The sequence below is a fragment of the Streptomyces sp. ISL-87 genome (assembly GCF_018614095.1).
GTDB lineage: Bacteria > Actinomycetota > Actinomycetes > Streptomycetales > Streptomycetaceae > Streptomyces.
The window spans coordinates 34,131-89,550 of the sequence record NZ_JAGGOY010000005.1 but is presented as its reverse complement, the minus strand read 5'-3'; the positions used below and the strand labels follow the sequence as shown (position 1 = coordinate 89,550).

Here is a 55,420-nt window from a genome sequence, read left to right as displayed (position 1 = left end):
CTCCACGATCGCCGTGGTGAACGGGAACCGGACCGGGGTCTCGCCGAAGGCGATGCGGCCGGCCCGGGCTCCCGCGGCGCGGATGGCCTCGGCCACGGCCTCGGTCTCCTCCGCCGGGCAGTGCACGATGACCTCGTCGTGCTGGAAGAACACCAGCTCGGCGCGCATCCCGGCGGCGGCGAGGGCCTGGCGCAGGGCCGCGAGCAGCAGCAGGGCCCAGTCGGCGGCGCTGCCCTGGACGACGAAGTTGCGGGTGAAGCGGCCGCGGGCCCGGGTGTTGGTGGAGGCGTAGCTCGGGGTCCAGCCGTCGTCCCGGTCCTGGGGGATACCGGCTTCGCCGTCCTCGGCGGCGTCGACGGGGGGCGGGCAGGTGCGGCCCAGCCAGGTGCGGACGAGGCGGCCCTCCTCGCCTGCCTTGGCGGCGTCGTCCACGTAGGCCACGGCCTGGGGGAAGCGGCGGCGCAGCGCGGCCAGGTTCTTGAGGCCGTCGCCCGAGGTCTGGCCGTAGACGGCGCCGAGGACGGCGAGCTTGGCCATGTCCCGGTCGCCGGAGAAGCCCTGGCGGGAGATGGCCGTGTAGAGGTCCTCAGGGCGGCCGGCCACCTCCATGAAGGCGGGGTCGCGGGAGATGGCGGCCAGTACGCGGGGCTCCATCTGGTCGGCGTCGGCGACGACGAGCCGCCAGCCGGGGTCGGCGACGACGGCCCGGCGGATCACCTTGGGGATCTGCAGGGCGCCGCCGCCGTTGGTGACCCAGCGGCCGGTGAGGGTGCCGCCGGGGATGAACTCGGGGCGGAACCGGCCGTCGTGGACCCAGTCGGCCAGCCAGGACCAGCCGTGGGCGGTGTAGATCCGGTACAGCTTCTTGTATTCGAGGAGGGGCGCCACGGCGGGGTGGTCCACGTCCTGGATCTCCCAGCGGCGGGTGGACTTTAGCTTGATCCCGGCCTCGGCGAAGGCCTTGATGACGTCGGCGGGGAGCTCGGGGCGTACGCGGCGCCCGAACGCGGCGGAGATCCGGTCGGCGAGCTCGGCCAGGCGGCGGGGCTCGCCGCCGCCGGCGTAGCGCTCGCCGAGCAGCTCGGTGAGCAGGGCGCGGTGTACGTCGGCGCGCCAGGGGAGGCCGCAGTGGTGCATCTCGGTTGCGACGAGGAAGGCGGCGGACTCGGCGGCGGTGAGGAGGCGCATCCGGTCGGGGTGGGCGGTGGCGTCGTGGCGTTTCGCCTGGTCGTTGTAGACCGCGATGAGGGCGTTCAGGGGTACGGGGGCGGGCTGCGGGTCGAAGAGGGAGTCCTGGGTCTTGGGCTCCGCGGGGCGGGGTCTGGGGTCTTGGGGGACGGCGGTGCCGTTGAGGCGGGCCCAGGCGGCGGTGGCGGAGCGGGGTTCGCCGAAGCGGCCTTCGTGGCGGAGGAGGAGGAGTTCGGTGTTCTCGATGTCGTAGCACCGGTCGATGGCGACGCCGGCGGTGAGCAGGCGGGGGTACACCGCAGCGGTGGACCGCCAGACCCAGCGGGTGCCGGCGGGGGCGACCCTCACCGCCTCGGCGGGATCCCGGACCCGCAGCCGGAGCGGCTCCGCGCCGGGGGGCCGCGGCGAGGTCAGGGGCGCGGCGTGCCACCAGCCGTCGGCGTCTTCGGCCAGGGCCCAGCGGGGCGGGCTGTCGGTCATGGGTGCGAGTGTCCCACTGGGGTCTGACAGCGCCGGTGCCCTGGCCGGGCGGTGCGGGGGTGGGTCCGGCCCTGGGGCGGGGTCGTGCCGTTGCGCCTCTGCGGGCCGGGGTCGTGCCGTTGCGCTTCTCCGGGCCGTCGGGGTCGCGCCGTTGCGCCCTCTCGGGGCCGGGGTCGCGCCGTTGCGCGTCCTCGGGCGGGGTCGTGCCGTTGTGCCCCCCGGGCCGACGGGGTCGTGCCGTTGCGCGGGATCACCTTCGCCTCAAGCGCCGGCGGGGCTGGGGCGGGGCTGGGTTCGTGCCCGCCGGTGGCCCGCCTAGGGGCGGCCTGGGAGGGCGGCCGCGTAGGCCGTGAGGGCCGGGCGTGGGGGGTGGGGCAGGAGGGTGCGGAGGGTGCCCGTGTCCGGGGTGGCCAGGAAGCCCGCCGCGATGGCCGAGTAGGTGCCGACCAGCATGGGCGGCTGGAACGGCGCCGCGTCCGGGGTGGACAGGGTCGAGCGGGCGGAGGCCAGGGTGGTCGGGGTGTAACGCGCACCCGCCGCCTCCGCGAGGTCCGCGCCGGACAGGGGGCGGTCCCCGACCAGTTCGTACACCTGGTTGGTGTGGGAGGCGGGGCCAGGGCGACGCGGACGGCGACCTCCGCCAGGTCCTCGCGGGCCACCGCCGCGACCCGGCCCTCGCCCAGCGGCGCGGTGATCCGCCCGTCCGGGCCCGGCGCGGCCAGCCACGCCATCAGCTCCGCGTACAGGCCGTTGCGCAGGACGGTCCAGGCCACCGGGGACTTCCGCAGGCGGCGTTCCGTCCAGCGGTGCGGCAGGGCGTACGGCAGATGGTCGCCCGCCTCCGTGAGGCTGGTGTAGACGATGTGGCCCACGCCGTCCCGCTCGGCCGCCGAGATCGCCGCGTCGTGGCGGGCGATGACCTCGTCGTCCTCCCCGTATCCCGCGGAGATGAGGAGGAGGGTGTCGACCCCCGTGAAGTCCAGGGTTTCGGGGACGTCGAAGTCGACCCGGATCCGGTCCTGGTGAGGGTCCTGGTGCCGGTCCTGGTCCTGGTTCCGGTCCGGGAGGCGGGTGCCTGTGCGTACGTCCGGCCGGCCCGCCAGCCGTTCCGCGATCAGCGAGCCGAGTGCGCCCGAGGCGCCGGTGATCAAGAGCATGGGAAGTCCTTCGTCCGCGTCGTGGTTGGAGGCAGAGACATCGTGTGCGCACCGGTACACGTCGCGTAAGGAGGCACTTTCATGTCAGCAGGGCACACGGAGGTAACCGACCCCGTCGTCAGCTGCGACGACGACTGCGGGATTCGTGACGTCCTCGACCGGCTCGGGGACAAGTGGTCCGTCCTCGTCGTGGTCGAGCTGGCCGCCGGCGTGCGCCGGTTCAAGGAGCTCCAGCGCGCGGTGGAGGGGATCTCGCGGCGGATGCTGACCCTCACGGTCCGCCGCCTGGAGCGCGACGGGCTGGTCACGCGGACCGTGTACCCCACCGTGCCGCCTCAGGTCGAGTACGAGCTGACCGAGCTCGGCCACAGCCTCACCCGCCTCGTGAAGGGCCTCGCGGAATGGTCGCTCGTCCATCGCCCGCTGATCGACGCCGCCCGCCGGGAGTGGGACGCGAAGGCCGACATGCCAAGCTGAAGGGGTGAAAGACATCGTCGACCGCGCATGCGAAGCCTCCCTCTACGCCCAGGACGACACCGGGCTGGACACCGGCGCCTCGCTGCTCGCCGCCGAGCCCGGCCGGTGGGCGGGCGTAGGGCAGGAGCTGCTCGCGCGCGGGGAGGCGTACGTACGGCAGGCCTGGGAGCGGGGCTGGCAGCCGGCCGATGTGCTGCGGCTGGTGCGCAGGGACCTCGGCGAGCGGCACGTCCGTATCACCGGGGACCTGATCGCCGGGGAGGCGCGGCGCTACGCCCGGCTGCCGGAGCGGTGGACCGACGCCGAGGTGTGGTGGGGTGGCGACGAGGCCTACGCGGAGCAGCTCGCGCGGCGCGAGAAGGCGGACCGGTTCACCGTGGCGACCGCCGTGCTGGAGGTGTTCCGGCTGCTGATCCGGCTGCCCTCCATCGAACCGGTGGGCCCGGTTCCGGGTGATCCGGCCGGCGACGCCCTGGAGCACGCGCACATCGAGCCGCGCATGCTGGGCCGGATCCGGGCCCTGCTCGCGAAGGCCGAGGCGACCACCTTTCCCGAGGAGGCCGAGGCGCTCAGTGCCAAGGCTCAGGAGCTGATGGCCCGGCACACCGTCGACGAGGCCCTGCTGGCCGCGAGCGGCAAGGGGCCGACGCGGATACCCGGCGCGTGCCGGATCGGGGTCGAGCCGCCGTACGAGGAGGCCAAGGCGGTGCTGCTCGACGCGGTGGCCACCGCCAACCGCTGCCGGGCGGTGTGGAACAGCGGCTTCGAGTTCTCCACGGTGGTCGGCTTCGAGACCGATCTGGAGGCGGTGGAGCTGCTCTACACCTCGCTGCTCGTGCAGGGGACGGCCGCAATGACCCGGGCCGAGGCCGCGCAGCGCTCCGGCGGGCGCAAGCGGACCAAGACCTTCCGGCAGTCCTTCCTGCTCGCCTACGCCAGCCGGCTCGGCCAGCGGCTCGCCGAGACCGCCGAGCACACCGCGACGGAGGCCCCCGGCAACCTGCCCGCCCTGGTGGCCCGCGATGTCGCGGTCACCTCCCGGGCGGAGGAGATGTTCCCCCGCACCACCACGACCCGGCTGCGCGGCGCGACCGACCACGCGGGCTGGGAGGACGGCACGGCGGCCGCCGACCGGGCGCACATGGGAGGGCGTCGGCAGGCCCTTCCTTGAGCTGTGACCAAGGGAGCACTGCGCGTGCACGTGCATCTGCCCATGCATGCGCTCATGAACACAGCTATGATCCGGTGCAGTTGACATCTGCACTATCGGGGGCTTCCTGTGGACCACGCGTACAACGGGATGGCAGCTGCAGAACTCGCCTCTATGTTCGGGCTGACCTGGCAGAAGAGCAGACACAGCAACTCCCAGGGCTCCTGCGTGGAGTTCGCCAAACTGCCGGGCGGCTCTGTGGCCGTGCGCAATTCGCGCTTCCCGGACGGTCCGGCGCTCGTGTACACGCCCGCCGAGATCGAGGCGCTGCTGCTGGGCGTCAAGGATGGCGAGTTCGACCACCTCATCGCCTGAGGAACAGCGCTCTGATCACGCCATGCACGTGCACTGGCCGGGACTGATCGAAATGATCAACCCCGGCCAGTTGTCGTATATGCCCTGTTCGTATGCCGCACTCGTGTGCCGTGCTCGTGTGCAGTCTCGTGTGCCGTCTCGTATGCCGTACCCGTGACGCCCGCGGACCTCAGTCGTGGAGCAGGAACAGCGCCCAGACCACTTTGCCGGTCAGTCGCCCCGCGAGCGGGTGCCAGCCCCAGCTGTCGCTGTACGAGTCCACCAGGAACAGCCCGCGCCCGGACTCCAGGTCGCAGTTCTCGTCCATCCGCTCCGGGGCGAACGAGCCGCCCGGCCGGTCCTCGCTGGGGTCCCGCACCGCGCACACCAGCCGGGTGCTCCACCGCATCAGGTGCAGCCTCACCGGCGCCTCCGGCTCGGTGGCCACCGTAGACCGCGCATCGTCCGGAAGGGCGTGGCGCAGCGCGTTGGTGACGAGTTCGGAGACGACCAGGGACACGTCGTCGAAGCGGTCGTCGAGACCCCACTGGGCCAGCGTGGACCGGGTGAACGAACGGGCGCCCCGCACCGCCTCGTAGTGGGCGGGCAGAGCGCAGGAGGCGGACCCGGAGACAGCCGTGGGGTCAACCGGAGGAAGCCCCTGCCGTAACGGCTCGAGCATGGTCGATCCATTCGTCCCCATGCGAGGCACTCCCGGGATTCGCGGGCCGAGCGGCGGCTCTGCCCAGAAAGAACTGCGGGGTGGGTCCGGCGCCGGCGCGAGGAGCACGCAGGTGCGCGGGGACCATCGTTCCGAATGCGGAAGTCAGATGCAAGGGCAGATGCACGTGCATGCGCCGGACCTGTCCACTCCCGTGACGGTTCTTGCTCATTTCTTCCTACGCATCCTTACGGACTTCTTTTCCCGGAGCCGGGATTCCGTTACAGAACGAGTACGGGCCGATGCGTTTTGGTGGCAGACTGCGGCCCCTGGGGTGCGGGGGCCCCGGCGACGCACGCCATGCGCAGACCACGCGCACACATTGCGATGGGGAGGGCAGGACAAGTGACCGCAGAAGCCAGCGGTTCTGTGGTGCGCCGCATCCTCCTGGGCTCGCAGCTCAGGCGACTCCGAGAATCCCGCGGCATCACCCGTGAGGCGGCCGGCTACTCGATCCGCGCATCCGAATCGAAGATCAGCCGCTTGGAGTTGGGAAGGGTGAGCTTCAAGGCCCGAGACGTGGAGGACCTCCTCACGCTCTACGGAGTCACCGACGGCGCCGAGCGGGAGTCCCTCCTGGGGCTGGTCCGCGAGGCCAACGCGGCGGGCTGGTGGCACAGTTACGGCGACGTGCTGCCCGGGTGGTTCCAGACGTACGTCGGCCTCGAAGGCGCCGCTTCCCTCATCCGCATTTACGAAGTCCAGTTCATCCACGGCCTGTTGCAGACCGAGGCCTACGCCCAGGCGGTCGTCAGGCGCGGCATGCCCGACGCCACCGCGGCTGAGATCGACCGCCGCGTCGCGCTGCGCCTGGAGCGGCAGAAGGTCCTCGTCTCCGAGAGTGCCCCGGTCTTCCACGCCGTCCTCGACGAGGCCGCCCTGCGCCGCCCGTACGGCGACCGGGACGTCATGCGCGGGCAGTTGGAGCACCTCATCGAGGTGTCCCAGCGGCCCAACGTCCAGCTCCAGGTGATGCCGTTCTCCTTCGGCGGCCACGCGGGCGAGAGCGGAGCCTTCACCCTGCTGCGCTTCCCCGAGTCGGACCTCCAGGACATCGTCTATCTGGAACAGCTCACCAGTGCCCTCTACCTGGACAAAGAAGAGGAAGTGACGCAGTACGGCCGGGCGATGGAGCGGCTCCAGGCCGACTGCCCCGATCCCGACCGGACCCGGGATCTCCTTCGCGGGCTCCTCCAACTGTCTTGATTCGCACGTAGTATGACGTCTGATCAGTGCATGACGACCGATCGGTCTCCGGTGCAGCGCACGGGTGCGCGCTCGCAGTAAGGGATGGCATGTCCATATTCGACGACGTGGCTCACCAGTACATCGACGGCGAATGGCTGGCCGGTACCGGTTCCTGGGACATCATCGACGTCAACCCGTACAACGGGGAGAAGCTCGCGGCCATCACCGTGGCCACCGTCGAGCAGGTGGACCAGGCCTACCGCGGCGCCGAGCGCGCGCAGAAGGACTGGGCCGCGACCAGCCCGTACACCAGACGTGCGGTCCTGGAACGCGCCCTGCGCATCACCGAGGAGCGCGAGAAGGAGATCGTCGAGGCGATGATCGACGAGCTCGGCGGGACCCGCCCCAAGGCCGAGTACGAGGTCCACCTCGCGAAGGAATTCATCCGCGAGGCGATGCAGCTGGCCGTCCGACCCGAGGGCCGGATCCTGCCCTCGCCGGTCGAGGGCAAGGAGAACCGGGTCCAGCGCCTCCCGGTCGGCGTCGTCGCCGTGATCAGCCCGTTCAACTTCCCGTTCCTGGTCACCCTGAAGTCCGTCGCCCCCGCGCTCGCCCTCGGCAACGCGGTCGTGATCAAGCCGAACCAGAACGCGCCGGTGGTCGGCGGCGGGCTCATCGCCAAGATCTTCGAGGACGCCGGGCTGCCGGCCGGGCTGCTCAACGTCCTGGTCACCGACATCGCCGAGATAGGCGACGCGCTCCTCACCCACCCCGTGCCGAAGGTCATCTCATTCGCCGGCTCCGACCGGGTCGGCCGGCACGTCGGGGCGGTCGCCGCCCGGCACTTCAAGCGGACGGTCCTGGAGCTCAGCGGCAACAGCGCCCTGGTCGTCCTCGACGACGCGGACCTCGACTACGCGGTGGACGCGGCCGTCTTCAGCCGCTTCGTGTACCAGGGCCAGGTCTGCATGGCCGCCAACCGGATCCTGGTCGACGCCTCGGTCGCGGAGGAGTTCACCGAGAAGTTCACCGCGCGGGTGCGGGGCCTGAAGACCGGCGACCCGCGCGAGGACGACACCCAGATCGGCCCGCTGATCAACTCCTTCCAGGCCGACGCCCTGACCGCGCTGGTGGACCGCGCCGTGGAGGCGGGCGCGCAGGCGCTGGTACGGGGCTCTACGCGCGGCAACCTGGTGGAGCCGACCGTGCTGGCCGGCCTTCCCGAGGACTCCCCGCTGCTGGGCCAGGAGATCTTCGGCCCGGTGGCGCTGCTGGTGGTCTTCGACGGCGAGGACGAGGCCGTCCGGCTGACCAACGCCACCCCGTACGGGCTGAGCGGCGCGGTGCACACGCGGGACGTGGAGCGCGGGGTGCGCTTCGCGCAGCGGATCGAGACGGGGATGATCCACGTCAACGACTCCACCATCGGCGACGAGCCGCTGGCGGCGTTCGGCGGGGAGAAGGCGTCGGGGCTGGGCCGGCTGAACGGCGAGGCGACCGTGGAGGCCTTCACCACCCAGAAGTGGATCTCGGTCCAGCACGGCCGGACGCACTTCCCGTTCTGACGGGCTTCCCGGTCTGACGCGCTTCCCGTTCTGACGGGCTTCGCGTGCTGACGCACCGTGCGGTTCTGACGCGCATGCCTTCTGACGCACCGCGCGGTTCTGACCGGCTTCCCCTTCTCGCGCACTCCCCGTTCCGGGCACTTCCCGGTCTGACTTCCCATTCCGAACCCGGGCCGTTCTACACTCGGGCGGGCAAGTGGCAGGTGGTGCGCGCCCGGGGGAGACCTGAGTTGACCAACATTCCGGAGACCGGGCGGACCCCTCGGGTCCAGAACCGGCTCGTCGTCATCCAGGTGGTCGTCTTCTCGCTGCTGCTCACCCTCGGCGGGCGCCTCTGGTACCTCCAGATACGCAATGGCCAGGAGTACACCGACGAGGCCAAGAACAACCACGTCCAGCAGGTCGTCCAGCCCGCCGTGCGCGGCTCCATCCTCGACGACCGGGGTGTTCCGCTCGCCGACATCGAGACCCGCATGGTCGTCTCCGCCAGCCGTACCGAGCTGACGAAGATGAAGGACCGGGGCAAGGACGTGCTCACCCGCCTCGCGGGCGTCCTGGACCTGGACGCGGAGGACGTGGTCGACAGCGTCCGCCTCTGCGACGCCAAGACGCCCAAGCCCTGCTGGAACGGCTCCCCGTACCAGCCGATCCCGGTCACCGACGAGGCGACCACGGACCAGGTGCTGGAGATAAGGGAACACGCCGAGGAGTTCCCCGGCATCACCGCCGAGCCGACCGCCCTGCGCCGCTACCCGGCCCCCGAGCAGGCCAACACCTCCCAGGTGCTCGGCTACCTCTCGCCGGTCACCGACGAGGAGATCACCAAGGCGAAGAAGACCGACTCCCCGTACCTGCGGTCCGACCAGGTGGGCCGCTCGGGCCTGGAGCGCACGTACGACAAGGAGCTGCGCGGCAAGGCGGGCATCACGCGGTACGAGGTGGACAACCTCGGACGTGTCATCGGCCAGACCGAGAGCGACAAGCCCCAGCCCGGCTCGAACATCGTGACGTCGATCGACGCGCGGGTGCAGGCGGTCGCCGAGCGCGAGCTGAACAGCGCGATGGTCGAGGCCCGCAAGCAGTACGACGAGAACACCCACCGCAAGTACGAGGCGGACTCGGGCGCCGTCGTGGTCATGGAGACCAAGACCGGCCGCGTCGTCGCGATGGCCTCGAACCCCACCTACGACCCGAACGCCTGGGTGGGCGGCATCTCCGCCAAGGACTACGCGGCGCTGACCGGCAAGGGCTCCAATTTCCCGCTGCTGAACCGGGCGATCCAGGCCCAGGCGGCACCGGGCTCCATCTTCAAGGTCATCTCGTCCACCGCCGTGGTCAACGCCGGATACCCGTTCAACGGCAGCTACCCCTGCCCCAGCTCGTACTCCGTCGGCAGCCAGCGCTTCACGAACTTCGAGTCGCACGGCTACGGCAACATCTCCATCGGCCGGGCCCTCGAAGTCTCCTGCGACACGGTCTACTACGCCCTCGCCGACCAGGAGTGGAAGAAGGACGGCGGGATCAACCCCCGGAAGAACCCCAACGACTGGTTCTTCAAGACCGCCCACCAGTTCGGCCTGGGCAAGCGCACCGGCATCGACCTGCCGAACGAGGTCCCGGGACGGGTCCCCGACCGCCAGTGGAAGAAGGACTTCTTCGAGGCGAACAAGGCCGCCTGGTGCCGGGACGGCAAGAAGGACGGCTCGTTCGCGGAGAAGATCGCCTACGAGAACTGCCGCCAGGGCAACCAGATGCGTGAGGGCGACGCCATCAACTACTCGATCGGGCAGGGCGACACCCTCGTCACCCCGATCCAGATGGCGTCCATCTACGCGGCCATCGCCAACGGCGGCACCCTCCACCAGCCCAGCATCGGCAAGGCCGTCGTCAGCGCCGACGGCACCTCGGTCAAGGAGATCGTGCCGAAGGTGCAGGCCAAGCTGCCGATGGACGCGAAGACGCGCGACGACATCGACGGCGCCCTCGCGTCGGTCGCCACCACCGGCAGCGCCGCCTGGCGCTTCGGCGGCTGGCCGCAGAAGCAGATCCCGATGCACGCCAAGACCGGCACGGCCGAGGTCCACGGCAAGCAGACCACCTCGTGGTTCGCCTCCTACACCGAGGACTACGCGATCGTCATGACGATCTCCCAGGGCGGCACCGGCTCCGGCGCCTCCGGACCGGCGGTCCGCAACATCTACGAGGCGATGTACGGGCTGGACGACAAGGGCAAGCAGGACCTGTCCAAGGCGCTGCTCCCGAAGCCGCGCACCGAGCTCCCGCCGGCCCGCCCGGACGGGGGCCAGTAGCCCGGGGATTGAGGACAGAAGCTGACCGCAAGCCTTCGTAGTGTGGTTACTGTCAGCACGAGGGGCACTCACGAAGGCGGTTGGTCAGCATGGTCACTCACGTTCCCGCGGAGTCCTACGGCGACGAGCGCGGCGCGCTCCTGAACTTCGCCGAGGCCCAGCGCGGCGCCCTGCGCCGGTCGGTGCTCGGCCTGACCGAGGAGCAGGCCGCGAGCCGCCCGAGCGCGAGCGGGCTGTCCCTGTCGGGGCTGCTCAAGCACGTCGCGGAGACGGAACTGGGCTGGCTGCGGCTGGCGCAGCAGCGGGTGAACGAGAAGCAGCGCACCCGGGAGACCTGGGGCGACAGCTTCCGCCTGGTCGAGGACGAGACCGTCCCCGGGATCCTGGCCTTCTGGGACGGCGTCGTGGCCGAGCTGGAGGAGTTCATCCGCTCCGTGCCGAGCATGGACGACACCTTCCCGCTGCCCGAGGCCCCCTGGTTCCCGAAGGAGGGCAAGGTCTCGATGCGCTGGCTGCTGATGCACCTGGTCGAGGAGCACGCCCGGCACGCGGGCCACGCGGACATCGTGCGCGAGTCCCTGGACGGGAAGACGGCGTTCGAGCTGGTGGCGCTGGAGAAGGGCGAGACCTGGAACGCGGGGTAACCCGCAAGATCTGGAACGCGGGCCGGCCCGCCGGGCCGGACTTGCACCTCACGCCACGTGAGGGACCACAGTGAAGGGCGTACCCAACCAGAGGAGCGGGAACGATGAGCTACTCCGTGGGCCAGGTCGCCGGTTTCGCCGGAGTCACGGTGCGCACGCTGCACCACTACGACGAGATCGGGCTGCTCTCCCCGAGCGGCCGCAGCCACGCAGGTCACCGGCGGTACGACGACGCCGACCTGGACAGGCTTCAGCAGATCCTGTTCTACCGGGAGCTCGGCTTCCCGCTCGACGAGGTCGCGGTCCTGCTGGACGACCCGGATTCGGATCCAAGGGAGCATCTGCGCCGGCAGCATGCCCTGCTGTCCGACCGGATCGCCCGGCTCCAGCAGATGGCCAAGGCCGTTGAGCACGCCATGGAGGCGAAGCAGATGGGCATCAATCTCACGCCCGAGGAGAAGTTCGAGGTCTTCGGGGACTTCGACCCGGACGACTACGCCGAGGAGGCGGAGCAGCGCTGGGGCGGCACCGACGCGTACAAGGAGTCGGCGCGGCGGGCGGCCACGTACACGAAGGACGACTGGAAGCGCATCCAGGACCAGGCCGAGGACCTCAACGGCCGGCTCGCCGCGCTGATGGAATCCGGCGCGGCCGCGGACTCCGAGGAGGCCATGGACCTGGCCGAGGAGCACCGCGGCCAGATCAGCCGGAACCACTACGACTGCTCGTACGAGATGCACACCTGTCTCGGTGAGATGTACGTCGCGGACGAGCGGTTCACGGCCCACTACGACGCCGTGCGGCCCGGCCTGGCGCAGTTCCTGCGGGACGCGATCACGGCGAACGCGGTACGCAAGGTGTAGTCGGGGTGTAGTCAGCGTGTAGTCGGGGTGTAATCACGGATAGCCCCAGAGTCCCCTCGCGGCCCCCTTCGGTACCTGGAACCGGGTGGGGGCCGTGTGCGTTGATAATTGAGACCACTGTCTTGTCCGCCGGCATCGCTGATACCCCCCGATCCAGGAGAGCCCGGAACTCGTGTACACGCTTGCGCTCGCCCCTGAGTGGCTGTCCCCGGACTACCTGATCTCGCATTACGGCCTGATCGGCATCCTGGCCATCGTCTTCGCCGAGTCGGGGCTCTTCGCCTTCCTCCCCGGCGACTCCCTCCTCTTCACGGCGGGCCTGCTGGTCGCGAACGGCGAGTACATCGAGCAGCCGCTGTGGCTGGTCTGCACCCTGATCGCGGCCGCCGCGATCATCGGTGACCAGGTCGGCTACATGATCGGCAAGTTCTTCGGCCCGAAGATCTTCAACCGGCCCAAGTCCAAGCTCTTCAAGCGGGAGAACCTGGACAAGGCGCACGAGTTCATGGACCTGCACGGCCCGAAGGCCATCGTGCTCGCCCGTTTCGTGCCCATCATCCGCACGTTCGCGCCGATGGTCGCGGGCGCCGGCTCGATGAAGTACCGCACCTTCCTGACGTACAACATCATCGGCGGTGTCGCGTGGGGCGCGGGGCTGACCGTCGCCGGCTACTGGCTCGGGCAGATCGAGTTCATCAAGACCAACGTCGAGATGATCCTCGTCCTGATCGTCGCCCTCTCGCTGATCCCGGTGGCCTTCGAGGTGATGAAGGCCCGCAAGGAGTCCAAGGCGGCCGCCGCGGCGGCTCCCGCCGGGGGTCCCGCCGACCCGCAGGCCCCGGGCCAGCGCGGCCGCCACGCCAAGCGCTGACGCGCGCCGGAGGTCAGAAGCCGCGGGTCCGCTTCGCCGCACGGCGGGTGGCGGCGCTCGCGGCTCCCGGGATCCGCATGAACAGCCGGGAGGTCTCCGACCCCAGGTTGACCCCGATGGCGATGGCCAGCGCGATGGCCGCGGCGTTCACCAGCGAGCCCACGCCCTCGTTCAGCCGGTTCTCGGCGATCAGGAGCAGCCCGTAGTACGTCGCCGAGCCCGGCAGCAGGGGGCCGATGGCCGCCGTCGTGTACGGCAGGGCGGAGGCGAAGCGGTAGCGGGAGAAGAGCTGTCCGAAGAGGCCCACCAGCCCGGCCGCGATGGCGGTGGACGGCACCGGGGGGATGCCGCCCGCGTAGTGCAGGGCCCCGAACGTCACCCAGGCGACCGCGCCGTTCAGCGTCACGATCAGCACGGTGGAGCGCTCCTGCTGGAGCAGGACGGCGAAGGTGAAGACCAGCACCATCGAGGCCGCGATCTGGATCAGCGGCCGCTGGGTGATCAGCAGGACCTCGTCCGGGTTGGGCGAGGCGCCCAGCTGGAGCCCGATGTAGAGCACGACCAGCACGCCCATGATGATGCCGATGAAGAGGTACATCACCTCCAGCAGCCGGGCGGAAGCGGTGATGTAGAAGCCGGTCAGGCCGTCCTGGACGGCCGCGACCAGGGCCCGCCCGGGCAGCAGGGCGAACAGCCCGCCGGTGATCACGGCGGAGGCTTTGACGTCGATCTCGGCCAGCTTCAGGGCCACCCCGATCGCGGCGGGCGGCATCGCGGCGACCACGAACTGGTAGAACTCCGGCAGTCCGCGGCCCGCGCACAGCCAGGCCAGCCGGTCGCCGAGGATCGCCCCGATCGCGGCGGCGAAGAAGACGAGGACCCCGCCGCCGACCAGGGTGGAGGCGGCCCCGGCGAGCAGCCCGGCGGCGGTGGTCAGCATCCATCCGGGGTACGGGTGCCGGTTGCGGCGGATCTCGGCGAGGCGGCGGTAGGCCTCCTCCAGCGAGATGTCGATCTCGGGCGCGCTGATGTCGTCCACCAGCCGGAACACCGCGGCGAGCCGGTTGTAGTCGGTGCCGCGGCGCCGCACGGTCCGGTTCGCCGAGACCGGGTCGTCCACCAGGGAGGGCTGGTGGGTGATGGACAGCATGGTGAAGGTGACGGTGGGCTCGCAGCGGTCCAGCCCGTAGGAGCGGGCCACCGCGAACATGGCGGCCTCCACGTCCTCGGCCCCCTCGCCGCCCGCGAGCAGCAGTTCGCCGATGCGGAGGGTGAGGTCGAGTACGCGGCCCACGGCGGGCCCGGCCTCGGTCAGGCGCTGCACCGGTTCGGGTCCGGGCCGTACGTCGACCGGCATGCGCAGCATGGTGCGCATCCGGTCCTGCCAGGGGGACTGGCTCATCCGGGCGACGGGGAAGCCCTGACCGGGGGTGTACGCGGACGGGGAGTGCTGGGCGCTGTAGGTGTGCGGGGTGGCGAACGCGGACCCCTCCGGCTCGGCGGGGTGCGCCGCGAGGCCTTCCGGGACGGAGAACTCCGATGTGGGCTGGTCCTCCTCCGGGACCTCGGGTGCCATCCCGGGCGGAGCGGTGAAGGCGCTGTGCGCCTCGTCCGACTTCGGCTTCCGGTCCTCGGACCCGGATCCTTCGGCCTCCGCCACACGTCCTCCAGTCCTGGCCAGCCCGGGTATCAGTATGCGGAACCGTTTCGTCCCCGGCGAAGGGGAGTGGCTTCCGGTCTGGGAGGCGCTTGCCCTGCGAGGCTGTTCCCTACCCGCCCTTCCACCGTTCCCCGGGGCTCCGCCCCAGGCCCCTGCCCGGGCCCGCTCCCGGCCGGTGGCCCGCCGCGGCGCCCGCCGGGGTGTGCTGGGTGGCGGGGCTGATCCAGCCTCGCCGGCGCTTGAGGCGCGGGGTCCCGGGGCGGAGCCCCAGGACCCGGCGCGCCCGGAACGACGGCGGGCGGCACCCCCGCAAAGGGAGTACCGCCCGCGGTGTCACTGGGGCCCGGGGAAACCCCGTCGACCCGTGCTGCCGGCGCAGCGTCAGTGGTGGCCGCCCTGGGCCTCCAGGCGCTTGTACGAGGCCTCGATCTCGGCCTCGGCCTCGGCGCGGCCGACCCAGTTCGCGCCCTCGACCGACTTGCCCGGCTCCAGGTCCTTGTAGACCTCGAAGAAGTGCTGGATCTCCAGGCGGTCGAACTCCGACACGTGGTGGATGTCGCGCAGGTGCTCCACGCGCGGGTCGGACGCCGGAACGCACAGCAGCTTGTCGTCGCCGCCCGCCTCGTCCGTCATGCGGAACATGCCGATCGCGCGGCACTTGATCAGGCAGCCCGGGAACGTCGGCTCGTCCAGGATGACCAGCGCGTCCAGCGGGTCGCCGTCCTCACCCAGGGTGTTCTCGACGAAGCCGTAGTCCGCCGGGTAACTGGTGGAGGTGAACAGGCGACGGTCCAGGCGGATCCGGCCGGTCTCGTGGTCCACCTCGTACTTGTTCCGCGAACCCTTGGGGATCTCGATGGTGACGTCGAACTCCACGTCCTGCTCCTCCATGATCAGCATCAGCTGGCTTCGAGTGATAGCGCGTCCGGCCCAGCCCTGCCGGGTGGGGTGCCATGCTCGCGGCAAGACGCAGTGGTTAAGTGTCCCTCACGCATATGTGTGATCGCGAAAGGGGCTGGTCCGAGGTGCCATTGGTCAAGACGTGGCAGCTCATCGCGGGGTCGGCCGTGGCCGGCCTCGCCCTGTCGGTGGCGACGGTGGCCGCCTCCGGTCCATGGGACTCCGGCCAGCGTAAGGCCGAGCGGGACAGGGCCGCCTCCTGGAGCCTTACGGGTGGCGCAGATCACGGCGCGGACGGCCCCGGAGGGCGCCCCGTAGGCCTGCCGCAGGCCGCTCCCAGCGCCCCCGGGGTGCTGTCGGGGCTGTCGGGGCTGTCGGCGCGGTCCGGGGACGCGCCCGGCGGCGCCGGGAAGCAGGCCCCGGCCGGCTCCGACGGGCTCGCCGAGGCGCTGCGGCCGCTGCTCGCCGACCCCGCGCTCGGAAGTACCCGTGCAGCCTCGGTCATCGACACCGCCACCGGCCGGGTGCTGTTCGAGTCGAAGCCGCGCGAGGCGATGACCCCCGCCTCCACGATCAAGATCGCCACCGCCGCCGCGGCCCTGGCCGCCCTCGGCCCCGAGCACCGCTTCCGCACGACCGTGACCCCCGGCGCCGCGCCCGGGCAGATCATCCTGGTCGGGGGCGGCGACCCCTCGCTCACCGCGAAGAAGAAGCCGCCGGCCGGATCCGGCGGCAGCCTCGTCGCCCTGGCCGCCGACACCGCCCAGGCCCTCAAGGCGGCCGGCATCGAGAGCGTGGACCTCGGCTACGACGACTCCCTCTACACCGGCCCGGCCCGCCACCCGATCGGCGGCAACCCCAACCTCGCGCCGGTCACCGCCCTGACGGCCGACGAGGGCCGCCCCGACAATTCCAGCTCGGGCCCCGTCGAGCGGGTCGAGGACCCCTCCCTGGAGACCGCCCGGGCCTTCGCCGCCCTGCTCAAGGAACGCGGCATCAAGGTCACCGGCGCGCCCGCCAAGGCCAAGGCCGCCGCCGACGCCGAACCGCTGGCCACCACGCTCTCCACCCCGCTCGGCGGGCTGATCGAGCGGATGCTGACCTTCAGCGACAACGACATCGCCGAGGCCCTCGCCCGGCAGACCGCCCTTGCCTCCGGGCAGCCCGGGAGCTTCGAGGGCATCGAGAAGGCCGTCTCCGCCAAGCTCGCCGGGCTGGGCGTGGACGTCGCCGGCACCCGCTTCGCCGACGGCAGCGGCCTCAACCGCGCCGACAGGATCAGCACCGGCCTGCTGACCGCGCTCCTCGCGAAGGCCGCCGACCCGCAGCGGCCCGAGCTGCGGCCCGTCCTCACCGGACTGCCCGTCGCCGGATTCACCGGCACCCTGCGCGGCCGCAACGCCGGCAGTTCCCCGGCGGCCGGCCTGATCCGGGCCAAAACGGGCACCCTGGGCGGTGTGAACTCCCTCGCGGGAACCGTCGTGGACCCCTCCGGGCGGCTCCTGGCGTTCGCATTCCTGGCCGCGAACACCCCGGGCCGGGAGGGCGCCGAGAAGGCGCTGGACAAGCTGGCGGCCGCCGTCGCCCGTACCCCCTGAGGGGATACCGCCCCCAAGGGGATCCGCGGTGGCGCTGGTCCACGTACGGTTGACGCATGACGAGCATCGGTGGTGCGGAGATGGTCGACTGGAACCTCGCGGTGGCGACCGCGACCCGGCTGGTCCGGCCGGGTCCGGAGGTCAGCCGCGACGAGGCCCGGGCCGTGGTGGCGGAGCTGCGCAGGCACGCCAAGACCTCGGAACGGCACGTGCGCGAGTTCACCCGGATGATGCCCGAGGGGGCGGCCGTCCACGACACGCCCGTCCTCGTCGTCGACCGGGCCGGCTGGGTCAGGGCCAATGTGGCCGGATTCCGCGAACTCCTGGGCCCGCTGCTCGGCAAGATGCAGGAACGGCGCGGCAGCGCCCCCGCCGGCGCCGTGCTCGGCGCGGTCGGCGGCAAGGTCACCGGCGTCGAGCTCGGCATGCTGCTCAGCTTCCTGGCCTCCCGGGTGCTCGGCCAGTACGAGACCTTCGCGCCGGCCGCGCTCGACCTGCCGGGCTCGGCCGCGGGCGGCGGCCGGCTGCTGCTCGTCGCCCCGAACATCGTGCACGTCGAGCGGGAGCTGGAGGCGGACCCGCACGACTTCCGGCTCTGGGTGTGCCTGCATGAGGAGACGCACCGTACGCAGTTCACGGCTGTCCCGTGGCTCCGGGACCACCTCGAGGGCGAAATCCAGACCTTCCTCGGCGCCACCGAGATGGACCCGATGAACGTCCTGGAGCGGCTGCGCGAGGCCGCCCAGTCCTTCGTGGGCGCCCGTCCCGACGCCGAGCGGGGCGACGAGGGCCACTCGCTGGTCGAGCTCGTGCAGACGCCCGAGCAGCGTGAGGTGCTCGCCCGGCTCACCGCCGTCATGTCGCTGCTGGAGGGCCACGCCGACTTCGTCATGGACGGGGTCGGACCCGCGGTGGTGCCCTCGGTCGCCGAGATCCGGGAGAAGTTCCAGCAGCGCCGGGCGAGCGGGGCCGGCCGGCTCGACGCCGCCCTGCGCAAGCTGCTGGGCCTCGATGCCAAGCTGCGCCAGTACCGCGACGGCGAGCGCTTCGTGCGCGCCGTCGTCGGCCAGGTCGGGATGGACGGCTTCAACCGCGTCTGGACCTCTCCGAACACACTGCCGACGAAGGCGGAGATCGCCGAGCCCGCCGACTGGGTGGCCCGGGTCCACCGCAAGGGGAGCGAAGGGGGCGAACAGGCGTGACGCCGGGGGCATGCGCCCCGCCCCTCGGCTTCACCCGTGCCACATGCGCCGGAGAGGCCTAAACATGTCCCACTGGGGGAAGCAGCATCACCCTTCCGAGGGACCGTGGGCCGTGGAAGGGCGTGCGATGCTCGGGGAACGGCTCGGCTCTGTCACCATCGACGCACTCTGAGTGACAACCCTCCGCCCGCGGGCAATCCTCGCGGGGACGGCCGGGCAGCACGGAACAGCATCCCAGCGCACCACTCCCCATGGGGGCACCTCCCCGGCGTCAGCCGGGGGAGGCCTCCGAGGCATCCGAACTCCACGAAGGGCACCGGACATGGGTCCCCATCCTGCGGTCGCGGCGATACGCCTGGCGGTCCGCCGCGTACTCCACGACGTCCTCACCGACCTCACCGACCGTCCTGCCGACCGTCGCACCGTCGACGGCAGGCCGCCACTCGTCCTCGTCGCCTGCTCCGGCGGCGCCGACTCCATGGCGCTCGCCTCCGCCCTCGCCTTCGAGGCCCCCAAACTCGGCATCCAGGCCGGCGGCATCACCGTCGACCACGGCCTCCAGGCCGGCTCCGACCTGCGTGCCGCCGAGGTCGTCGTCCGCATGACCGCGCTCCACCTCGACCCGGTGGAGTCCGTCGCCGTGCGCGTCGGCCGCGACGGCGGACCCGAGGCCGCGGCCCGCGACGCCCGCTACGCCGCCCTGGACGAGGCCGCCGACCGGCTGGGAGCCGCCGCCGTGCTGCTCGGCCACACCCGGGACGATCAAGCCGAAACCGTCCTGCTGGGCCTCGCCCGCGGATCCGGCATCCGCTCGCTGTCCGGCATGCCCGAGGTCTCGGGGGGCCCGGGCGGGTCGGCCGGGCCCGGTGGCACCGGCCGCGTGCGCCGCTACCGCCGCCCCTTCCTCCAGGTCGACCGGCAGACCGCCCGCAAGGCCTGCATGGTCCAGTCCCTGCCCGTCTGGGACGACCCGCACAACATGGACCCCGCCTACACCCGCTCCCGGCTGCGCCACGAGGGACTGCCCGCCCTCGAAAAGGCACTCGGCAAGGGAGTCGTCGAGGCGCTGGCCCGTACCGCCCAGCTCTCGCGCGACGACGCGGACGCCCTGGACGCCTGGGCCGCCGAGGCGGAGACCGGCGTACGGGACGAGGACGGCCGGCTGGAATGCGCCAAGCTGTACGCCCTGCCCCCGGCTGTCCGCCGCCGTGTGCTGCGCAGGGCCGTCGTCGCGGCCGGTTCTCCCGCGGGCTCCCTCTTCGCCCGCCACATCGAAGAAGTCGACCGCCTCATCACCGGATGGCGCGGTCAGGGCGCCATCAACCTGCCCGGCCGGGTCGAGGCCCAGCGGCAGGGTGGCAGACTTGTCATTCGGCAGGGCTGATTGGTGCTGAAACACGGCTGAGACCTCCGGGGGCACCCCCGGAGCCCCGGCCGTCGACGAAAGTGATGCGGGTGGACGAGAAGGACATGGGCGACGACCTCCAGTCGGTGCTCATCACCAAGGAAGAGATCGACGCGAAGCTGGCCGAGCTGGCCGCGAAGATCGATGCGGAGTACGCGGGCAAGGACCTGCTCATCGTCGGTGTGCTCAAGGGCGCCGTGATGGTGATGGCGGACCTGGCGCGCGCCTTGTCCACCCCGCTCACCATGGACTGGATGGCGGTGTCCTCGTACGGCGCCGGGACCCAGTCCTCGGGCGTGGTCCGGATCCTGAAGGACCTGGACACCGACATCAAGGACAAGCACGTCCTGATCGTCGAGGACATCATCGACTCCGGTCTGACGCTGTCCTGGCTGCTGTCGAACCTGGGCTCCCGCCAGCCGGCCTCCCTGGAGGTCGTCACGCTGCTGCGCAAGCCCGACGCCGCGAAGGTCGCGATCGACGTGAAGTGGGTCGGCTTCGACATCCCGAACGAGTTCGTCGTGGGCTACGGCCTCGACTACGCGGAGAAGTACCGCAACCTGCCGTTCGTCGGCACGCTCGCCCCGCACGTCTACGGCGGCTGATACCCGCCGCCGCCCCCGGGTGCCCGGCAGGGAACCTGGGGGCGCCCCCCGCCGTTGAAGCAGGGGAAGGCAGGTCTGTCAGCCGTCCCACGAGGCCGCGGGTGACAATTCAGAGGTACATTCCGAAGAACAGTCTTTACTCACAGCAGCATTTACCTACGGGCAGGAGGGACGGGGTGCTCAGCGCCCCGTATGGATGGACGTGAAGCGATACTTCCGTGGGCCGGTCATGTGGATCGTGCTGGCCGTCCTCGCCGTGGTCGTGTTGATGAACGTCGTCGGCTCCGGCGGCGGCTACAAGTCGGTGGAGACCAGCGAGGTCATCAAGGCGATCAACAGTGGCCAGGTGCAGAGCGCCAAGCTCACCACCGGTGACAGCCAGATGATCAAGATCGAGCTGAAGAAGGACCAGAAGCTCGGCGACAACGACGGCACCAAGTTCCAGGCCAACTACATCGGGGACCAGGGCGTACAGCTCGCCCAGAACCTCCAGACCAAGTACGAAGCCGGTCAGATCACCGACGGGTACACCGTCTCGCCGGACAAGACCAGCCCGTTCCTCAGCGTGCTGCTCTCACTGCTGCCCTTCGTCCTCATCGTCGTCGTCTTCCTGTTCCTGATGAATCAGATGCAGGGCGGCGGCTCCCGGGTGATGAACTTCGGGAAGTCCAAGGCCAAGCTCATCACCAAGGACACCCCGAAGACGACGTTCGCCGATGTGGCGGGCGCGGACGAGGCCGTCGAGGAACTCCACGAGATCAAGGAGTTCCTCCAGGAGCCGGCGAAGTTCCAGGCCGTCGGCGCCAAGATCCCCAAGGGCGTGCTGCTCTACGGCCCGCCCGGCACCGGCAAGACCCTGCTGGCGCGCGCCGTCGCGGGCGAGGCCGGCGTCCCCTTCTACTCGATCTCCGGTTCCGACTTCGTCGAGATGTTCGTCGGTGTCGGTGCCTCGCGTGTCCGCGACCTGTTCGAACAGGCCAAGGCCAACGCTCCGGCGATCGTCTTCGTCGACGAGATCGACGCCGTCGGCCGGCACCGCGGTGCGGGCCTCGGCGGCGGTCACGACGAGCGCGAGCAGACCCTCAACCAGCTGCTCGTCGAGATGGACGGCTTCGACGTGAAGGGCGGCGTCATCCTGATCGCCGCCACGAACCGCCCGGACATCCTCGACCCGGCGCTGCTGCGCCCGGGCCGCTTCGACCGCCAGATCGCGGTCGACCGTCCCGACATGCAGGGCCGTCTGGAGATCCTCAAGGTCCACCAGAAGGGCAAGCCGGTCGCTCCGGACGTCGACCTCTCGGCCGTCGCCCGCCGCACCCCCGGCTTCACGGGTGCCGATCTCTCCAACGTCCTGAACGAGGCCGCGCTGCTCACGGCCCGCTCGGACAAGAAGCTGATCGACAACCACTCGCTGGACGAGGCGATCGACCGTGTCGTGGCGGGCCCGCAGAAGCGGACCCGGATCATGTCGGACCGGGAAAAGAAGATCACCGCGTACCACGAGGGCGGACACGCCCTGGTCGCGGCGGCCTCCCCGAACGCCGACCCGGTCCACAAGATCACGATCCTGTCCCGCGGCCGGGCCCTGGGTTACACCATGGTCCTGCCCGACGAGGACAGGTACTCGACCACGCGCAACGAGATGCTCGACCAGCTGGCGTACATGCTGGGCGGGCGCGCGGCCGAGGAGCTGGTCTTCCACGACCCGACCACGGGCGCGGCGAACGACATCGAGAAGGCCACGGCCACGGCGCGGGCCATGGTCACGCAGTACGGCATGACCGAGCGTCTCGGTGCGATCAAGTTCGGTGGCGACAACACGGAGCCGTTCCTGGGCCGCGATATGGCGCACCCGCGGGACTACTCGGAAGAGGTCGCGGCGCTGGTCGACGAAGAGGTCAAGAAGCTCATCGAGACCGCGCACAACGAGGCCTGGGAGATCCTGGTCGAGAACCGCGACGTCCTGGACAACCTGGTTCTCGCGCTGCTGGAGAAGGAAACGCTGAACAAGGAGCAGATCGCCGAGATCTTCTCGACGATCGTGAAGCGTCCGGCCCGCCCCGCGTGGACCGGCTCCTCCCGCCGCACCCCCTCCACCCGTCCGCCGGTGCTCTCTCCCAAGGAGCTCCAGCTGACGAACTCGGCGAACGGCACGTCGGCGGCGACCTCGCCGGCCGTGTCGGTGGAGAAGGCCCCGGAGCCCTCCCCGGAGGATCGTTCCGAGTAGGTCACGGGCTGAACAGTCCCGGAATGGATGCCGCGCCCTCCAGGTTCTAGCCTGGGGGCGCGGCTCTTTCACATGGTCGCGAGCGCTAGTGCACACAGGAACGAGGAAGAGATGACGGACCCAGTGACCTTGACCGGTGACGAGGGCACGATCGGCGAGTTCGACGAGAAGCGTGCCGAGGCGGCGGTCCGTGAACTCCTCATCGCGGTCGGCGAGGACCCAGACCGCGAGGGCCTCCTGGAGACCCCGGCACGCGTGGCGCGGGCGTACAAGGAGATATTCGCCGGTCTGTACCAGAAGCCCGAAGAGGTGCTGACGACCACCTTCGACCTCGGCCACGACGAGATGGTCCTGGTCAAGGACATCGAGGTCATGAGTTCCTGCGAGCACCACCTGGTGCCGTTCCACGGCGTCGCCCACGTCGGGTACATACCGTCCACCGACGGCAAGATCACCGGTCTGTCGAAACTGGCCCGCCTGGTGGACGTGTTCGCCCGCCGCCCCCAGGTGCAGGAGCGGCTGACCACGCAGATAGCGGACTCCCTGATGGAGATCCTGGAGCCGCGCGGCGCCATCGTGGTCATCGAGTGCGAGCACATGTGCATGACCATGCGCGGAGTCCGCAAGCCCGGGGCGAAGACCATCACCTCGGCGGTCCGCGGCCAGCTCCGCGACCCGGCGACCCGCAACGAGGCGATGAGCCTGATCATGGCCCGCTGACCCGGTTGCCCCCGGCCAGGGGCCGTCAGGCGCGGGCCGGGGACTCGGGGGTGGTGTCGTCGTCTTCCGGGAGCTTCAGGACGTGCTCCAGGAAGAGGGCGGCGGCGACGACGGCGGCGCCGGCCACGACCGAGGCGAGGGCGTACCAGGCCTGGTCGCGGCGGGTGGGGATGTCGAGGGAGTCCATCAGCAGGAAGACGCCGACGCCGCCGTACATCCCCGCCACCAGGGCCGCCACCAGGGCGCTGGCCTGGCCGAAGACCACCGCGCGGGCCGCCATCAGGGGCTCCACGCCCTTGGCGCCCGGGCGGCGCTCGCGCTGGGCCTTGAGGCGGGCGCGCATCGACAGGGCCGTCGCGAAGAGGACCGCCGCGATGACCCCCAGGACGATCGGCGCGGCCAGCGGAACGCCCGGCAGGCTGCCGTACGCGTTCCACAGCCGGGCGCCGGCCCAGGACAGCACCCCGGCCACCGCGAAGATGCCCGCCAGGACAGCCGGCCTCAGTTGCTTCACGTACCCGTTCCCCGCTTTCTGCGCCATGTCTTCAGCAGTCCACAGGCTAACGACTACTCGGGGAGGCGGAGTTCCAGGTCCGGGCGCGCCGTCACGCCGGTCAGGCCCGTTTCGGCCAGGAGTGCGGCGACCGGGCCGCGGCCGGGGACCTTGGCCTCGGGGTCGATGTCGTGCCACGGGGCCAGCACGAAGGCCCGCTGGTGGGCCCGCGGGTGCGGGAGGGTGAGGACGGGGTCGTCGGAGACCACGTCGGCGTACGCGATGATGTCGACGTCGATGGTGCGCGGGCCCCAGCGCTCCTCGCGGACGCGGTCGAAGGCTTCCTCGATGGCGTGGCCGCGCTCCAGGAGCGAGGACGGCGGGAGGGTGGTCCGCACGCGCACGACCGCGTTGTAGTACGAGGGCTGCGAACCGGGCGCGACGCCCCACGGCTCGGTCTCGTAGACGGGGGAGACGGCCTTGACCCGCAGGCCCGGCGTGTCGCCGAGGGCGTCGATGGCGCCCTGGAGGGTCTCCAGCCGGTTGCCGAGGTTCGCGCCGAGCGCGATCACGGCCCATTTCGGGTTGGACAGCGTGGTGTCCGCCGCGTCGACCGCCTCGACGACGGAGGCGGGTACCGGCTGGACGGTGGGGTCGCTCGGGGCGTTCAGTCCGTTGTTCATGCGCGGCTCCGGGTGATCGTGATGGTCACGTCGTCGAAGGGGACGGTGATGGGCGCGTCCGGCTTGTGGACCACGACCTCCACCTGCGCCACCGCGTCGTGCTTGAGGCACTGCTGGGCGATCCGCTCGGCGAGGGTCTCGATCAGGTCGACGGGCTCTCCCTGGACCACGTCGACGACTTCCTCGGCGACGACCCCGTAGTGCACGGTCTTCGCCAGGTCGTCGTCGGCCGCCGCGGGGCGGGTGTCGATGTGCAGCACCAGGTCGACGATGAAGGTCTGGCCTTCCTCGCGCTCCCGGGGGAAGACGCCGTGGTGCCCGCGAGCCTTGAGGCCGCGCAGCGCGACACGATCCACGCGAATCACTCCTGTTTCGTAGGTGCTTCCGGTCCCGGGACTCCCCAGGGCCATGGGCCTACGCCGAGTGCGGTCGGCGTCGTCCACCTTCGAATTTACCTGCGATAAACCTCGAACCCCGCCCATGGGGTCAGTTGGTGTCCTCTTCGTCCTCATCTTCGGAGTCTGTAAGGACCGGGGATCCGTGGTGGGACCAGAGCCGCCAGCCCTGGGATGTGCGTCGGAACACATTTGTGGCGACCACCAGCTGACCGACGAGCGGGCCGAGCTCTCCGCCGTCCTCGGCGGGCCCGCCGCTGAGGATGTTCTCCGTGCACGTCACCAGGGCGGTGTCGCCGATCACGGCCACCTTGGTGTCGGTGAGGAAGAACTGGATGTACTCGGTGTGGGACATGATCAGCGCGTACGAGCGCAGCACCTCGCCGCGGCCCGAGAGGACCGGCCAGCCGGGGTGCACGCAGGAGATCTCGTCCTCGAGCCAGAGTGCCGACAGCGTGTCGAAGTCCCCCTGCTCCATGGCCTCGTAGAAGGCCGTGTTGACCTCTTCGACGGCTTCGATGTCGGTACGGCTCACCGTGCCCCTTCCCTGCCTGTACGGGCCGTATGCGCCGCGCAGGCTGTACGGATTGCTCGTGCTCTGCGGATCACAGTGCCCCTTCCACGGCGCGGGCCACCCGAACCGCGTCCGCGGTGGCGCGTACCTCGTGGACGCGGACGGCCCAGGCGCCCTGGTGCGCGGCGATGGCGGAGACGGCGGCCGTGGCGGCGTCCCGCTCGCGGGCCGGCGGCGGTGCGGCGTCGGCGGCCCCGGCCAGGACGCGGCCGAGGAAACGCTTGCGCGAGGCGGCGACGAGCAGCGGGAAACCGAGGGCGCGCAGCTCGGGGAGGTGGGCCACCAGGGCCAGGTCGTGCTCGGCGTTCTTCGCGAAGCCGAGGCCCGGGTCGACGAGGAGCCGCTCGGGGGCGATCCCCCCGGCCACGACGGCGTCGATGCGGGTGCGGAGCTCGGCGGTGACCTCGGCGAGTACGTCGTCGTAGACGGCGAGGCTGTTCATGCCGTCGCTGAAGCCGCGCCAGTGCATGACCACGAAGGGCACCTCGGCGGCGGCGACGGCCGGGATCATGCCGGGGTCGGCGAGGCCGCCGCTGACGTCGTTGACCAGCAGGGCGCCGGCGGCGACGGCCTGGGCGGCGACGGAGGCGCGCATGGTGTCGACGGAGACGGTGACGCCTTCGGAGGCGAGGCCGCGCACGACGGGGACGACGCGGCGCAGCTCTTCCTCCTCGTCGACGCGGGAGGCGCCGGGGCGGGTGGACTCGCCGCCGACGTCCACGAGGTCGGCGCCGTGGGCGACGAGGTCGAGGCCGCGTTTGACGGCGGCGGTGGTGTCGAACCAGCGGCCGCCGTCGGAGAAGGAGTCGGGGGTGACGTTGACGACGCCCATGACGCCGCAGCGGTCCCATTCCGGCAGACCTGCGACCCGGCCTCTGGCGGTGACCCCGCGGTTCGTGTTCATGGCTCCAAGGGTAGGGCCGGGGCCCTGGCCGGGCGGATCGCGGGGAGTGGCGCGGGCCCCGGGGCTCCGCCCCGGACCCGCGCCTCAAACGCCGGCGAGGCTGGATTTGCCCGGACGCCGGCGAGGCTGGATTTGCCCGGACGCCGGCGGGGCTGGATTTGCCCGGACGCCGGCGGGGCTGGATTGCCCGGGGTTACGCGACCTGGACCTCGCGTTCCGGCTGGGGCTGGGCCGGGACGGCGGGCATGTGGTGGTGGGCGCAGGTGCGGACCGGCTTGGGGCGGCGGCGGCTGGCGAACAGGCGGGGGAGGGCCAGTGTGACGAAGCCCTCGGCCTGCATCGCGGCGAAGCCGATGCGGGGCAGGTCGCGCGTGGTGCGGAAGACCACGAAGCGGGGCTCCCAGCGGGGGCGGAACTTCGCGTTGAACTTGTACAGCGACTCGATCTGGAACCAGCGGGACAGGAACACCAGCAGGCTGCGCCACATCCGCAGCACCGGGCCGGCGCCGATCTTCTCGCCGCGGGCGAGGGCCGAGCGGAACATCGCGAAGTTCAGGGAGACCTTCTCGATGCCCAGCGACGGGGCCGCCTCCAGGGAGGCGACGATCAGCAGCTCGTTCATACCGGGGTCGGCGGCGCGGTCGCGGCGCATCAGCTCCAGCGACATGCCGTCCTTGCCCCACGGGACGAAGTGCAGGACCGCCTTCAGGTCGCCGTACGGGGAGGTGTCGCCCTCCTCCACGCGGTGCGCGGTGGCGATGTAGCAGTCGCCGTCGCCCGGGTCGCCGACGCGGCCCAGGGCCATGGAGAAGCCGCGCTCGGTGTCGGTGCCGCGCCAGGCCTCGGCGGCACCGCGCACCTGCTCCAGCTCGGTCTCGGTCAGCTCGCTGACCCGGCGGACCTTGGTGGTGTAGCCGTTGCGCTCGATGCGCTTCACCATCTGGCGGACATTGCGCATGGCGCGGCCCGCGAGGGAGAAGTCTTTGACATCGACGATCGCCTCGTCACCCAGCTCCAGGGCGTCCAGGCCGGTCTCGCGGGTCCAGACCTCGCCACCGGTCTCGCTGCAGCCCATCACGGCCGGGGTCCAGGAGTGGGCCTTGGCCTCCTCCATGAACCGCTCGATCGCGCCCGGCCAGGCCTCGACGTCGCCGATGGGGTCGCCGGAGGCGAGCATCACGCCGGAGACCACGCGGTAGGTGACGGCGGCCTTGCCGCTGGGGGAGAAGACCACGGCCTTGTCGCGGCGCAGCGCGAAGTGGCCGAGGGAGTCGCGGCCGCCGTGCTTCGTGAGCAGCTCGCGCAGCTTGACCTCGTCGTCGGCGGTGAGCCGCGCGGCGGGGTGCTCGGGGCGGAAGGCCAGGTAGATGGTGGTGAGCGCGGTCAGCATGCCGAGGGCGCCGAGGGAGTACCCGACGGTCCAGGAGACCCGGCCGGCGTAGTCGACGGGTCCCTCGAAGCCGAAGAGCCCGTACACGACGTGGCTGATCTGCTCGTAGATGCCGGGGTCGCCGACGACCCGGCCCGGGTGGGAGTTGACGATGACCAGGCCCAGGCCGATGGAACCGGCGCTCATGAGGACGAAGTTGGCCAGCGCCTTCCAGCGGCTGCGCGGGTCGGGCAGCGCCTTGAATTCACCCTGGTGGCGCAGCAGCAGCGTGAGGAGCGCCGCCGCGATGACTACACCGATGATCGAGTGGCGGTACGTAAACTGCGCCACGGCTCCTGCGGGCAGCAGGACGGCCGCGGCTCGCCAGGCGCGGCGCTTGTGGCGCTTGAGCCCGTGGGCGAGCAGCAGCAGCAGGACGCCCACGCTGATGGAGAGGGCGGCTGCGAAGGGGCCGAGGGAGCCGGGCAGCACCTCGGTGACTGAATGGAACCTGCTGTGCCGGAACCGCGGGAAGACACCCGCCGCGATGTCCAGCAGACCGACGATCATGACGGCCGTACCTACGAGTCCGGGCACGGACTCCGGTCGTGGGCCGCGGAAGATTCGGCTGGCCCGCTTCGGAACCTGTCCCGACTTATCGCCATCTATCCTGCTAGACATCGCTTCCCGTTGCTCCGCGAGAGATCATGTGGCCGAAGGCCGCGACAGCCTCCGGAGTGTGGTGCGTCCATTAGGACGACATCGAGGAGGAGCGGGTTCACTCTTCCGTCGAGAAAAACTAGTCCTGCCATCAGAAAGTCGACTGACTGCTCATGGGTCTCACCAGTAATACGGTCCTTGTGCTGGCCATCATCGCCGGTGTGCTGCTCTTCGCGGCCACGGTGTGGTTCTGGCCGAGGCTCTCGGGCCGCACCTGGCGCGCCGTCGTCGGCCGGATCGGTCTCCTGCTGGCCACCCAGCTGGCGCTGTTCTCGGCGGTCGGGCTGGGGGCGAACAAGTCGTTCCTCTTCTATGGCTCCTGGGCCGACCTGTTCGGCCAGGAGACGTCGATGGGCAAGGTCGTCGACCACGCGATGAGCAGCAAGGACATCAAGGTCGTCGACAAGCAGAAGCTGGATGTGCCCGGTGGGGGCAAGCCTCAGGTCGGCGGACAGATCCTGAAGGTTGCCATATCCGGGCAGAAGTCGAAGATAACGAGCCCCGGGTACGTGTGGCTGCCGCCGGAGTACTTCCAGCCGCAGCACAAGAACCAGAACTTCCCGGCCTCCATCGTGCTGACCGGCTACCCGGGCACCGCCGAAAACCTGATCAAAGGGCTGAACTACCCGATGACGGCCTTCAAGCAGGCCAAGGCGGGCAAGATGAAGCCGATGATCCTGGTCATGCTGCGCCCGACCGTGGCGCCCCCGCGTGACACCGAGTGCGTGGACATACCCGGTGGCCCGCAGACCGAGACCTTCTTCGGCGAGGACCTGCCGCAGGCCATCCAGAGCACCTTCCGGGTCGGCAAGAAGCCCCAGAACATGGGCTTCATCGGCAACTCCACCGGCGGCTACTGCGCCCTGAACATCGCCGCGCACTACCCGCAGACCTTCGGCGCCGCCGCGGGTCTGTCCGCGTACTACGACGCCGCGAACGACGCGACGACCGGCAACCTGTTCCAGGGCGACGACAAGCTGAAGAAGCGCGCGAACGTCCTGCACAGCATCGAGCACAAGAATCCGTCCGGTACGTCGTTCCTCGTGACCAGCAGCCAGAAGGGCGAGCCGAACCTCGGGGACACCAAGAAGTTCATCAAGAAGGTGAAGAGCCCGGACCGGGTCTCCTCGATCATCCTCGACAGCGGCGGCCACAACTTCAACACCTGGCGGCGCGAGATCGCGCCGATGCTGGTGTGGATGAGCGGCCGCATCCAGGCCTGAGTCCGCGCGGCTACCTGAGTCCGCGCGGCTAAGCCTCCTGCAGCTGGGCCCGGCGCAGCGCCCGGTGCACACCCTCCGGGGTCAGTACGCCGACCAGCGTGCCGGAGTCCGGGTCCGTGACCCCGATCCGGCCCGAGTCCTCCTGGAGCAGCGCCGCGAGCGCCTCGCGCAACGTCGCCCCCAGCGCCACTTCGGCGGTGGGGGCCTTTCCGTCCGCCGCCGCCAGGTCGGCCGCCTCCACCGGGGTGACCGCGAGCCGCTTCAGCCCCCGGTCCGCGCCGACGAAGCCGGCCACGTACTCCGTGGCCGGCGCGGCCAGGACCGCCGCCGGGCGGGCGAACTGCTCGATGGTGCCCGCTCCGTAGACCGCGATGCGGTCGCCGAGCCGGATGGCCTCGTCCAGGTCGTGCGTGACCAGCAGGATCGTTTTGCGCACCGTCTTCTGGAGCGTCAGGAACTCGTTCTGCAGGCGTTCGCGGACCACAGGGTCCACCGCGCCGAACGGCTCGTCCATCAGCAGCACCGGCGGGTCCGCGGCGAGTGCCCGGGCCACGCCGACGCGCTGGCGCTGCCCGCCGGACAGCTGCTCCGGGTACCGGCCCCCGTACACCGCCGGGTCCAGCCCGACGAGTTCGAGGAGCTCGGCGGCCCGCGCCCGGGCTTTCGCCCTGGGGGTGCCGATCAGCTGCGGCACGGTCGCGGTGTTCTCCAGCACCGTCTTGTGCGGGAACAGTCCGACCTGCTGGATGACGTACCCGATCCGGCGGCGCAGCTCGACCGGATCGGCGGACGAGATGTCCTCGCCGCCCAGCAGAATCCGGCCGGAGGTCGGCTCGATCAGCCGGTTGACCATCTTCATCGTGGTCGTCTTGCCGCAGCCCGACGGGCCCACGAGCGTGACCAGCTCGCCTTCCGCCACCTCGAAGGACAGGTCCTCGACGGCCGTTGTCCCGTCGGGGTAGCGCTTGGTCACGTGCTCGAATCGGATCACGCACCCCATCCTTCCCTACCGGCACGTTCCTCTTGTAAAGGGAGTGTTGCTCCGCTGCGAAGGATTCCGGCCATTGTCGGTACCGGGGGTTATGGTCGCTCCTGTGCGTGCGGTGACGAGGGGGTGAGGGACATGGCAGGGCAGAACTGCCTGGTGGCGAACGACTGGATCTGCTGGGAGTACGTCACCTCCCGCTCCCAGGAGCTCACCGATGCCACGGTCGAGCACGTGTGGATCACGGGCGTGTCGGTGCTGATCGGCCTCGCCCTGTCCGTGCCGCTCGCCCTGCTGGCCCGCCGCGGCCGCCGCTGGGCGGCCCCCGTGCTGGGCCTGACCACCCTGCTCTACACGATCCCCTCGCTCGCCATGTTCTCCCTGCTGCTCCCGGTCTTCGGCCTGTCGGCGTCCCTCGTGGTGACCGGGCTGGTGCTGTATTCGCTGACCATCCTGGTCCGCAATGTGCTGGCCGGCCTGGAAGCCGTCCCCGAGGAGGTACGGGAAGCCGCGCGCGGGATGGGATACGGGCCGCGGCGGCTGCTGTGGCAGGTCGAACTGCCCCTGGCACTCCCCGCGGTGCTCGCCGGGGTCCGGATCGCCACCGTCTCCACGGTCGCCCTGACCACCGTCGGCTCCATCGTGGGCAAGGGCGGTCTCGGCAACCTCATCGCCCCGGCAGTGAACAGCTCCTTCAAGGCCCAGGTGCTCACCGCCTCGGTGCTGTGCGTGCTGCTCGCGCTGGTGGCGGACCTGCTGCTGCTCGGCGTGGAGCGGCTGCTCACGCCGTGGACGCGGGCGACCCGTGCCGCCTCGGCTCCGGTATCGGCCTCGGAGTCCGCTTCGGTTTCGGCTTCGACGAAGGGGGTCTGAGGGCGATGGGCGTACTGGGCGAGGCCTGGGACTGGCTGGCGAACGGCGCCAACTGGTCCGGGGAGAGCGGTGTCTGGCACCGGCTCGGCGAGCACGTCTACGTCAGCGGGATCGCCCTGGCGGTCGCCTGCGCCGTGGCGCTGCCGGTCGGGCTGTGGCTCGGCCACATCGGCAAGGGCGGGGCCCTCGCCGTGAACGTGTCCAACATCGGCCGGGCGGTGCCCGTCTTCGCGGTGCTGGCGCTGTTCATGGTCTCGCCGCTGCGCAGCGCCGGCTATCTGCCCACCATCGTCGCGCTGGTGCTGTTCGCCATACCGCCGCTGCTGACCAACGCGTACGTGGGCATGCGCGAGGTGGACCGCTCGGTGGTCGAGGCGGCCCGGGGCATGGGCATGTCCGGCGGGCAGCTGTTCCTCCGGGTCGAGCTGCCGCTCGCGCGGGGTCTGGTGATGACGGGGCTGCGCTCGGGCGCGGTCCAGGTCATCGCCACGGCCACGATCGCGGCGATGGTCGGCCAGGGCGGCCTGGGCCGGATCATCACCGCCGGCTTCAACACGTACAACACCGCGCAGGTCGTCGCTGGCGCCCTGTTGGTGGCGCTGCTGGCCCTGGTGGTGGAGGGCGTGCTGGTGGCGGGCGACCGCCTGCTGCTGCGGCGCCCGACGGCGGCGCGCTGAGCCCGCCTCCCCTGTCGTTCCGTTGTTCTCGTCGCCTTTTCCTCGCTTGAAGGAGTAACCATGAGCAAGTCCACGCGCGTCTTCGGCGCGGCACTGGGTGCGGTGGCCCTGACCGTTTCGCTCACCGCGTGCGGCGGCGACAGCCTGGAGAAGTCCAAGGACGGCGGCTCCTCCTCCTCCGGGGCCGCCGAGGGCGGCAAGGGCAAGCTCGTGATCGGCGCGGCCGGCTTCACCGAGTCCAACGTGCTGGCGGAGCTGTACGCGCAGGTGCTCAAGGACGCCGGCTACGGCACCTCGATCACGACGGTCAACAACCGCGAGCTGTACGAGCCCTCCCTGGAGAAGGGCGAGATCGACATCGTCCCGGAGTACGCGGCCACGCTCGCGGAGTTCCTCAACGCCAAGGTGAACGGTCCGAAGGCGCCGCAGGACAAGCCGGTCGCGTCGAGCGATGTGGCGGCGACGGTGGCGGCGCTGGACAAGCTGGCGGCCCCGCTCGGCCTGAAGGCGCTGCCGGCGGGTTCGGCGGTCGACCAGAACGCCTTCGCGGTCAGCAAGGAATTCGCCCAGAAGAACAACCTGAAGACGCTTTCCGACCTCGGCAAGTCCGGATTGAAGGTGAAGATCGCGGCCGGTGACGAATGCGCCGTCCGCCCGTTCTGCGCGCCGGGGCTGAAGACCACATACGGAATCGATGTTTCCGGTATTGACCCCAAGGGCGTCGGCACCCCGCAGTCCAAGCAGGCGGTCAAGGACGGAGTGGACCAGCTGGTGCTGACCACGACCACCGACGCCACCCTCGACAGCTTCGGGCTGGTCCTGCTGGAGGACGACAAGAAGCTCCAGAACGCCGACAACGTACTGCCGGTCGTCAATGCCAAGGACGCGGGCGCCCCGGAGATCGCGGCCGCCCTCGACAAGCTCACCAAGGCCCTCACGACGGCCGATCTGATCGACCTCAACCGCAAGGTGGACGCGGAGCGCGCGAAGCCGGCGGATGTCGCGAAGGCCTACCTGGAGTCCAAGGGCCTGCTGAAGAAGTAGAAGAAGTAACTGACGAAGGAGCAGTCACACACTTGGTGGAGAAATGACGGGTAACTGCCCGGCCACAGATTGCCGGGCAGTTACCCCACTCCGCGTCCACGCCCTGTAAATTTCAGGCCATGCCCCGTGGACGCCACCGCAATCCAGAACCCCTGCACCGACTGCTCACGCCGACAGTCGTCGCCGGTGTTTCCGTCACCAGTGCCGGGGTGGCCTGGCTGCTGGCGGAACCCATGCCGCTGCGGCTGCTCGTGGCCGTCACGGCCGCCGCGGGCGTGGCCGGCGCGGTCGTCATGCGCTCCTGGGACCGGGCGGCCGGCCGCCGGGTCGCCGAGATGGCGCGCGAGCGGGTCAAGGACGAGTGGAGGACGGACGAGCGAATAGCCGAGCTCGAATCCGACCTCGAAGAGGCCCGGGTGCTGCGCGGCCGGCTCGACGCCAAGCTGCGCGCCAAGCGGGTCGAACTGGCGGGCCTGCGCGGCGAGCACGCCGCGCTGCTGCGCCGGTACGCGACCGCCGAGACCGAGCGGGCGAGCGCCCTGGAGGGCCGCCGACTGCTGGCCATCGAGGCCTCCGCGGGCCCGGCCACCCCGGCCGCCCCGGCGAAGGAACTCCCGGCGGTCTCCGAGGAGCGCACCTCGGCCGGAGCCCCGACCTCGGTCGGCTATGCCCGGGCTCACGCGGCCCTGGGGGCACTGGTCCGCAAGACGACGGTGGACCCGCAGGCGCCGCGCGCCGTCGAGTCGCACACCCGCCCCGCGCTCGCCGCCCCGCCGGCGGCCGCGGCCACGGGCTCGACGGCTGCGGGCGGGGCGGCCACGGGCGGGGCGGCCGCGGGGCTGGCGCGCCGGCCGGCCGCGGCGGTGGCCCCGTACTCCGCCCAGCGGCGGGCGTCCCGTGTCGAGGGCGGCTTCGACTTCTTCGGCACCAAGACCGCGGCGCAGGCCCGCGCGGTCATCGAGGCCGTCCAGAACGAGGACCTGGCCGACGTGGTGGGCGCGGAGGTCCTCGCCGTCCACAAGGCGGAGTCCGCACAGAGCCCCGCTGAGCCGGAGTTCAAGCCGGCCACCCCGGAACACCGCGCCGTGGGCCAGGTCATCGACCTGACGGCCCACGACGAGACCGAGCCGATCGACGTGGCCCAGCTCCGCACGGCCATCTCCTAGCGCAGCGCCTGCGGCCCGCTAGAACAACGGCAGTTGCCCGGGATGCGGCGGCAGTACGAAGCCGTCCAGCGTCGGCGCCGAGGCGCCGAGCACCACCCGGGCCCGGGACCCGGGGCAGGAGACCAGGTCTCCGCGCCCCCGGCCGGCGGGAGGGTCGTGGCGGGCGATCCGGCCGCCGGTCACGGCGCAGTCGCGGCCGCAGGAGGGGCAGGCCCGTCTGGGGGAGTGGGACATGCCCCCAAGTCTGCCCTGCCGCACCGACATCAGTCCGTCCGGGAGGCCAGCCACGCCTCGTGCGCCCGGCCCACCCGGGCCCACAGCGCCGCCCGGTCCGCCGGAGTCACATCGTCGAGCCGGCGCCCGAAGACGCCCTCGAGGACCTCGAAGAACTCCCCGGGCGTGGCCAGTTCCCGCTCGCCGGTCCCCTTCACCGGGTCGATCCGGCTCAGTACCCGGCCCCGCAGCACGTCAATGCCCTCCGCGTCGCGCCGCATCACCGCGAAGGTCCGTACGAAGCCGGAGTCCTCGGCGGTGGACATCCGGCTGTGCTCGCGCGCGAACACGGCCTCGGCGGCCGGGCCGGCCGGGGCGGAGTGGAAGTTCATCACCGGGGCGGACCCGTCGTCGTTGATGTACGTCCAGCCGGGCTCGGCCCCCGCCAACTCCTCCATCCGGTACGTGGAACCGCCCCGGGGGTACGTTCCGGCGCGCAGCGGCAGCGGCTCGTGCGGCCCGTCTCCCAGCCCGGCGTCGACGAAGTACGCCTGACCGCCGACCCGGACGGTCAGCGCGAGGTGGTCGCCGTTGACATCGCGCCGGTCCCGCTCTGCCGCGCTGTGGACGCCGCCGACGTGCCGGGTCACCTCGTATCCGAGGGCGCCCAGGAGCAGGGCGAAGGCGCCGTTGAGGTGGTAGCAGTACCCGCCGCGCCCCGCCGCGAGCCGGCGTACCGACACCTCGGGGTCGATGCCGGGCGGCCGCCCCAGCTGGATGTCGAGGTTCTCGTACGGGACGCGCTCAAGGTGCGCCCGCTGGAGCGCGAACAGCCCCTCGGCCGAAGGGGCGTCCGGTTCGGTGATGCCGAGTCGCCGCAGATAGCCGGCGAATATGCCAGTGGTCATCCCCGAACCCTAGGGCGCCCCGGCCTCGGACGGCTCGTGCCGCACGCTTACTTGTCGATGTCCCCGACCACGAAGAACAGCGAGCCCAGGATCGCCACCATGTCCGCGACCAGCTGGCCGGGCAGCAGCACCGCCAGCGCCTGGATGTTGTTGTAGGAGGCCGAGCGCAGCTTCAGCCGGTACGGGGTCTTCTCGCCCTTGGACACCAGGTAGTAGCCGTTGATGCCGAGGGGGTTCTCGGTCCAGGCGTACGTGGCCCCCTCGGGCGCCTTCAGCACCTTCGGCAGGCGCTGGTTGACCGGCCCGGGCGGCAGCTCGGCCATCCGGTCCAGGCAGGCCACCGCGAGGTCGAGGGAGTTGTGGGTCTGGTCCAGCAGGCATTCGAAACGGGCCAGGCAGTCGCCCTCGGTGCGGGTGACCACCTTGAGGACGTCCTGGAGCTCGCCGTAGGCCAGGTACGGCTCGTCGCGGCGCAGGTCGAAGTCGACGCCGGAGGCGCGGGCGATCGGGCCGGAGACTCCGTACGCGTGCACCGCCTCGGCGGACAGCACGCCCACCCCGCGGGTGCGGCCGCGGAAGATCTCGTTCCCGTGGACCAGCTTGTCGTACACGTCCATGCGCGTGTTGACGTCGGCGATCGCGGCGCGGGCCCGGCCGAGCCAGCCGGCCGGGAGGTCCTCCTTGAGGCCGCCGACCCGGTTGAACATGTAGTGCATACGGCCGCCGGAGATCTCCTCCATGACGGCCTGGAGCTCCTCGCGCTCGCGGAAGGCGTGGAAGATCGGCGTGATCCCGCCCAGCTCCAGGGGGTAGGACCCGAGGAACATCAGGTGGTTCAGCACCCGGTTCAGCTCGGCGAGCAGGGTCCGCATCCACACGGCCCGCTCGGGGACCTCCATGCCGAGCATCCGCTCGACCGCCATGACCACGCCGAGCTCGTTGGAGAACGCGGACAGCCAGTCGTGGCGGTTCGCGAGCATCACGATCTGCCGGTAGTCACGGGCCTCGAAGAGCTTCTCGGCCCCGCGGTGCATATAGCCGACCACCGGCTCGGCGCTGGCGATCCGCTCGCCGTCCAGGACGAGCCGCAGGCGCAGCACGCCGTGCGTGGAAGGGTGCTGGGGTCCGATGTTGAGCACCATGTCGGTGCTCTCCGCCGCTCCGCCGATGCCGACCGTGGTCTCCGTCATGCCTGCATTCTCGCAGCCGCAGGGGGTGGCTTGTCGATCGGGCCGGATCAGGGAGCGGCGTCTGGTGCGTGCGATCGCAAGGCGGAGGAGGGAGTCGACGCGGAGCGTCGGCGACCGACGACAACGCGGCGAGCGTGCGTGCCAGGCGCCGCGAGCCCGGCCCGATCGACAAGCCACCCCCCTAGTGTGGGGGGATGGAAACCGGGACAACGGGTGAGACGAGCCGGCCCGAGTGGGTGGGGCTCCAGGCCGCGCTGCTCGCTCTGCGGCGGCTGGTGCTGGCGATCTGGATGACCCTCCTCACGGTCGTGACGGGTGTCGTGACGGGGCTCACGGCCGGCCCGGTGTGGGCGGCCTCCGGGGCTTTCTGGCTCGCGGTGCTCGCCTGGGGCTGGGTGGTGCTCGGCCGGAACTGGCGGTCCTGGCGGTACGCCGAGCGCGCGGACGACCTGCTGATCAGCCGCGGGGTGCTGTGGCGGGAGGAGACCGTGGTCCCGTACGGGCGGATGCAGCTGGTGGAGGTGACCTCGGGCCCGCTGGAGCGGCGGTTCGGGCTGGCCACCGTCCAGCTGCACACGGCGGCCGCGGCCACGGACGCGACGATCCCGGGCCTGGCGCCGGCCGAGGCGGAGCGGCTGCGCGACCGGCTGACGGAGCTGGGCGAGGCAAGGTCGGCGGGCCTGTGAGCGGGGAGTCCGCCGAGGGGGTGGCGGCCGTACCCCCCGCCGAGGTCGTGGCGGTCGGGCCAGTCGTCGCCGAGGGCGTGGCGGCCGGGCCAGTGGTGCCCGGGCCGGCCGCCGCCGAGCGCAGGCTGCACTTCCTCACCCCGCTGCGCCGCGCCTGGGTACCGATCGCCGCGACCGTCGGCGTGATCGCCCAGCAGGGCGAGAACATCGCGGAGCGGATAGCCGACCTGTCCACAGTCCTGCGGGCACTGGCGATGGCCGGCCTGGTCGTGGTGTTCGGCCTGTACGGGTTCCTGAGCTGGTGGTTCACCCAATACTCCGTGACCGACACCGAGCTGCGCATCCGTTCCGGGCTGCTGTTCCGGCGCACCGCGCACATCCGGCTCGACCGGATCCAGGCGGTGGACGTCACCCGGCCGCTGCTGGCCCGGCTGGCCGGGGTCGCGAAACTGCGGCTCGACGTGATCGGCACCGAGGACAAGGACGAACTGGCGTTCCTCGGCGAGAAGGAGGCCGTGGCGCTGCGCGCCGAGCTGCTGGCCAGGGCGGCGGGCTTCACCCCGGCGGAGGCGGTTGCGGTCGGCGAGGCCCCGGAGCGGGAGCTGCTGCGGCTGCGGCCGCGCGACCTGGTGATGTCGCTGGTGCTCACCCTGGCCGCCTGGGCAGCGCTGGCCGGCGGGCTGGCCGCCCCCGTGGCCGTGTGGTGGTTCAGCGAGAGCCCCTGGGCGACCCTCGCCATCCTGCTGCCGATCCTCGGCGGGGTCTGGTCGGGCACCGGGGGCCGCTTCCTCACCGAGTACGACTGGACGGTCGCCGAGTCGCCGGACGGGCTGCGACTGGACCACGGACTGCTGGACCGGGCCCACGAGACGGTGCCGCCGGGGCGGGTGCAGAGCGTACGGATCGTGGAGCCGCTGCTGTGGCGGCGGCGGGACTGGGTCCGGGTGGAGCTGGCGGTGGCGGGCTCGAAGAACGGGGTCCTGGTCCCGGTGGCCGCGCGGGACGCGGCGTACGCCGTGATCGCCCGCGTCCTGCCCGGTGTGGACCTGGCGGCCCTGGACTTCACCCCGGCCCCCCGGGGCGCGCGGTGGGTGGTCCCGGTGTGGTGGAAGGGCTACGCCATGGCCGTCTCGGCGGACGTGTTCGCCGCCCGGCACGGCCTCCTGTGCCGCCGTACGGAGATCGTCCCGCACGCCAAGGTGCAGAGCGTCCGCCTCACACAGGGCCCCTGGGAGCGCGCCCGCGGGGTCGCCGACCTCTGTGTGGACACCGGCGCGAACGGCACGGTCACGGCCCGCCTCCGGGCGACGGCCGAGGCGGGCGAGCTCCTGCACGCGCAGGCGGCCCGCTCGCGCACCTCGCGCGCCGCGGCCCGGCCCGACCGCTGGATGACGTGATCTGAGCCGACCCGGCCCGACGCGGACCCGGCCCGACGCTGAGCCGGCCCGACGCGGAGCCGGCCCGACGCGGACCCGGCCCGACGCGGAGCCGGCCCGACGCGGACCCGGCCCGACGCCGACCCGGCCCGACGGCTCAGCCGCCCGTCGGCACCTGAATCGTGGCGCGCCCCGTGATCACCCGGTGGTCGGAGCAGTTGACCCGGATCACCGGCTCGTGGAGCTGGTGGTCCGGGGTGACGGCCTTGCAGTCGGACGGGATGTTCCACGCGTCCGCCGCGTAGGTGCCCTTGGCCAGCTTGCCCCGGGCGAGGATCAGGTCGATCTTCGCGTGGGGCCCGCAGGCCGGGGACCCCGAGACCTCGCGCGGGGGCAGCGCCGTCCACTCGCCGTAGCCCGGGCAGTGTTCGGCGTCGTCGCCGTCGAGCTCCGTGTGCTTGGCCATCAGGGGAGCCAGCCGCACGTATTTCTTGAGGTCCGGCTGGGCGTTGAAGTCGCCCGCCACGAGGTACGCCTCCTTGGCCGCGGCGAACGAGTCGAGGATCCGGCCCACCTCGTGCAGTTGCTGCCCGTTGACCTTCCTCGGGGCGCCGCCCTTGCCCGGGTCCGGCAGCGAGCGGTTCGTCCCGGTGATGTGCAGCGTGCAGAACTTCATCCGCGGCTGGTCCTTCAGCGGCGCGCACAGCATCTTGCGGTTCTCCACGCCCCGGCCGGACGCCTCCGCCTTGGCCTTGTCGGCCTGGGTGAAGTCCGGCGGAAGCGGGTACTCCGTGGACTCGCCCAGGTCGTGGCTGCTGATCAGCGCGTTCCCGAAGGACTTGCCCTGGCAGATGCCGGTGCCGGCCCCACGGGTCACGGCGAAGCGGGCGTGGTCGTCGGCCCGCGCCCAGTGCCCGCTCGCGGCGAGCCGGTCGCGGATCGCCTCGTACTGGCCCTGGCAGATCTCGTTGAACGACATGAAGTCGGGCTGCCGGGCCGTGATGGAGGCGATGACCTCGTCGATCAGCCCGGTGTCGGTCCGGCCGTGGTGCAGGGCGCTGCCGGCCACGTTCCAGTCCCACACCGAGTAGGTGTGCGTCTCGGTGGGCGTCGGCGGAGCGGCCTGGCAGGCCGTCACGAACAGGGCCGCCAGGGCCAGCGCGGCCGCCCCGAGCGCCCTACGTATGGATCTCACGTGCTGTTTCTACGCTACGAGGCGCCGCCTGCGCGGACCAGGCCCGACTCGTAGGCGAGGACCACGACCTGGACGCGGTCGCGCAGGCCCAGCTTCGTCAGGATCCGGCCGACGTGCGTCTTCACCGTGGCCTCCGAGAGAACCAGGCGGGCCGCGATCTCCCCGTTCGAAAGGCCCTGGGCGACAAGCAGCATGACCTCGCGCTCGCGCTCCGTCAGCCGCTCGATCTCCTTGTTCCGCGGCTCGGCCGTGGTCGTGGGCAGCATCGGGGCGAAACGGTCCAGCAGCCGCCGGGTCGTCGACGGGGCGACCACCGCGTCACCGCTGTGCACCGAGCGGATCGCGGCCAGCAGCTCCGCAGGCGGGACGTCCTTGAGCATGAAGCCGCTCGCGCCCGCCTTCAGGCCCGAGAAGGCGTACTCGTCCAGGTCGAAGGTGGTCAGGATGATGACCTTCGGGTGCTCCTCCGGCTCACAGATGCGCCGGGTCGCCTCGACCCCGTCGAGCTTCGGCATGCGCACGTCCATCAGCACCACGTCCACCTTCGTGGCCCGCAGCACCTCCAGCGCCTCCAGGCCGTCACCGGCCTCGGCGACGACCTCCATGTCCGGCTGGGCGGCGAGCACCATCCGGAAGCCGGTGCGGAGCAGCACCTGGTCGTCGACCAGCATCACTCGGATGGACATCGGTTACCTTCACCTCTTCTTGAGCGGGAGCAGGGCGCTGATCCGGAAGCCGCCGCCCGGGCGCGGGCCCGCGTCCAGGGTGCCCCCGACCATACCGATGCGTTCCCGCATGCCGATCAGCCCGTGCCCGGCGCCGTCCGCGCCGCCGTCCTCGTACAGCTCGTGGGCGGCGCCCCGGCCGTTGTCCTCGACCAGCAGGCCGAGTCCGTCGTCGAAGTAGACCAGCCGGACGCTCGCCGTCGCGTCCGGGCCCCCGTGCTTGCGCGTGTTCGTCAGCGCCTCCTGCACGATCCGGTACGCGGTCAGCTCGAGACCGCTGGGCAGTCGGCGCGGTGCGCCCTCGACCTCGAAGTCCACCGCGAGCCCGGCCGCCCGTACCTGCTCGACCAGGACCTCGATCTGCTCGACGTCCGGCTGCGGTACGTAGTCCTCGGACTCCTGCGGCTCGCCGGTGCGCAGGACGCCCAGCAGGCGCCGCATCTCGGCCAGCGCCTGGCGCCCGGTGCCGGAGATGGTCTGGAGGGCTTCCTTGGCCTGTTCCGGTGCCACGTCCATGACGTAGGCGGCGCCGTCCGCCTGGACCACCATCACCGAGACGTTGTGCGCGACGACATCGTGGAGCTCGCGGGCGATCCGGGCGCGCTCGGCGGCCACGGCCACCTTGGCCTGGGCCTCGCGCTCCTTCTCCAGGCGCTGGTTCCGCTCCACGAGCTGGGCGTAGTAGGCCCGGCGGGTGCGCAGGGAGTCGCCCATCACCCAGGCGAGGGCGAAGGGGACGATGGCGAAGAGCGTGAAGAAGAGGTTGTCGGTGGGGGTGCCCTTGTCCACGTGGAAGCGCAGGGCGTAGAGGGGCGCGGCGGCCAGGCCGATGGCGAGGGCCGCGCGGGAGAGCCGGCGCGAGACGTCGGCGGCCGCGACGGTGAAGAGGATGACCAGCATGGCGAAGTCGGCGGTGTTCGCGTCGGTGCCGGTCAGCAGCTGGTAGACGCCGGCGGCGACGGCCAGCCAGAACATCTGCGTCGGCCACTTGCGGCGCAGGCCCACGACGGTGCACAGCGCGGTCACCGTGGGGACGGCGAGCAGCCGTGTGGCGGTGCTGTCGAACTCGCTGCTGGCGACTTCCAGCATCGCGATCCCGAACAGGAGGACAGCCCAGAAGCTGTCGACGCCCGTCGGGTGTCGGCGGAGGAAGTCGTAGAGGCGCTGCACGTAACCCAGAGTAGGCAAAGCGGATAGGTGCTGGAGTCAACCACAGGTGCGATCCGTGTGATGGGGGAGTACTCCGCAAGGTGGAGGGTGAGCTTAGCCTTCGGGGGATGAGCGTTCAGGGTGAAGGTGTGGATCCGGTTCCGTGGCGGACTGCGATGGAGGCGGCGCTCTACGGCCCCGGCGGCTTCTACGTCCGCCCCGGCGGGCCGGGCCCCGCCGGGCATTTCCGTACCTCCGTGCACGCCTCGGGTCTGTACGCGGGGGCCGTGGCGCGGCTCCTGCGCCGGGTGGACGAGCAGCTCGGGCACCCGGAGGGGCTGGACCTGGTGGACATGGGGGCCGGGCGGGGGGAGCTGCTGGCCGGGGTGCTGGCCGCGCTGCCCGAGGACGTGGTGGCGCGGGTGCGGCCGTACGCCGTGGAGCGGGCGGCGGCGCCGGAGGGGCTGGATCCGCGGATTCGGTGGGTGCCGGAGCCGCCAGAAGGGACTACGGGGCTGCTGTTCGCGAACGAGTGGCTGGACAACGTACCGCTGGAGGTGGCGCAGGACGGCCGGTACGTCCTGGTCGCGCGCGACGGTACGGAGAGTGCGGGCGGGCCCGTGGCCGGCGAGGACCGGGCCTGGCTGGAGCGGTGGTGGCCCGGGGCGGGCGGCGGCCGGGCCGAGATCGGGCGGACGCGGGACGCGGCGTGGGCGGGCGCCGTCGCGACCCTCGACCGGGGGCTGGCGGTGGCGGTGGACTACGCCCACACCCGGGACACGCGGCCCCCGTACGGGACCCTCACCGGTTTCCGCGGGGGGCGGGAGGTGCCGCCGGTGCCGGACGGCAGTTGCGATGTCACGGCACATGTGGCGCTGGACGCGTGTGCGGGGGCCGCTGGGGCGGGGGCGGTGCTGCTGACGCAGCGCGAGGCGTTGTCCGCGCTCGGGGTGTCGGGGGCGCGGCCCCCGCTGGCCCTCGCCTCGGCGGATCCGGTGGCGTACGTACGGGCGCTGGCCTCGGCCGGGGAGGCGGCGGAGCTCACCGCGCGGGGCGGGCTGGGGGACTTCCTGTGGCTGGTGCAGCCGGTGGGTGGCGTGGCTGCCTGGCCGGGGTGAACGTGTGGGGGCCTGGCCGGGGTGGCGTGTGAGTGCCTGGCCGGGGTGGCGTGTGAGTGCCTGGCCGGGGTGGCGTGTGGCTGCCTGGCCGGGTGGCGTGTGGGTGCCGCTGTGCGGGCATTCTCCCCGCCTCGCCCTTTCTCCGTTCTCCCCCAGACTCCGTCCGGGGGACCCCCAGCGCTCTGCCCGGACCCGGTCCTGAAACGCCGGACGGGCTGGCTATGCCGCTGTGCGGCACCATCCAGCCCGTCGGGTGTGCGAGGCGTGCGGAGCCGGAGCCCCGGTCGGCCCCGCGCGGCGGCGGCCGGCCGGCCCGGTTACTCCGTCGCGTCGTGGTCGTGGCCCTCGCGCAGGCCGCCGCCGCTGCCCGTCCCGCCGTCGGTCGGCTTCGAGACGACCGGCTGCGACAGCGGGGCCAGGTCGAACGCGTAGTGGCCCACCGCGTTCGCGATCACGTCGACGTTGATGTCCAGCGCCTTCTGGTCGATGTTCGCGATCGTGTCGCCCTTGCCGTGGTAGTTCACGTCGTACGCGACACCCGCCTGGCCGCCGAACTTCGCCGCCTGGGCCTCCGTCTTGATGCCTTCGGCGCCCGTGTCCGTACCGCCGGAGGCGATGCCCGCCTCGATGAACGGGCCGTAGTCCGACCGGCCCGTGAAGTCCGAGCCCTCGTGCGGGATGTTCTTGGAGTCGAGGAAGTCGGTGATGCCCTTCTCCAGTTGCGCCGACCCCTCCGGGCCCGGGCCCGCGCCGACGCCGTCCGAGTTGTCGCCGTCGTAGACGAAGTACGCGGCGTTCGGCGAGGCGATCATGTCGAAGTTCAGGTAGAGCTTGATCTGCTTCTTCTGGGCGTCCGTCAGCCCGCCGACGTACGCCTCGGAGCCGAGCAGGCCGAACTCCTCCGCCGACCACCAGGCGAACTTGACCTTGTTCTTGATCTTGTTCTGGCTGCTCGCGAGGCGCTGCGCGACCTGGAGGATGCCGGCCGAGCCGGAGCCGTTGTCGTTGATGCCGGGGCCCGCCGCGACCGAGTCGAGGTGCGCGCCGAGGAAGACGGTGTCGTCCTCGTCGCCGCCCCGCGTCTCCGCGATGACGTTGTACGTCTTGCGGTTCTCGCGGAACTCGCGGATGTCGAGGGTGACCTCGACCGGGCCTGCCGCCGCCTCGGCGGCGAGCTTCTCGCCCTCCGCCTGGGTGACGCCGCCGGTGGGGACCTTGCCCGCGTCCGCGTCGCCCAGGGTGCCGTTCAGGGCGCCCGCGGTGTTGTTGTAGATGACCGCGCCGGCCGCGCCGGCCGCCGCCGCGTTCTGCTGCTTGACCGCGAAGGTGCAGCCGCCGCGCTTGACCAGCGCGATCTTGCCGGTGAAGGCGCCGGCCGCGAAGTCGCCGGGCTCGCAGCCGTTCGTACCGTCCGCGTCGACCGGGGCTACGGCGACCTGCGCCGTGATGCCCTCCTCCGGACCGCTCGCGGTGTACGTCATCAGCTTGATCGGGACGTCACGTCCGGCCGCGCCGTTCACCTTGAGCTTTTCGGAGATCGTCTCGACGTACACGAAGTCGAACTCGTTCTTCGTGACCTCGTATCCGGCCGCCCGCATCACGGCCTCGACGTACTGCGCGGACTGCACGTGGCCCTTGGAGCCGGCGACGCGGGTGCCGTTGTTGTAGTCGGCGATGGACTGGAACACCTTGAGGTGGCTGTTGGCGCCCTTGCCGGTCGCCTCCTTGACCAGCTTCTTCGCCAGCGCGTCGCCCCTGGCGGCGTCGCTCTGCGGGCTGGTGGCACCGGCGGGGCCGGCGAGCAGGAGCGGGGAGACGAGGGCCGCGGCGGCCAGGGCGGCGGTTGCTGCGGCTATACGGCGTGAGGGCATGGAGTTCCTTTCACGGCAGGTGCAAGAAGACATGCGGGAGGGAGGAGCGCACTGCGTGGGGGAGTGGTGGACGCACGTTAGGCAGCAACTGAGGGTCCTCGCCAGAGTTTTCACTGATTCCGGTTTATGAATTCCGTATATCGGTGAATCTGCGCCGTTTGGATCCGGCCAGTGTCCGGGCCGGACGCGGACGCAGCCGCGGCCCCTGACGCGGGCCCGGACGCGGCCCCGGTCAGCGGAGGATGCCCTCGATGAAGTCCGAGCCGATGCGTGCCACCGCGGTCAGATCCAACTGATGCTGGACGTACCGCCCTTGGCGCCGCGTATGCAGGAGCCCGGCCTTCTTCAGGACGGCCAGATGCCGGGACACCTCCGGCGCGGTTATGCCGTACACCGTGGCCAGTTCGCTCGTGGTGTACGGGGCCCGGGCCAGGCTCCGGCACAGGCTCATCCGCATGGGGTGGGCCAGGGCCTCCATCCGCCGCTGGAGCAGTTCCACCGAGCCGGGCGCGGAGGCCAGTTCGGGGGAGCCGAGCGGATAGTGGACCACCGGGCGCCAGCCGGGGGCGTGCAGGACGAGCAGGTGCGGCCAGCCGAAGTGGGTGGGTATGAAGACCAGCCCGGGGCCGATCCGGGGGTCGGTCGCGGTGGCGGAACCGTTGACCATCTTGTCGGCGGTGATCGTACGGAGGCCCTCGTCCACGCTCAGGGCGGACGACACCTCCTTGAGCACGGCCGGCAGCCCCTTGTGGCGCAGCACCTCGGTCTTGTGGCGGGCGTCGGCGGCCTGCTGGGGCCCGATCCTCTTCCACGTCTCGTGGAAGAAGGCCTCGTCGCAGTCCTCCAGCAGCCGCCGCAGCCACACCCTGACCCCGGCGGTGTCGTCCAGCAGCCGGATGGAGAAGTCGAGTTGCCGGGGTCCGCGGGCGGCGGCCGTCTCCAGCGCCTTGGCCCGCGCGGCCGGGTCCTTGAGCGGGGAGGGGCCGCCGCCCTCGTTGTACAGGGCGAGCCAGCAGTGCTCCAGGGCGGCCATCACGAACCGCTCGTCGTCCATCCGGTCGAGCGCGTCGAGCTCCTCGGTCAGCACGGGGGCGGGGAGCCCGGTCCCGCCGGGGATGCCGGCGAAGGGCATGAAGATGTCGGAGAAGGAGCTCCGCCACATGAAGTCGCCCTCCAGCAGCCGGTCCGCGAGGCCGGGGTCGAGCGCGGCGGCGGTGGCGTTGGTCCAGGAGGCGAGCCCGGGGTGATGGGCGGGCTGCGAGAGCGCGTGCAGCGCCATGCAGAGCTCGGCGAGCGGGGAGGGTGCGAAGCTGATCCGCTCGGTGGGGAGCCCGGCGATGTCGATGGTGACGCTCATCGCCCCATTCTGCCCGTGCGCTGGCCGCGCGGTACGTGACCCGACCCGCCCCCGCCGCCCCCGCCCAAACGGGTGCACCGCCCCCGGCCGCCCTGGCCGTGCCCGGGTGCCCCGGCCTGGCCGTGCCCGTGCCCCGACCTGCCCCGGCCGTGCCCGGGTGCCCCGGCCGCCCCGGCCGTGCCCGGCGGTGGGTTGCCCGGGGCGGGCGATCTTCGTAGGGCCGGGGGTGGGCCGGTGGGCCGGGTGGGGGTCGATTGACGGGGACAGTCAATCGTCGGGCGGGGTGCGGCCGACGGGGTGAGGGTGGAGGCATGACCGCGATCGAGCAGTACCTCATCGACACCTACCGCGCCTCCCAGCAGAACGCCCCGATGCCCCCGCCCCCGGGCCGCGACGATGTGGCCGTCCTGCGCGGGGCCCGCTCCTACGTGCAGTTCCAGGCCGTCCTGGAAGGCCGCCCGGCCCGCCACCCCTGGCGCGCCGCCCTACGCCGCCTCCTGCACCGGCCGCACCGCCCGCACGCGTGCTGAACCGGGTCCGTGCCTCTCCCCGCACGGGGGTCGGGGAGAGGCGCACCCAGGCCCCGCCCGCGGGCGCGCCCGGCCGTTTCGGGCCGGCTACAGACGGGACGTGAAGGCCGTTACCGCCGCTGCCACGTCGGACGGGGTCCATGACAGGCCCGGTTCGCCGATCTCCAGTTCCGTCATCGACAGGCCCGGCGGGCCCTGCGCGTGCCAGCGGCGGAACAGGACCGTGCCCGTTTCCTCCGCCTGGCGCAGGGCCGCGTCCGTCAGGCGGTCCGGGTTGTACGGGAGCCATACCTGGAACTGGTGCGTGTGCGGCACCTCCGGGTTGATGCGGAACCAGGGGACACAGGCCGACGCGAAGGCCGGGCCCAGGGCGGCCGCGACCACTCGCGCGTGCTCCACGTACACCGGGAGGCGCGGCAGCCGGCGCTCCAGGCCGGACAGGGCGGACAGGGCCTGCGGGAACTGCCGGAAGATCTGGCCGCCGTAGCGGTGCCGCCAGACCTTCGCCTCCTCCACCAGGGGCGACGAACCGGCCAGGACCGCCCCGCTCAGGCCGCCCAGCGACTTGTAGAGGGAGACGTAGACCGAGTCCGCCAGCCCCGCGATCTCCGCCAGCGGGCGGCCCAGGTGGACCGTGGACTCCCACAGCCGCGCCCCGTCGAAGTGGACCACCGCGTCCCGTTCCCGGGCCGCGTCCACCAGCTCCTCCAGCTCCTCCCACGACGGCAGCAGGAATCCCGCGTCCCGCAGCGGCAGCTCCAGCATCAGCGTGCCGAAGGGCTCCGCGAGGTCCCGTACCTCCTGCGCCGTCGGCTGACGCGGCTCCGTCGTCGGGTGCACCGTGCGCAGGCCGGAGACCAGGGACACCGCGTCCCCCTCCCACCGCTCGGGATGGCTCATCGGGTGCATCGCCACCACCGGGTTCCCCGTCCGGCCCGCCCAGCACCGCAGCGCGATCTGCTGCGCCATCGTCCCGGTCGGGAAGAACGCCGCGTCCTCCATCCCCAGCAGCTCCGCAACCCGCTGCTCCAGGCGGCCCACGACCCCGTCCCCGTACACATCGGCCGGCTCGTACGTGTCCGGCACCGTCAGCTCCGCGAGCAGCTCCCCCACCGTCGGCTCCAGCAGGCTCCGGGCCAGCACCCTGTCGGCCGCCCGCCACGCCGCCACCAGCCGCTTCTTCCGCTCCAGGTCATCCGTCATGCCCCGATCATCGCCGACCGGCCAACACGCCCAGGAGCTAGCATGGCGGCGTATCGTCCGGTACCCCCCGCGGACTGGAACGGAAGGCATTCCCCGCGTGAACGCACCCCATCAGACGGAGCCCCGGGATCCGTCCGCCCGACCTGCCCGGCTCACCGTCGGCGTCGTCGGGGCCGGCCGTGTCGGCCCCGCGCTGGCCTGCGCCCTCCAGCAAGCCGGGCACCGGCCCGTCGCCGTGTCCGGCGTGTCCGACGCGTCCCGGCGGCGCGCCGCCGAGCTGCTGCCCGGCGTACCGGTCGTACCGCCCGCGCAGGTCCTGGAGCGCGCCGAGCTCGTCCTGCTCACCGTCCCCGACGACGCGCTGCCCTCCCTGGTCGAGGGCCTCGCCGAAACCGGCGCGATCCGGCCGGGGCAGCTCCTCGTGCACAGCTCCGGGCGGTACGGGACCGCCGTGCTGGACCCGGCGCGCCGGGCGGGCGCGCTGCCGCTGGCCCTGCACCCGGCGATGACCTTCACCGGGACCATGGTCGACGTCCAGCGCCTGGCCGGCTGCTCCTTCGGTGTCACCGCCCCCGACGAGCTGCGGCTCGCCGCCGAGGCCCTGGTCATCGAGATGGGCGGGGAGCCCGAGTGGATCGCGGAGGAGTCCCGTCCGCTCTACCACGCGGCTCTCGCCCTCGGCGCGAACCACCTGGTCACCCTGGTCGCCCAGTCGATGGAGCTGCTGCGTACGGCCGGGGTCGAGCACCCCGACCGGATGCTGGGCCCGCTGCTCGGCGCGGCCCTGGACAACGCCCTGCGCTCCGGCGACGCCGCCCTCACCGGCCCGGTGGCCCGCGGCGACGCCGGCACGGTCGCCGCGCACGTCTCGGAGCTGCGCAAGCACGCCCCCAGCACCGTCGCCGGCTATCTGGCGATGGCCCGGACCACCGCGGACCGCGCCCTGGCGCACGGTCTGCTCAAGCCCGAACTCGCCGAGGACCTGCTCGGGGTACTCGCGGACGGCGCCGACCCGGAGGGCAACGCCCGATGACCGACAACCTGCTGCTGATCAACACCGCCGAGGAGCTCCACAAGCTCCGGCGGGCCGACAGCGGCCGCCGCGCCGTCGTCATGACCATGGGCGCCCTCCACGAGGGCCATGCCACCCTCATCCGCACCGCGCGCGCAAAGGCCGGCGCCCAGGGGCAGGTCGTGGTCACCGTCTTCGTCAACCCGCTGCAGTTCGGCGCGAACGAGGACCTCGACCGCTACCCCCGGACCCTCGACTCCGACCTCCGCATCGCCGAGGAGGCCGGGGCGGACGCCGTGTTCGCCCCCGCCGTCGACGAGGTCTACCCGGGCGGCGACCCGCAGGTGCGGATCTCCGCCGGCCCCATGGGCACGCGCCTCGAAGGCGCCACCCGCCCCGGCCACTTCGACGGGATGCTGACCGTCGTCGGCAAGCTGCTCCACCTCACCCGCCCCGATCTGGCCCTCTTCGGCCAGAAGGACGCGCAGCAACTGGCCTTGATCCGGCGGATGGTGACCGACCTGAACTTCCCCGTCGAGGTGGTCGGCGTACCGACGGTCCGCGAGGAGGACGGGCTGGCGCTGTCGTCCCGCAACCGCTACCTCTCCGCCGCAGAGCGCCGTACCGCCCTGGCGCTGTCGCGCGCCCTGTTCGCCGGCCGCGACCGGCTCGCCGCGCAGGCCGCGCTGCGCGCCCGCGCCGAGGCCTCCCCGGCCAGCGACGAGCGGGCCACCGCCCTGGCCCGGCTCGGCGAGATCCGGGCCTCCGCCGACGCGCACGCGGTGTCCGCCGCGAACTCCGGCCTGCCGGACGCCGTACGGGCCGCCGCGCGGCACGTCCTGGACGAGGCGGGCCGCTTCGAGCCGCCCCTCGAACTGGACTACCTCGCGCTGGTTGACCCACAGGACTTCACCGACGCCGGCCCCGACTTTACCGGACGGGCCGTGCTGGCCGTGGCCGCGAAGGTCGGCTCGACCCGGCTGATCGACAACATCCCATTGGAGTTCGGAGCACACACGTGAGCACCCCAGGCACCGGCACCGGCACAGGCGCCGTAGGCACCGGCATACGGCTGCACGCCCCCGCCCCCGGCTGGGCCGTCGACGCCGACGTCGTGGTCGTCGGCTCCGGCGTCGCGGGCCTGACCGCCGCACTGCGCTGCGCCGCCGCGGGCCGTCGTACGGTCGTGGTCACCAAGGCCCGCCTCGACGACGGCTCGACCCGCTGGGCCCAGGGCGGCATCGCCGCCGCCCTCGGCGACGGCGACACCCCCGAGCAGCACCTGGACGACACCCTGGTCGCGGGCGCGGGCCTGTGCGACGCGGCCGCCGTCCGGCTGCTGGTCACCGAGGGGCCGGACGCCGTACGCCGGCTCATCGCGACCGGCGCGGTCTTCGACACCTCCGCCGAGACCGGCGAGATAGAGCTGACCCGCGAGGGCGGCCACCACCGCCGCCGGATCGCGCACGCGGGCGGCGACGCCACCGGCGCCGAGATCTCCCGGGCGCTCGTCGAGGCCGTCCAGGAAGCGGGCATCCGGACCGTCGAGAACGCGCTCGTGCTCGACCTCCTCCAGGACGCGCGGGGCCGCACCGCCGGTGTCACCCTGCACGTCATGGGCGAGGGCCAGCACGACGGCGTGGGCGCCGTCCACGCGCCCGCCGTGATCCTGGCGACCGGCGGCATGGGCCAGGTCTTCTCCGCCACCACCAACCCGTCGGTGTCCACCGGTGACGGCGTGGCCCTCGCCCTGCGCGCCGGCGCCGAGGTCTCCGACCTCGAATTCGTCCAGTTCCACCCGACGGTGCTGTTCCTCGGCCCCGACGCCGAAGGGCAGCAGCCGCTGGTGTCGGAGGCGGTCCGCGGCGAAGGCGCGTACCTCGTGGACGCGGACGGGGTCCGCTTCATGGTGGGCCAGCACGAACTCGCCGAGCTGGCCCCGCGCGACATCGTCGCCAAGGGCATCATGCGCCGGATGCAGGAGCAGGGCACCCAGCACATGTACCTGGACGCCCGGCACTTCGGCGCGCAGATGTGGGAGCAGCGCTTCCCGACCATCCTCGCCGCCTGCCGCTCGCACGGCATCGACCCGGTGACCGAGCCCATCCCGGTCGCGCCCGCCGCGCACTACGCGTCCGGCGGTGTACGCACCGACCTGCACGGCCGCACCACCGTCCCCGGCCTGTACGCGTGCGGCGAGGTCGCCTGCACCGGGGTGCACGGCGCGAACCGGCTCGCCTCCAACTCCCTGCTGGAGGGCCTGGTCTTCGCCGAGCGCATCGCCGACGACATCATCACCGACCCGCCCGCCGGCAGCGGCCCGGGCATCCCGGTCCCCGCCACCGGCCCGCTCCAGCCCGCCGAGGCGCGGTACGAGATCCAGCGCATCATGACCGACGGCGCGGGCGTGCTCCGCTCCGCCGAGTCCCTGCGTACGGCGGCCGAGGCCCTCGAAGGCCTCTACGCGACGGCCCTCACGGAGCTGGAGTCCCAGGGCAAGACCGCCGTGCCCGGCACCGAGACCTGGGAGGCCACGAACCTGCTGTGCGTGGCCCGGGTCCTGGTCGCCGCCGCCCAGCGGCGCGCGGAGACCCGCGGCTGCCACTGGCGCGAGGACCACCCCGACCGCGACGACGCCGACTGGCGCCGCCATCTCGTCGTCCGGCTGTCCGCGACCGAGAAGCGGGCCCTGGTCGTCACCCCCACCGAAACCGCGGACTTCCCGTCCGTAGGGCACCCCCTGAGCCAGGAGCAGTCATCGTGAGCACCCCCGAACAGCACGAGCACGCCGAGCTTCCCCTTCTCGGCGAGACCACAGGCGGCTGCGGCGACGACTGCGCCTGCGGCGAGGGCGAGGAGACCGGCCTGGACCCGGCGCTGGCCCAGCTCCTCGCGGATGCCGGCCTGGACCCGGTCGAGGTCGAGGACATCGCCCACATGGCGATCTCGGAGGACCTGGACGGCGGGGTCGACGTGACCACCGTCGCCACCGTCCCCGAGGACGCCGTCGCGGTCGCCGACTTCACCTCCCGCGAGGCGGGCGTCGTGGCCGGCCTGCGGGTCGCCGAGGCCGTCCTCTCGGTCGTCTGTACGGACGAGTTCGAGGTGGAGCGCCATGTCGAGGACGGCGCGCACGTCGAGCCCGGCCAGGTGCTGCTGTCGGTGAGGGCCCGTACCCGGGACCTGCTCACCGGCGAGCGCAGCGCGCTGAACCTGCTGTGCCTGATGTCGGGCATCGCGACGGCGACCCGCAAGTGGGCCGACGAGCTGGAGGGCACCAAGGCGAAGGTCCGCGACACCCGCAAGACCACGCCGGGCCTGCGCTGCCTGGAGAAGTACGCGGTGCGCTGCGGCGGCGGCGTCAACCACCGGATGTCGCTGTCGGACGCGGCGCTGGTCAAGGACAACCACGTGATCGCCGCGGGCGGTGTCCGCGAGGCGTTCAAGGCCGTGCGCGAGCAGTTCCCCGACCTGCCCATCGAGGTCGAGGTGGACACCCTCCAGCAGGTCCGGGAGGCCCTGGACGCGGGCGCCGACCTGATCCTGCTCGACAACTTCACGCCGATCGAGACCGAGGAGGCCGTCGCGCTGGTCCACGGCCGCGCGGTGCTGGAGTCCTCGGGCCGGCTCACCATGCACAACGCCCGCGCCTACGCGGAGACGGGCGTCGACTACCTCGCGGTGGGCGGCCTCACCCACTCCTCCCCGATCCTGGACATCGGCCTCGACCTGCGCGAGGCGGTGTAGCCGATGCTGCTCACCATCGACGTGGGCAACACCCAGACGGTCCTGGGCCTGTTCGACGGTGACGAGATCGTCGAGCACTGGCGCATCTCGACCGACCCGCGCCGGACGGCCGACGAGATGGCCGTCCTGATGCAGGGCCTGATGGGCATGCACCCGATGCTCGGCAGCGAGCTGGGCGACGGCATCCACGGCATCGCGATCTGCTCCACGGTGCCGTCGGTGCTGCACGAGCTCCGCGAGGTCACCCGCCGCTACTACGGCGACGTCCCCGCGGTGCTCGTGGAGCCCGGCATCAAGACGGGTGTCCCGATCCTCATGGACAACCCGAAGGAGGTCGGCGCGGACCGCATCATCAACGCGGTCGCGGCCGTCGAGCTGTACGGGGGTCCGGCGATCGTCGTCGACTTCGGTACGGCGACCACCTTCGACGCGGTCTCGGTCAAGGGCGAGTACGTGGGCGGGGTGATCTCCCCGGGCATCGAGATCTCCATGGAGGCCCTCGGCGTACGGGGCGCCCAGCTCCGCAAGATCGAGCTGGCCCGTCCGCGCAACGTGATCGGCAAGTCCACGGTCGAGGCGATGCAGTCGGGCGTGGTCTACGGCTTCGCGGGCCAGGTCGACGGGGTCGTCACCCGAATGGCCAAGGAGCTCGCGGGCCCGAACGGCGACCCGGACGACGTCCGTGTCATCGCCACCGGCGGCCTGGCCCCGATGGTCCTCGGCGAGTGCTCGGTCATCGACGACCACGAGCCCTGGCTGACGCTGATCGGCCTGCGGCTGGTCTACGAGCGCAACGCGCCCAACTTCGAGTGACAGACGGCCCCCGGTCCCCTGTGCGAACACAGTGCGGGGCGGGGGCCGGACCGGTCGTGCGGGTCGTACGCCTCACACGCCTCACACGTCTCATGCGTCTCGCACGTCTCATACGGGCGGCTTGCCGGGGGTGGGGGTCGGCGGCGGACCTGCTGTGATCACTCACTCCACCTCATTCAGATGGTCGACGCCGGTCTCGACGTCGACGTCGATCTCGACCCAGACGGTGTCGATTCCGCTCGTGGCCGTACCGGGCCCCCGCGGAGAGGGCGTTCAGGATCGCCGCGTGCGCCCCCGGGGCCAGTTCCTCGGGGAGGTCCACCTCGATCCGGATGCGCCCGGCGGCCGCCTCCAGGCGGGGCTCGGCCCCGAGTGCGGCGCTGAGCAGGGCGGCCAGGGCCGCTGCTTGTGTCTCGGCGTAACACATGAGTCCCCCTCAGGGCGAGCAGACAGTCACCCGTCGTAATGCTGAATAATCAGCCTCAACCTGATGGGTTAGCTTTGTCAACGTCGGCCAAGGTAGGACGGACGTGTACAGGACGGCCCAAATGCCCCGTGAATCCCCGTACTTGCAGGTGTTCGAGTCGATCCGGGCCCGCGTCGAAGCGGGGGAGTGGGCGGTCGGCGACAAGCTCCCCTCCCGGGCCCGCTTCGCGCGCGAGTACGCCGTGGGACAGAGCGTCACCCAGCGGGCGATGGAACGCCTGATCATCGAGGGCTTCCTCGAAGGCCGGGCCGGCTCCGGCACCTACGTCCGCACCCCGCGCCGCCGCATGCGCATGCTCCGCACCCGCCGCAGCGACCCCCGCGCGGGCAGCCCCTTCCGCACCGAGGCCGCCGTGCACGGACTCGCCGGGACCTGGGACTCCAAGACCGCCGCCCGCGTCCCCGCCCCGGAGCGCGTCGCCGCCCGCCTCGCGATCGCTCCCGGCGACCTCTGCGTCATGACCCGCTACGAGTTCATGGCCGACGGCAGTCCCGTCGAACTCTCCGAGTCCTGGGAGCCGTTGGCCATCACCGAGAACACCCCCGTCGTGCTGCCGGAGGTCGGTGAACTGCGCGGCGCGGGCGTGGTCGCGCGGATGCGGTCCATCGGCATCACCGTCGCGAACGTGCTGGAAGTGCCCCGCCCGTCCCGTGCCACCCAGGTACAGGCCAATTTGCTCGGGATCAGCGTCGGCGACCTGATCACCGAGATCGAGCGCACCTACTACGACACCGACGGGCGCCCCGTGGAGACGGCCGACCTGGTCGTTCCCGACGCCCGCTACGAAATCGCGTACACCTTCCCCGTCGAGTAGGCGGCGGAGGCCGCGGGAAATTTCCCGGGAAATGGCCGGATCGGGCCCGCGGCGGGGTTACCGTCGCCCCGGGAAGTGGCGCCCGCGCCCATGACCGGAGGAGAGACCATGACCGATCGGACCGCCTGGCAGAAGTCCTCGTTCTGCGGTGACGGGGACGCCTGTGTGTACGTCGCCGCCGCCCCCGGATCCCTGGTGCGGGTCGCCGACCTGGTCGACCCGGCCCACCTCATCCTCGCCACCACCCAGGCGGCCTGGGCGGACTTCCTGGAGGCGGTCAAGCAGGCGCCGTGACCGTGGGCCGTCCGCCGGAGGGAACCGCCGCGCCGTAAACGCCCACCTTCAGGGGATTTTGTCCGATTAGCGCGTATCTTCGGCCCATGCCCACGCCCTACGGATCCCGCGGCGGCATGGCGTTCAGCGCCGCCGAGCTGCATGTGCTCAGGCGTTCGCTCGCCCGCGCCCTTCAGTCCTCCACGGCCCCACTGCCGGCCGACGAGGTCCAGGACTGCCTGCGCCTGGCGCGGTCGGTGGACGACGCGGTCCAGGAGGCGGGCCGGCTCAGAGCGTTCCTCCTCGCCGACCTCGACAGATACCGCGACGCCCTGCCAGGCAGCCTCTCCGGCTACCTGGAGC

General features: G+C 71.7%; 51 protein-coding genes and 4 pseudogenes (1 of these 55 running past the window's edge). 32 read left to right on the top strand and 23 right to left on the bottom strand.

What is annotated here, in order from left to right:
* From J7I97_RS01265 to J7I97_RS38025, 3 genes and pseudogenes are all read right to left on the bottom strand, one after another.
* On the bottom strand, positions 1-1,668 hold the 5' portion of the coding sequence (locus J7I97_RS01265; protein ID WP_214930442.1) for a bifunctional 3'-5' exonuclease/DNA polymerase. Its footprint begins 21 nt before the window's first position; only the first 1,668 of its 1,689 coding nucleotides appear in the window; its start codon is at positions 1,666-1,668; its stop codon lies off the left edge, out of view.
* 315 nt (positions 1,669-1,983) lie between these two features.
* A complete protein-coding gene (locus J7I97_RS38030) occupies positions 1,984-2,259 on the bottom strand; it encodes a hypothetical protein (RefSeq protein ID WP_251058378.1) in 276 nt (91 codons plus the stop codon).
* An 86-nt stretch (positions 2,260-2,345) separates the two neighbouring features.
* Positions 2,346-2,825 (bottom strand): annotated as a pseudogene (locus J7I97_RS38025) (NAD(P)H-binding protein); the annotation flags it as partial.
* Positions 2,826-2,906: 81 nt separating this feature from the next.
* Here J7I97_RS38025 and J7I97_RS01255 point away from each other — a divergent pair.
* The 3 genes from J7I97_RS01255 to J7I97_RS01245 all read left to right on the top strand — a co-directional run bounded on the left by J7I97_RS01255 (position 2,907) and on the right by J7I97_RS01245 (position 4,827).
* Entirely contained in the window at positions 2,907-3,302 is a 396-nt protein-coding gene (locus J7I97_RS01255) for a helix-turn-helix domain-containing protein (RefSeq protein ID WP_214930441.1), read from the top strand.
* A gap of 4 nt (positions 3,303-3,306) precedes the next feature.
* Positions 3,307-4,473, top strand: coding sequence for a DUF2786 domain-containing protein (locus tag J7I97_RS01250; protein ID WP_214930440.1), 1,167 nt, complete (start codon positions 3,307-3,309; stop codon positions 4,471-4,473).
* A gap of 129 nt (positions 4,474-4,602) precedes the next feature.
* A complete protein-coding gene (locus J7I97_RS01245; RefSeq protein WP_214930439.1) occupies positions 4,603-4,827 on the top strand; it encodes a DUF397 domain-containing protein in 225 nt (74 codons plus the stop codon).
* Positions 4,828-4,996: 169 nt separating this feature from the next.
* On the opposite strand, the gene J7I97_RS01240 is transcribed toward J7I97_RS01245, so the two are convergent.
* Positions 4,997-5,509 carry an ATP-binding protein gene (locus J7I97_RS01240; protein ID WP_214930438.1) on the bottom strand — a complete coding sequence of 171 codons (513 nt, stop codon included), beginning with the start codon at positions 5,507-5,509 and terminating at the stop codon, positions 4,997-4,999.
* Positions 5,510-5,854: 345 nt separating this feature from the next.
* On the opposite strand from J7I97_RS01240, the gene J7I97_RS01235 reads away from it, so the two are divergent.
* The 6 genes and pseudogenes from J7I97_RS01235 to J7I97_RS01210 all read left to right on the top strand — a co-directional run.
* Complete coding sequence (locus J7I97_RS01235; protein WP_214930437.1) at positions 5,855-6,733, top strand: helix-turn-helix transcriptional regulator; 879 nt, start codon at positions 5,855-5,857, stop codon at positions 6,731-6,733.
* Between the two features lie 89 nt (positions 6,734-6,822).
* Positions 6,823-8,280 carry an aldehyde dehydrogenase family protein gene (locus tag J7I97_RS01230; RefSeq protein ID WP_214930436.1) on the top strand — a complete coding sequence of 486 codons (1,458 nt, stop codon included), beginning with the start codon at positions 6,823-6,825 and terminating at the stop codon, positions 8,278-8,280.
* Between the two features lie 230 nt (positions 8,281-8,510).
* Positions 8,511-10,580 (top strand): annotated as a pseudogene (gene mrdA, locus J7I97_RS01225) (penicillin-binding protein 2); the annotation flags it as partial.
* Positions 10,581-10,678: 98 nt separating this feature from the next.
* Positions 10,679-11,233 carry a DinB family protein gene (locus J7I97_RS01220; protein ID WP_214930434.1) on the top strand — a complete coding sequence of 185 codons (555 nt, stop codon included), beginning with the start codon at positions 10,679-10,681 and terminating at the stop codon, positions 11,231-11,233.
* Between the two features lie 104 nt (positions 11,234-11,337).
* Positions 11,338-12,096: a MerR family transcriptional regulator gene (locus J7I97_RS01215; RefSeq protein ID WP_214930433.1), complete on the top strand. Its 759-nt coding sequence runs from the start codon at positions 11,338-11,340 to the stop codon at positions 12,094-12,096.
* Between the two features lie 172 nt (positions 12,097-12,268).
* Positions 12,269-12,937: pseudogene (locus J7I97_RS01210) on the top strand (DedA family protein); the annotation flags it as partial.
* A gap of 43 nt (positions 12,938-12,980) precedes the next feature.
* On the opposite strand, the gene J7I97_RS01205 reads toward J7I97_RS01210, so the two are convergent.
* Positions 12,981-14,627, bottom strand: coding sequence for a threonine/serine exporter family protein (locus J7I97_RS01205; RefSeq protein WP_308369187.1), 1,647 nt, complete (start codon positions 14,625-14,627; stop codon positions 12,981-12,983).
* Positions 14,628-15,008: 381 nt separating this feature from the next.
* Positions 15,009-15,503 carry an inorganic diphosphatase gene (locus J7I97_RS01200; RefSeq protein WP_030031597.1) on the bottom strand — a complete coding sequence of 165 codons (495 nt, stop codon included), beginning with the start codon at positions 15,501-15,503 and terminating at the stop codon, positions 15,009-15,011.
* Positions 15,504-15,652: 149 nt separating this feature from the next.
* Here J7I97_RS01200 and dacB point away from each other — a divergent pair, with 149 nt between their 5' ends.
* The 6 genes from dacB to folE all read left to right on the top strand — a co-directional run bounded on the left by dacB (position 15,653) and on the right by folE (position 23,284).
* The gene (gene dacB / locus J7I97_RS01195) at positions 15,653-17,125 is read left to right on the top strand and encodes a D-alanyl-D-alanine carboxypeptidase/D-alanyl-D-alanine-endopeptidase (protein WP_308369186.1); all 1,473 of its coding nucleotides are present in this window, start codon (positions 15,653-15,655) and stop codon (positions 17,123-17,125) included.
* Positions 17,126-17,181: 56 nt separating this feature from the next.
* Positions 17,182-18,327 carry a zinc-dependent metalloprotease gene (locus J7I97_RS01190; RefSeq protein WP_214930430.1) on the top strand — a complete coding sequence of 382 codons (1,146 nt, stop codon included), beginning with the start codon at positions 17,182-17,184 and terminating at the stop codon, positions 18,325-18,327.
* Positions 18,328-18,649: 322 nt separating this feature from the next.
* A complete protein-coding gene (tilS, locus tag J7I97_RS01185; RefSeq protein ID WP_214930429.1) occupies positions 18,650-19,711 on the top strand; it encodes a tRNA lysidine(34) synthetase TilS in 1,062 nt (353 codons plus the stop codon).
* Positions 19,712-19,776: 65 nt separating this feature from the next.
* Positions 19,777-20,337 (top strand): hypoxanthine phosphoribosyltransferase, encoded by a 561-nt coding sequence (hpt, locus tag J7I97_RS01180; protein ID WP_037794157.1) that lies wholly within the window; start codon positions 19,777-19,779, stop codon positions 20,335-20,337.
* A gap of 196 nt (positions 20,338-20,533) precedes the next feature.
* Positions 20,534-22,564, top strand: a complete 2,031-nt coding sequence (gene ftsH, locus J7I97_RS01175) for an ATP-dependent zinc metalloprotease FtsH (protein WP_214930428.1) — start codon at positions 20,534-20,536, stop codon at positions 22,562-22,564.
* Between the two features lie 111 nt (positions 22,565-22,675).
* Positions 22,676-23,284 (top strand): GTP cyclohydrolase I FolE, encoded by a 609-nt coding sequence (folE, locus tag J7I97_RS01170; protein ID WP_214930427.1) that lies wholly within the window; start codon positions 22,676-22,678, stop codon positions 23,282-23,284.
* Between the two features lie 25 nt (positions 23,285-23,309).
* On the opposite strand, the gene J7I97_RS01165 is transcribed toward folE, so the two are convergent.
* The 6 genes from J7I97_RS01165 to J7I97_RS01140 form a co-directional block, all read right to left on the bottom strand.
* Positions 23,310-23,798, bottom strand: a complete 489-nt coding sequence (locus J7I97_RS01165) for a DUF3180 domain-containing protein (RefSeq protein WP_214930426.1) — start codon at positions 23,796-23,798, stop codon at positions 23,310-23,312.
* Between the two features lie 53 nt (positions 23,799-23,851).
* Positions 23,852-24,460 carry a 2-amino-4-hydroxy-6-hydroxymethyldihydropteridine diphosphokinase gene (gene folK, locus J7I97_RS01160; protein ID WP_214930425.1) on the bottom strand — a complete coding sequence of 203 codons (609 nt, stop codon included), beginning with the start codon at positions 24,458-24,460 and terminating at the stop codon, positions 23,852-23,854.
* A complete protein-coding gene (gene folB, locus J7I97_RS01155; RefSeq protein ID WP_214930424.1) occupies positions 24,457-24,816 on the bottom strand; it encodes a dihydroneopterin aldolase in 360 nt (119 codons plus the stop codon). The genes folK and folB overlap by 4 nt, the downstream gene beginning before the upstream one ends.
* Positions 24,817-24,946: 130 nt before the next feature.
* On the bottom strand, positions 24,947-25,333 hold the full coding sequence (locus J7I97_RS01150) for a nuclear transport factor 2 family protein (RefSeq protein WP_251050065.1): 387 nt from the start codon (positions 25,331-25,333) through the stop codon (positions 24,947-24,949).
* 127 nt (positions 25,334-25,460) lie between these two features.
* Positions 25,461-26,333 carry a dihydropteroate synthase gene (gene folP, locus J7I97_RS01145; RefSeq protein WP_214930422.1) on the bottom strand — a complete coding sequence of 291 codons (873 nt, stop codon included), beginning with the start codon at positions 26,331-26,333 and terminating at the stop codon, positions 25,461-25,463.
* Positions 26,334-26,526: 193 nt separating this feature from the next.
* Positions 26,527-28,383 (bottom strand): phosphatidylglycerol lysyltransferase domain-containing protein, encoded by a 1,857-nt coding sequence (locus J7I97_RS01140; RefSeq protein ID WP_214930421.1) that lies wholly within the window; start codon positions 28,381-28,383, stop codon positions 26,527-26,529.
* A 152-nt stretch (positions 28,384-28,535) separates the two neighbouring features.
* Between J7I97_RS01140 and J7I97_RS01135 the strand changes: the two genes are divergently transcribed.
* Positions 28,536-29,645: an esterase family protein gene (locus tag J7I97_RS01135; protein WP_214930420.1), complete on the top strand. Its 1,110-nt coding sequence runs from the start codon at positions 28,536-28,538 to the stop codon at positions 29,643-29,645.
* A 28-nt stretch (positions 29,646-29,673) separates the two neighbouring features.
* Here the strand turns inward: J7I97_RS01135 and J7I97_RS01130 are convergent, their stop codons facing one another.
* The gene (locus tag J7I97_RS01130) at positions 29,674-30,636 is read right to left on the bottom strand and encodes an ABC transporter ATP-binding protein (protein WP_214930419.1); all 963 of its coding nucleotides are present in this window, start codon (positions 30,634-30,636) and stop codon (positions 29,674-29,676) included.
* A gap of 132 nt (positions 30,637-30,768) precedes the next feature.
* On the opposite strand from J7I97_RS01130, the gene J7I97_RS01125 reads away from it, so the two are divergent.
* The 4 genes from J7I97_RS01125 to J7I97_RS01110 all read left to right on the top strand — a co-directional run bounded on the left by J7I97_RS01125 (position 30,769) and on the right by J7I97_RS01110 (position 34,390).
* Positions 30,769-31,503: an ABC transporter permease gene (locus J7I97_RS01125; protein WP_214930418.1), complete on the top strand. Its 735-nt coding sequence runs from the start codon at positions 30,769-30,771 to the stop codon at positions 31,501-31,503.
* Between the two features lie 5 nt (positions 31,504-31,508).
* Positions 31,509-32,180, top strand: a complete 672-nt coding sequence (locus J7I97_RS01120) for an ABC transporter permease (RefSeq protein ID WP_214930458.1) — start codon at positions 31,509-31,511, stop codon at positions 32,178-32,180.
* Between the two features lie 60 nt (positions 32,181-32,240).
* Entirely contained in the window at positions 32,241-33,224 is a 984-nt protein-coding gene (locus J7I97_RS01115) for an ABC transporter substrate-binding protein (RefSeq protein ID WP_214930417.1), read from the top strand.
* A 119-nt stretch (positions 33,225-33,343) separates the two neighbouring features.
* Entirely contained in the window at positions 33,344-34,390 is a 1,047-nt protein-coding gene (locus tag J7I97_RS01110; RefSeq protein WP_214930416.1) for a hypothetical protein, read from the top strand.
* A gap of 18 nt (positions 34,391-34,408) precedes the next feature.
* Here J7I97_RS01110 and J7I97_RS01105 read toward each other — a convergent pair whose 3' ends face one another.
* Genes J7I97_RS01105 through J7I97_RS01095 form a run of 3 tightly spaced genes read right to left on the bottom strand, consistent with a single transcriptional unit; the run spans position 34,409 to position 36,701 of the window.
* Positions 34,409-34,624: a hypothetical protein gene (locus tag J7I97_RS01105; RefSeq protein WP_214930415.1), complete on the bottom strand. Its 216-nt coding sequence runs from the start codon at positions 34,622-34,624 to the stop codon at positions 34,409-34,411.
* A 29-nt stretch (positions 34,625-34,653) separates the two neighbouring features.
* Positions 34,654-35,511: an arylamine N-acetyltransferase gene (locus J7I97_RS01100; protein ID WP_214930414.1), complete on the bottom strand. Its 858-nt coding sequence runs from the start codon at positions 35,509-35,511 to the stop codon at positions 34,654-34,656.
* Between the two features lie 47 nt (positions 35,512-35,558).
* Positions 35,559-36,701 carry an NADH-quinone oxidoreductase subunit D gene (locus tag J7I97_RS01095; protein ID WP_214930413.1) on the bottom strand — a complete coding sequence of 381 codons (1,143 nt, stop codon included), beginning with the start codon at positions 36,699-36,701 and terminating at the stop codon, positions 35,559-35,561.
* Between the two features lie 194 nt (positions 36,702-36,895).
* Here J7I97_RS01095 and J7I97_RS01090 point away from each other — a divergent pair, with 194 nt between their 5' ends.
* Both J7I97_RS01090 and J7I97_RS01085 read left to right on the top strand, forming a co-directional pair.
* Positions 36,896-37,387 (top strand): PH domain-containing protein, encoded by a 492-nt coding sequence (locus tag J7I97_RS01090; protein ID WP_214930412.1) that lies wholly within the window; start codon positions 36,896-36,898, stop codon positions 37,385-37,387.
* Positions 37,388-37,464: 77 nt separating this feature from the next.
* Positions 37,465-38,784, top strand: a complete 1,320-nt coding sequence (locus tag J7I97_RS01085; protein ID WP_308369192.1) for a PH domain-containing protein — start codon at positions 37,465-37,467, stop codon at positions 38,782-38,784.
* A 136-nt stretch (positions 38,785-38,920) separates the two neighbouring features.
* Here J7I97_RS01085 and J7I97_RS01080 read toward each other — a convergent pair whose 3' ends face one another.
* The 3 genes from J7I97_RS01080 to J7I97_RS01070 are packed head-to-tail and all read right to left on the bottom strand — an operon-like array spanning position 38,921 to position 41,853.
* Positions 38,921-39,958, bottom strand: coding sequence for an endonuclease/exonuclease/phosphatase family protein (locus J7I97_RS01080; protein ID WP_308364451.1), 1,038 nt, complete (start codon positions 39,956-39,958; stop codon positions 38,921-38,923).
* A 14-nt stretch (positions 39,959-39,972) separates the two neighbouring features.
* Positions 39,973-40,644 carry a response regulator transcription factor gene (locus tag J7I97_RS01075; protein ID WP_214930411.1) on the bottom strand — a complete coding sequence of 224 codons (672 nt, stop codon included), beginning with the start codon at positions 40,642-40,644 and terminating at the stop codon, positions 39,973-39,975.
* 9 nt (positions 40,645-40,653) lie between these two features.
* On the bottom strand, positions 40,654-41,853 hold the full coding sequence (locus J7I97_RS01070; RefSeq protein WP_214930410.1) for a sensor histidine kinase: 1,200 nt from the start codon (positions 41,851-41,853) through the stop codon (positions 40,654-40,656).
* A gap of 107 nt (positions 41,854-41,960) precedes the next feature.
* Here J7I97_RS01070 and J7I97_RS01065 point away from each other — a divergent pair, with 107 nt between their 5' ends.
* A complete protein-coding gene (locus J7I97_RS01065; protein WP_214930409.1) occupies positions 41,961-42,950 on the top strand; it encodes an SAM-dependent methyltransferase in 990 nt (329 codons plus the stop codon).
* Between the two features lie 317 nt (positions 42,951-43,267).
* On the opposite strand, the gene J7I97_RS01060 is transcribed toward J7I97_RS01065, so the two are convergent.
* The gene (locus J7I97_RS01060; protein WP_214930408.1) at positions 43,268-44,821 is read right to left on the bottom strand and encodes a M28 family metallopeptidase; all 1,554 of its coding nucleotides are present in this window, start codon (positions 44,819-44,821) and stop codon (positions 43,268-43,270) included.
* Between the two features lie 232 nt (positions 44,822-45,053).
* Positions 45,054-46,178 (bottom strand): DUF5937 family protein, encoded by a 1,125-nt coding sequence (locus J7I97_RS01055; protein ID WP_214930407.1) that lies wholly within the window; start codon positions 46,176-46,178, stop codon positions 45,054-45,056.
* A 311-nt stretch (positions 46,179-46,489) separates the two neighbouring features.
* Between J7I97_RS01055 and J7I97_RS01050 the strand changes: the two genes are divergently transcribed.
* Positions 46,490-46,708: a hypothetical protein gene (locus J7I97_RS01050; protein WP_214930406.1), complete on the top strand. Its 219-nt coding sequence runs from the start codon at positions 46,490-46,492 to the stop codon at positions 46,706-46,708.
* A gap of 87 nt (positions 46,709-46,795) precedes the next feature.
* On the opposite strand, the gene J7I97_RS01045 is transcribed toward J7I97_RS01050, so the two are convergent.
* The gene (locus tag J7I97_RS01045) at positions 46,796-47,911 is read right to left on the bottom strand and encodes a low specificity L-threonine aldolase (protein ID WP_214930405.1); all 1,116 of its coding nucleotides are present in this window, start codon (positions 47,909-47,911) and stop codon (positions 46,796-46,798) included.
* Between the two features lie 97 nt (positions 47,912-48,008).
* On the opposite strand from J7I97_RS01045, the gene J7I97_RS01040 reads away from it, so the two are divergent.
* From J7I97_RS01040 to J7I97_RS01020, 5 genes are read left to right on the top strand one after another with little or no spacing between them, the layout of a single operon-like run.
* On the top strand, positions 48,009-48,944 hold the full coding sequence (locus J7I97_RS01040) for a Rossmann-like and DUF2520 domain-containing protein (RefSeq protein ID WP_214930404.1): 936 nt from the start codon (positions 48,009-48,011) through the stop codon (positions 48,942-48,944).
* Positions 48,941-49,945 (top strand): pantoate--beta-alanine ligase, encoded by a 1,005-nt coding sequence (gene panC / locus J7I97_RS01035; RefSeq protein ID WP_214930403.1) that lies wholly within the window; start codon positions 48,941-48,943, stop codon positions 49,943-49,945. Before J7I97_RS01040 ends, panC begins: the two co-directional genes overlap by 4 nt.
* On the top strand, positions 49,942-51,687 hold the full coding sequence (locus J7I97_RS01030) for an L-aspartate oxidase (RefSeq protein WP_214930402.1): 1,746 nt from the start codon (positions 49,942-49,944) through the stop codon (positions 51,685-51,687). Before panC ends, J7I97_RS01030 begins: the two co-directional genes overlap by 4 nt.
* The gene (gene nadC, locus J7I97_RS01025; protein WP_214930401.1) at positions 51,684-52,670 is read left to right on the top strand and encodes a carboxylating nicotinate-nucleotide diphosphorylase; all 987 of its coding nucleotides are present in this window, start codon (positions 51,684-51,686) and stop codon (positions 52,668-52,670) included. Before J7I97_RS01030 ends, nadC begins: the two co-directional genes overlap by 4 nt.
* 3 nt (positions 52,671-52,673) lie before the next feature.
* Positions 52,674-53,483 carry a type III pantothenate kinase gene (locus tag J7I97_RS01020; RefSeq protein WP_214930400.1) on the top strand — a complete coding sequence of 270 codons (810 nt, stop codon included), beginning with the start codon at positions 52,674-52,676 and terminating at the stop codon, positions 53,481-53,483.
* Positions 53,484-53,655: 172 nt separating this feature from the next.
* Here the strand turns inward: J7I97_RS01020 and J7I97_RS01015 are convergent, their stop codons facing one another.
* On the bottom strand, positions 53,656-53,910 hold the full coding sequence (locus J7I97_RS01015) for a hypothetical protein (protein WP_214930399.1): 255 nt from the start codon (positions 53,908-53,910) through the stop codon (positions 53,656-53,658).
* Between the two features lie 121 nt (positions 53,911-54,031).
* Here J7I97_RS01015 and J7I97_RS01010 point away from each other — a divergent pair, with 121 nt between their 5' ends.
* The 3 genes and pseudogenes from J7I97_RS01010 to J7I97_RS38020 form a co-directional block, all read left to right on the top strand.
* Complete coding sequence (locus tag J7I97_RS01010) at positions 54,032-54,784, top strand: GntR family transcriptional regulator (protein ID WP_214930398.1); 753 nt, start codon at positions 54,032-54,034, stop codon at positions 54,782-54,784.
* A gap of 108 nt (positions 54,785-54,892) precedes the next feature.
* Positions 54,893-55,078, top strand: coding sequence for a DUF397 domain-containing protein (locus tag J7I97_RS01005; RefSeq protein WP_214930397.1), 186 nt, complete (start codon positions 54,893-54,895; stop codon positions 55,076-55,078).
* A gap of 86 nt (positions 55,079-55,164) precedes the next feature.
* A pseudogene (locus J7I97_RS38020) lies at positions 55,165-55,420 on the top strand (hypothetical protein); the annotation flags it as partial.

Coding starts and splice junctions, on each gene's coding strand:
- J7I97_RS01255 (WP_214930441.1), top strand. CDS start 2,907: ATGTCAGCAGGGCACACGGAGGTAACCGACCCCGTCGTCAGCTGCGAC.
- J7I97_RS01245 (WP_214930439.1), top strand. CDS start 4,603: ATGGCAGCTGCAGAACTCGCCTCTATGTTCGGGCTGACCTGGCAGAAG.
- J7I97_RS01240 (WP_214930438.1), bottom strand. CDS start 5,509: ATGGGGACGAATGGATCGACCATGCTCGAGCCGTTACGGCAGGGGCTT.
- J7I97_RS01235 (WP_214930437.1), top strand. CDS start 5,855: ATGGGGAGGGCAGGACAAGTGACCGCAGAAGCCAGCGGTTCTGTGGTG.
- J7I97_RS01230 (WP_214930436.1), top strand. CDS start 6,823: ATGTCCATATTCGACGACGTGGCTCACCAGTACATCGACGGCGAATGG.
- J7I97_RS01220 (WP_214930434.1), top strand. CDS start 10,679: ATGGTCACTCACGTTCCCGCGGAGTCCTACGGCGACGAGCGCGGCGCG.
- J7I97_RS01215 (WP_214930433.1), top strand. CDS start 11,338: ATGAGCTACTCCGTGGGCCAGGTCGCCGGTTTCGCCGGAGTCACGGTG.
- J7I97_RS01190 (WP_214930430.1), top strand. CDS start 17,182: ATGACGAGCATCGGTGGTGCGGAGATGGTCGACTGGAACCTCGCGGTG.
- tilS (WP_214930429.1), top strand. CDS start 18,650: ATGGGTCCCCATCCTGCGGTCGCGGCGATACGCCTGGCGGTCCGCCGC.
- hpt (WP_037794157.1), top strand. CDS start 19,777: ATGCGGGTGGACGAGAAGGACATGGGCGACGACCTCCAGTCGGTGCTC.
- ftsH (WP_214930428.1), top strand. CDS start 20,534: ATGGACGTGAAGCGATACTTCCGTGGGCCGGTCATGTGGATCGTGCTG.
- folE (WP_214930427.1), top strand. CDS start 22,676: ATGACGGACCCAGTGACCTTGACCGGTGACGAGGGCACGATCGGCGAG.
- folK (WP_214930425.1), bottom strand. CDS start 24,460: ATGAACAACGGACTGAACGCCCCGAGCGACCCCACCGTCCAGCCGGTA.
- J7I97_RS01150 (WP_251050065.1), bottom strand. CDS start 25,333: ATGGAGCAGGGGGACTTCGACACGCTGTCGGCACTCTGGCTCGAGGAC.
- folP (WP_214930422.1), bottom strand. CDS start 26,333: ATGAACACGAACCGCGGGGTCACCGCCAGAGGCCGGGTCGCAGGTCTG.
- J7I97_RS01140 (WP_214930421.1), bottom strand. CDS start 28,383: ATGTCTAGCAGGATAGATGGCGATAAGTCGGGACAGGTTCCGAAGCGG.
- J7I97_RS01135 (WP_214930420.1), top strand. CDS start 28,536: ATGGGTCTCACCAGTAATACGGTCCTTGTGCTGGCCATCATCGCCGGT.
- J7I97_RS01125 (WP_214930418.1), top strand. CDS start 30,769: ATGGCAGGGCAGAACTGCCTGGTGGCGAACGACTGGATCTGCTGGGAG.
- J7I97_RS01120 (WP_214930458.1), top strand. CDS start 31,509: ATGGGCGTACTGGGCGAGGCCTGGGACTGGCTGGCGAACGGCGCCAAC.
- J7I97_RS01115 (WP_214930417.1), top strand. CDS start 32,241: ATGAGCAAGTCCACGCGCGTCTTCGGCGCGGCACTGGGTGCGGTGGCC.
- J7I97_RS01110 (WP_214930416.1), top strand. CDS start 33,344: ATGCCCCGTGGACGCCACCGCAATCCAGAACCCCTGCACCGACTGCTC.
- J7I97_RS01105 (WP_214930415.1), bottom strand. CDS start 34,624: ATGTCCCACTCCCCCAGACGGGCCTGCCCCTCCTGCGGCCGCGACTGC.
- J7I97_RS01100 (WP_214930414.1), bottom strand. CDS start 35,511: ATGACCACTGGCATATTCGCCGGCTATCTGCGGCGACTCGGCATCACC.
- J7I97_RS01095 (WP_214930413.1), bottom strand. CDS start 36,701: ATGACGGAGACCACGGTCGGCATCGGCGGAGCGGCGGAGAGCACCGAC.
- J7I97_RS01090 (WP_214930412.1), top strand. CDS start 36,896: ATGGAAACCGGGACAACGGGTGAGACGAGCCGGCCCGAGTGGGTGGGG.
- J7I97_RS01075 (WP_214930411.1), bottom strand. CDS start 40,644: ATGTCCATCCGAGTGATGCTGGTCGACGACCAGGTGCTGCTCCGCACC.
- J7I97_RS01065 (WP_214930409.1), top strand. CDS start 41,961: ATGAGCGTTCAGGGTGAAGGTGTGGATCCGGTTCCGTGGCGGACTGCG.
- J7I97_RS01060 (WP_214930408.1), bottom strand. CDS start 44,821: ATGCCCTCACGCCGTATAGCCGCAGCAACCGCCGCCCTGGCCGCCGCG.
- J7I97_RS01055 (WP_214930407.1), bottom strand. CDS start 46,178: ATGAGCGTCACCATCGACATCGCCGGGCTCCCCACCGAGCGGATCAGC.
- J7I97_RS01050 (WP_214930406.1), top strand. CDS start 46,490: ATGACCGCGATCGAGCAGTACCTCATCGACACCTACCGCGCCTCCCAG.
- J7I97_RS01045 (WP_214930405.1), bottom strand. CDS start 47,911: ATGACGGATGACCTGGAGCGGAAGAAGCGGCTGGTGGCGGCGTGGCGG.
- panC (WP_214930403.1), top strand. CDS start 48,941: ATGACCGACAACCTGCTGCTGATCAACACCGCCGAGGAGCTCCACAAG.
- J7I97_RS01020 (WP_214930400.1), top strand. CDS start 52,674: ATGCTGCTCACCATCGACGTGGGCAACACCCAGACGGTCCTGGGCCTG.
- J7I97_RS01015 (WP_214930399.1), bottom strand. CDS start 53,910: ATGTGTTACGCCGAGACACAAGCAGCGGCCCTGGCCGCCCTGCTCAGC.
- J7I97_RS01010 (WP_214930398.1), top strand. CDS start 54,032: ATGCCCCGTGAATCCCCGTACTTGCAGGTGTTCGAGTCGATCCGGGCC.
- J7I97_RS01005 (WP_214930397.1), top strand. CDS start 54,893: ATGACCGATCGGACCGCCTGGCAGAAGTCCTCGTTCTGCGGTGACGGG.